At 62.3% G+C, this 57,671-nt stretch carries 48 protein-coding genes and 1 riboswitch (2 of these 49 cut by a window edge); of the genes, 38 read left to right on the top strand and 10 right to left on the bottom strand.

Annotated elements, in window-relative coordinates:
- The 4 genes in view from AB6809_RS27440 to AB6809_RS27425 are tightly spaced (at most 34 nt apart) and all read left to right on the top strand, a layout consistent with a single transcriptional unit that may run on beyond the window.
- On the top strand, positions 1 to 1,470 hold the 3' portion of the coding sequence (locus AB6809_RS27440) for a sugar ABC transporter ATP-binding protein (RefSeq protein ID WP_006047572.1). It extends 69 nt beyond the left edge of the window; the window shows 1,470 of its 1,539 coding nt (coding positions 70–1,539); the start codon falls outside the window, past its left edge; it ends in the stop codon at positions 1,468 to 1,470.
- A 20-nt stretch (positions 1,471 to 1,490) separates the two neighbouring features.
- Entirely contained in the window at positions 1,491 to 2,573 is a 1,083-nt protein-coding gene (locus tag AB6809_RS27435) for an ABC transporter permease (RefSeq protein ID WP_107710438.1), read from the top strand.
- Between the two features lie 34 nt (positions 2,574 to 2,607).
- Positions 2,608 to 4,077 carry a glycerol kinase gene (locus AB6809_RS27430; protein ID WP_029971838.1) on the top strand — a complete coding sequence of 490 codons (1,470 nt, stop codon included), beginning with the start codon at positions 2,608 to 2,610 and terminating at the stop codon, positions 4,075 to 4,077.
- 27 nt (positions 4,078 to 4,104) lie between these two features.
- Positions 4,105 to 4,896, top strand: coding sequence for a glucose 1-dehydrogenase (locus AB6809_RS27425; protein ID WP_029971840.1), 792 nt, complete (start codon positions 4,105 to 4,107; stop codon positions 4,894 to 4,896).
- Between the two features lie 65 nt (positions 4,897 to 4,961).
- Here the strand turns inward: AB6809_RS27425 and AB6809_RS27420 are convergent, their stop codons facing one another.
- The gene (locus tag AB6809_RS27420) at positions 4,962 to 5,462 is read right to left on the bottom strand and encodes a 6,7-dimethyl-8-ribityllumazine synthase (protein WP_029971841.1); all 501 of its coding nucleotides are present in this window, start codon (positions 5,460 to 5,462) and stop codon (positions 4,962 to 4,964) included.
- 70 nt (positions 5,463 to 5,532) lie between these two features.
- Positions 5,533 to 5,692, bottom strand: a riboswitch (FMN riboswitch).
- A gap of 277 nt (positions 5,693 to 5,969) precedes the next feature.
- Here AB6809_RS27420 and AB6809_RS27415 point away from each other — a divergent pair.
- Together AB6809_RS27415 and AB6809_RS27410 are read left to right on the top strand one after the other, a co-directional pair.
- On the top strand, positions 5,970 to 6,902 hold the full coding sequence (locus tag AB6809_RS27415; protein WP_006047577.1) for an MBL fold metallo-hydrolase: 933 nt from the start codon (positions 5,970 to 5,972) through the stop codon (positions 6,900 to 6,902).
- Positions 6,903 to 7,088: 186 nt separating this feature from the next.
- The gene (locus AB6809_RS27410) at positions 7,089 to 7,667 is read left to right on the top strand and encodes a YbhB/YbcL family Raf kinase inhibitor-like protein (RefSeq protein WP_029971842.1); all 579 of its coding nucleotides are present in this window, start codon (positions 7,089 to 7,091) and stop codon (positions 7,665 to 7,667) included.
- A gap of 77 nt (positions 7,668 to 7,744) precedes the next feature.
- Here AB6809_RS27410 and AB6809_RS27405 read toward each other — a convergent pair whose 3' ends face one another.
- Entirely contained in the window at positions 7,745 to 9,325 is a 1,581-nt protein-coding gene (locus AB6809_RS27405) for a winged helix-turn-helix domain-containing protein (RefSeq protein WP_029971843.1), read from the bottom strand.
- Positions 9,326 to 9,634: 309 nt separating this feature from the next.
- Between AB6809_RS27405 and AB6809_RS27400 the strand changes: the two genes are divergently transcribed.
- From AB6809_RS27400 to AB6809_RS27255, 30 genes are all read left to right on the top strand, one after another.
- On the top strand, positions 9,635 to 10,357 hold the full coding sequence (locus AB6809_RS27400) for a hypothetical protein (protein WP_029971844.1): 723 nt from the start codon (positions 9,635 to 9,637) through the stop codon (positions 10,355 to 10,357).
- A gap of 225 nt (positions 10,358 to 10,582) precedes the next feature.
- Entirely contained in the window at positions 10,583 to 11,791 is a 1,209-nt protein-coding gene (locus tag AB6809_RS27395) for an NAD(P)/FAD-dependent oxidoreductase (RefSeq protein WP_029971845.1), read from the top strand.
- Between the two features lie 108 nt (positions 11,792 to 11,899).
- Positions 11,900 to 13,357: a mechanosensitive ion channel domain-containing protein gene (locus tag AB6809_RS27390; RefSeq protein WP_006047582.1), complete on the top strand. Its 1,458-nt coding sequence runs from the start codon at positions 11,900 to 11,902 to the stop codon at positions 13,355 to 13,357.
- A 175-nt stretch (positions 13,358 to 13,532) separates the two neighbouring features.
- Positions 13,533 to 14,522 (top strand): alpha/beta fold hydrolase, encoded by a 990-nt coding sequence (locus AB6809_RS27385; protein ID WP_029971846.1) that lies wholly within the window; start codon positions 13,533 to 13,535, stop codon positions 14,520 to 14,522.
- Between the two features lie 40 nt (positions 14,523 to 14,562).
- Positions 14,563 to 15,342, top strand: a complete 780-nt coding sequence (locus AB6809_RS27380) for an acetoacetate decarboxylase (RefSeq protein WP_006047584.1) — start codon at positions 14,563 to 14,565, stop codon at positions 15,340 to 15,342.
- A 16-nt stretch (positions 15,343 to 15,358) separates the two neighbouring features.
- Entirely contained in the window at positions 15,359 to 16,141 is a 783-nt protein-coding gene (locus AB6809_RS27375; RefSeq protein WP_371027541.1) for a 3-hydroxybutyrate dehydrogenase, read from the top strand.
- Between the two features lie 10 nt (positions 16,142 to 16,151).
- Positions 16,152 to 17,351 (top strand): patatin-like phospholipase family protein, encoded by a 1,200-nt coding sequence (locus AB6809_RS27370; protein ID WP_029971849.1) that lies wholly within the window; start codon positions 16,152 to 16,154, stop codon positions 17,349 to 17,351.
- On the top strand, positions 17,348 to 17,761 hold the full coding sequence (locus AB6809_RS27365) for a carboxymuconolactone decarboxylase family protein (RefSeq protein ID WP_051154181.1): 414 nt from the start codon (positions 17,348 to 17,350) through the stop codon (positions 17,759 to 17,761). Before AB6809_RS27370 ends, AB6809_RS27365 begins: the two co-directional genes overlap by 4 nt.
- A 30-nt stretch (positions 17,762 to 17,791) precedes the next feature.
- Positions 17,792 to 18,772: a DedA family protein/thiosulfate sulfurtransferase GlpE gene (locus AB6809_RS27360; RefSeq protein WP_029971851.1), complete on the top strand. Its 981-nt coding sequence runs from the start codon at positions 17,792 to 17,794 to the stop codon at positions 18,770 to 18,772.
- A gap of 139 nt (positions 18,773 to 18,911) precedes the next feature.
- Positions 18,912 to 19,790, top strand: coding sequence for an RNA polymerase sigma-70 factor (locus AB6809_RS27355; RefSeq protein ID WP_029971852.1), 879 nt, complete (start codon positions 18,912 to 18,914; stop codon positions 19,788 to 19,790).
- A gap of 227 nt (positions 19,791 to 20,017) precedes the next feature.
- Positions 20,018 to 21,010, top strand: coding sequence for a LysR family transcriptional regulator (locus AB6809_RS27350; protein ID WP_029971854.1), 993 nt, complete (start codon positions 20,018 to 20,020; stop codon positions 21,008 to 21,010).
- 194 nt (positions 21,011 to 21,204) lie between these two features.
- Positions 21,205 to 21,720 (top strand): Ohr family peroxiredoxin, encoded by a 516-nt coding sequence (locus AB6809_RS27345; protein WP_035570807.1) that lies wholly within the window; start codon positions 21,205 to 21,207, stop codon positions 21,718 to 21,720.
- 207 nt (positions 21,721 to 21,927) lie between these two features.
- Positions 21,928 to 22,230 carry a DUF3331 domain-containing protein gene (locus AB6809_RS27340; RefSeq protein WP_244231048.1) on the top strand — a complete coding sequence of 101 codons (303 nt, stop codon included), beginning with the start codon at positions 21,928 to 21,930 and terminating at the stop codon, positions 22,228 to 22,230.
- A gap of 210 nt (positions 22,231 to 22,440) precedes the next feature.
- Positions 22,441 to 23,850 (top strand): 3-isopropylmalate dehydratase large subunit, encoded by a 1,410-nt coding sequence (leuC, locus tag AB6809_RS27335; protein ID WP_029971410.1) that lies wholly within the window; start codon positions 22,441 to 22,443, stop codon positions 23,848 to 23,850.
- Between the two features lie 5 nt (positions 23,851 to 23,855).
- The gene (locus tag AB6809_RS27330) at positions 23,856 to 24,014 is read left to right on the top strand and encodes an entericidin A/B family lipoprotein (RefSeq protein WP_029971411.1); all 159 of its coding nucleotides are present in this window, start codon (positions 23,856 to 23,858) and stop codon (positions 24,012 to 24,014) included.
- Between the two features lie 86 nt (positions 24,015 to 24,100).
- A complete protein-coding gene (leuD, locus tag AB6809_RS27325) occupies positions 24,101 to 24,754 on the top strand; it encodes a 3-isopropylmalate dehydratase small subunit (RefSeq protein WP_006047596.1) in 654 nt (217 codons plus the stop codon).
- Between the two features lie 37 nt (positions 24,755 to 24,791).
- A complete protein-coding gene (gene leuB, locus AB6809_RS27320; protein WP_029971412.1) occupies positions 24,792 to 25,859 on the top strand; it encodes a 3-isopropylmalate dehydrogenase in 1,068 nt (355 codons plus the stop codon).
- Positions 25,860 to 26,255: 396 nt separating this feature from the next.
- Positions 26,256 to 27,377, top strand: a complete 1,122-nt coding sequence (gene asd / locus AB6809_RS27315) for an aspartate-semialdehyde dehydrogenase (RefSeq protein WP_029971413.1) — start codon at positions 26,256 to 26,258, stop codon at positions 27,375 to 27,377.
- A 140-nt stretch (positions 27,378 to 27,517) separates the two neighbouring features.
- On the top strand, positions 27,518 to 30,052 hold the full coding sequence (locus AB6809_RS27310; RefSeq protein WP_029971414.1) for a FimV/HubP family polar landmark protein: 2,535 nt from the start codon (positions 27,518 to 27,520) through the stop codon (positions 30,050 to 30,052).
- Positions 30,049 to 30,861, top strand: a complete 813-nt coding sequence (gene truA / locus AB6809_RS27305; RefSeq protein WP_029971415.1) for a tRNA pseudouridine(38-40) synthase TruA — start codon at positions 30,049 to 30,051, stop codon at positions 30,859 to 30,861. The genes AB6809_RS27310 and truA overlap by 4 nt, the downstream gene beginning before the upstream one ends.
- Entirely contained in the window at positions 30,858 to 31,580 is a 723-nt protein-coding gene (locus AB6809_RS27300; RefSeq protein WP_029971416.1) for a phosphoribosylanthranilate isomerase, read from the top strand. Before truA ends, AB6809_RS27300 begins: the two co-directional genes overlap by 4 nt.
- A 55-nt stretch (positions 31,581 to 31,635) precedes the next feature.
- Positions 31,636 to 32,829, top strand: coding sequence for a tryptophan synthase subunit beta (gene trpB / locus AB6809_RS27295; protein ID WP_029971417.1), 1,194 nt, complete (start codon positions 31,636 to 31,638; stop codon positions 32,827 to 32,829).
- Positions 32,830 to 32,840: 11 nt separating this feature from the next.
- Positions 32,841 to 33,752, top strand: a complete 912-nt coding sequence (locus tag AB6809_RS27290) for a site-specific DNA-methyltransferase (protein ID WP_029971418.1) — start codon at positions 32,841 to 32,843, stop codon at positions 33,750 to 33,752.
- 41 nt (positions 33,753 to 33,793) lie between these two features.
- On the top strand, positions 33,794 to 34,606 hold the full coding sequence (gene trpA, locus AB6809_RS27285) for a tryptophan synthase subunit alpha (RefSeq protein ID WP_029971419.1): 813 nt from the start codon (positions 33,794 to 33,796) through the stop codon (positions 34,604 to 34,606).
- Positions 34,607 to 34,685: 79 nt separating this feature from the next.
- Complete coding sequence (gene accD / locus AB6809_RS27280; RefSeq protein WP_006047605.1) at positions 34,686 to 35,558, top strand: acetyl-CoA carboxylase, carboxyltransferase subunit beta; 873 nt, start codon at positions 34,686 to 34,688, stop codon at positions 35,556 to 35,558.
- Between the two features lie 180 nt (positions 35,559 to 35,738).
- Positions 35,739 to 37,049 carry a bifunctional tetrahydrofolate synthase/dihydrofolate synthase gene (folC, locus tag AB6809_RS27275; RefSeq protein WP_029971420.1) on the top strand — a complete coding sequence of 437 codons (1,311 nt, stop codon included), beginning with the start codon at positions 35,739 to 35,741 and terminating at the stop codon, positions 37,047 to 37,049.
- Between the two features lie 29 nt (positions 37,050 to 37,078).
- Complete coding sequence (locus tag AB6809_RS27270) at positions 37,079 to 37,996, top strand: SPOR domain-containing protein (RefSeq protein ID WP_029971421.1); 918 nt, start codon at positions 37,079 to 37,081, stop codon at positions 37,994 to 37,996.
- Between the two features lie 8 nt (positions 37,997 to 38,004).
- Positions 38,005 to 38,499 (top strand): CvpA family protein, encoded by a 495-nt coding sequence (locus AB6809_RS27265; RefSeq protein ID WP_006047608.1) that lies wholly within the window; start codon positions 38,005 to 38,007, stop codon positions 38,497 to 38,499.
- A gap of 147 nt (positions 38,500 to 38,646) precedes the next feature.
- Positions 38,647 to 40,197: an amidophosphoribosyltransferase gene (purF, locus tag AB6809_RS27260; RefSeq protein WP_029971422.1), complete on the top strand. Its 1,551-nt coding sequence runs from the start codon at positions 38,647 to 38,649 to the stop codon at positions 40,195 to 40,197.
- Between the two features lie 317 nt (positions 40,198 to 40,514).
- Complete coding sequence (locus AB6809_RS27255; RefSeq protein WP_029971423.1) at positions 40,515 to 41,705, top strand: O-succinylhomoserine sulfhydrylase; 1,191 nt, start codon at positions 40,515 to 40,517, stop codon at positions 41,703 to 41,705.
- A gap of 138 nt (positions 41,706 to 41,843) precedes the next feature.
- Here AB6809_RS27255 and AB6809_RS27250 read toward each other — a convergent pair whose 3' ends face one another.
- Positions 41,844 to 42,638 (bottom strand): AraC family transcriptional regulator, encoded by a 795-nt coding sequence (locus tag AB6809_RS27250; protein WP_029971424.1) that lies wholly within the window; start codon positions 42,636 to 42,638, stop codon positions 41,844 to 41,846.
- A 45-nt stretch (positions 42,639 to 42,683) separates the two neighbouring features.
- Positions 42,684 to 43,025: an FKBP-type peptidyl-prolyl cis-trans isomerase gene (locus AB6809_RS27245; protein WP_006047612.1), complete on the bottom strand. Its 342-nt coding sequence runs from the start codon at positions 43,023 to 43,025 to the stop codon at positions 42,684 to 42,686.
- Positions 43,026 to 43,210: 185 nt separating this feature from the next.
- On the opposite strand from AB6809_RS27245, the gene AB6809_RS27240 reads away from it, so the two are divergent.
- Positions 43,211 to 44,023, top strand: a complete 813-nt coding sequence (locus tag AB6809_RS27240) for a sensor histidine kinase KdpD (protein ID WP_006047613.1) — start codon at positions 43,211 to 43,213, stop codon at positions 44,021 to 44,023.
- A 119-nt stretch (positions 44,024 to 44,142) separates the two neighbouring features.
- The gene (locus AB6809_RS27235) at positions 44,143 to 45,483 is read left to right on the top strand and encodes a hemolysin family protein (protein WP_006047614.1); all 1,341 of its coding nucleotides are present in this window, start codon (positions 44,143 to 44,145) and stop codon (positions 45,481 to 45,483) included.
- 20 nt (positions 45,484 to 45,503) lie between these two features.
- Here AB6809_RS27235 and treY read toward each other — a convergent pair whose 3' ends face one another.
- From treY to treS, 6 genes are all read right to left on the bottom strand, one after another.
- Positions 45,504 to 48,359, bottom strand: coding sequence for a malto-oligosyltrehalose synthase (treY, locus tag AB6809_RS27230; RefSeq protein ID WP_371027540.1), 2,856 nt, complete (start codon positions 48,357 to 48,359; stop codon positions 45,504 to 45,506).
- Positions 48,356 to 50,566: a 4-alpha-glucanotransferase gene (gene malQ / locus AB6809_RS27225; protein ID WP_371027539.1), complete on the bottom strand. Its 2,211-nt coding sequence runs from the start codon at positions 50,564 to 50,566 to the stop codon at positions 48,356 to 48,358. Before malQ ends, treY begins: the two co-directional genes overlap by 4 nt.
- Positions 50,563 to 52,491 carry a malto-oligosyltrehalose trehalohydrolase gene (gene treZ / locus AB6809_RS27220; protein ID WP_029971427.1) on the bottom strand — a complete coding sequence of 643 codons (1,929 nt, stop codon included), beginning with the start codon at positions 52,489 to 52,491 and terminating at the stop codon, positions 50,563 to 50,565. Before treZ ends, malQ begins: the two co-directional genes overlap by 4 nt.
- Before the next feature lie 34 nt (positions 52,492 to 52,525).
- A complete protein-coding gene (gene glgX, locus AB6809_RS27215; protein ID WP_006047618.1) occupies positions 52,526 to 54,733 on the bottom strand; it encodes a glycogen debranching protein GlgX in 2,208 nt (735 codons plus the stop codon).
- 150 nt (positions 54,734 to 54,883) lie between these two features.
- A complete protein-coding gene (gene glgB / locus AB6809_RS27210; RefSeq protein WP_029971429.1) occupies positions 54,884 to 57,094 on the bottom strand; it encodes a 1,4-alpha-glucan branching protein GlgB in 2,211 nt (736 codons plus the stop codon).
- On the bottom strand, positions 57,087 to 57,671 hold the 3' end of the coding sequence (gene treS / locus AB6809_RS27205) for a maltose alpha-D-glucosyltransferase (RefSeq protein ID WP_006047621.1). 2,877 nt of this gene lie beyond the right edge of the window; 585 of the gene's 3,462 nt are visible here — the last part of the coding sequence; the start codon falls outside the window, past its right edge; it ends in the stop codon at positions 57,087 to 57,089. The genes glgB and treS overlap by 8 nt, the downstream gene beginning before the upstream one ends.

Below are 57,671 nucleotides of genomic sequence, written 5' to 3'. Positions count from 1 at the left end.
GGCACCGCTGCGTTGGTCGAAGTCGACTACAAGGTGCGACGCGGCAAGGTCAATGTGTTGATCGGCGAAAACGGCGCCGGCAAATCGACGCTGATGAAGCTGCTCGCCGGTGCCGAGACGCCGACATCGGGAGAGATATGGGTCGATGAAAAGATTGCCCACATTACGGACGTGCGTAGCGCCGAAAAGCATGGCATCGGCATCATCTTTCAGGAATTGAACCTCTTTCCCGATATGACCGTGGCGGAGAACATCTTCGCCGGGAATGAGTTGACCAGTTCCGGCGTAATCCGCACGAAGGACGAGAACCATCAGGCGAAAGTACTGCTTAACCGTCTGCAGATTCCAATCGACCCGCGCATGCGACTCGGCGATCTCTACGTCGGGCAACAGCAACTGGTCGAAATTGCAAAGGCGCTCTCCAAGCACATCAAGGTGCTCATCATGGACGAGCCGACTTCCGCGCTCTCGAAGACGGAAGTCGAGATCCTCTTCAAGATCATTGCGCAGCTCAAGGAAGAGGGCGTCACGGTCATTTACATCTCGCATCGTCTCGAGGAAATCATGGCGATCGGGGATTGCATTACGGTATTGCGTAATGGGCGCCTCGTCGCAGAAGACGACATTGCGAATATCGACATTCCCTGGATCATCGAGGCGATGGTCGGATCGTCGAAGAAGCGTTTCGCATTCGAGCAGCATGCAATCGGCGAGGAAGTCCTGAAGGTCAAGGATCTTGCGCTGAAGCGCTCGAATGGCATCTACGCGGTTGACCATGTTTCGTTTTCCGTCAGGGCCGGAGAAGTCATTGGTATTTATGGCTTGATGGGCGCCGGCCGGACTGAACTGCTCGAGTCTTTACTCGGCGCGCAGCCGCTGGCTCTCGGCGAAATAGAACTCGCCGGCAAGGCAATCGAAGATCTGCCAATTCCGAAACGGATCGAGGCGGGCATTGCGCTCGTACCCGAAGACAGACAGAAGCAGGGGATGGTGCAGCTCATGTCGATCCTCGAAAACATGACGCTGTCCAGTCTGTCCAGATTTACTCGCCGTCTCGCGTTCGGTGCACTGCGACGCGACCGGCAGCTCTCTGCGTCCAACGATATCGTCAAGCGCCTCGCAATCAAGGCGTCGTCGGTGGATGCGCCGATCACGTCGCTGTCGGGCGGAAACATGCAGAAGGTGGTGATCGGCAAGGCATTGCTGACGTCGCCGAAAGTACTGCTGATGGACGAGCCGACGCGGGGAATCGACGTAGGTGCAAAAGAGGACGTGTACAAGACGATCAGCGTGCTCGCGCAGTCAGGCATTGCAGTCGTGTACGCGACCTCGGAACTGGACGAGGCAATGGCTGTTTCCAATCGGGTCTTCGTGATGGCCAGCGGCAAGCTGACGGCGATCATGGAACGTGCACAGTTTGACAGCGAGCGCATCGTGCGCGCGTCAACGCCCGCGACAGCCGTAGTGTGAAGCACCATGAGGTGGAAACCATGACTACTCAGAACAGCAGCACTCCTTCGATTCAACCGGTTCACGGCAAGCACAACCGGCAATCCGCTTACATGGCTTCGCGCATGGCGGTGAACCTGCTCAAGCTGCGAATCTTCATTGCGCTCTTTGCGATCATTATCGTGTTCTCGCTTGCAACCGAGAACTTCCTGTCGACAAGCAACATGCTGATCATGGCGAAACACGTGACTATCGTCGCGATTCTGTCGATCGGCATGACGCTCGTGATTCTGACGGGCGGCATCGACCTGTCCGTGGGTTCCATTGTCGGAATAAGCGGGATGGCGGCGGGCTATCTTCTGCTCGAAGGCGTGAAGATCGGTCATCACGTCGTGTTCTTCAACCCGTGGGGCGTGACGCTGATTGCATGCGCGCTCGGCGCGATCATCGGTGCGGTGAATGGTTACCTGATAACGGCGCTCAATGTGGCACCGTTCATTGCAACCCTCGGCATGCTGTATGTCGTACGCGGCGCAGCACTGCTCGTGAATAACGGCAGCACGTTCGCCGATCTCGGAGGCAATCCGGCTCTGGGCAATACGGGCTTCGAATTCCTCGGCAACGGCACCATCCTGGGCCTTTCAATGCCGGTCTGGATTCTCGTGATTCTTGCTGCCATCACCATTTTTGTTGCGAGGCGCACGCCGCTTGGCCGGCGCATCTATGCGATCGGCGGCAACGAGCAGGCGGCGCGCTTCTCGGGAATCCGCACCAACCGCGTGAAGCTGTTCGTGTACATGTTCTCGGGATTCTGTGCGGCGATCGTCGGACTGGTGATCACTGCGCAGTTGCAGACCGCTCACCCATTGACCGGCCAGACGTTCGAGCTGAACGCGATTGCCGCGGTCGTATTGGGAGGAACTGCGTTGATGGGTGGCCGCGGTACGGTCTTCGGTTCGGTCGTCGGCGCCTGTGTGATCAGCATTCTCGGCGACGGCATGGTGATGTGCGGTATCAGCGATTTCTGGCAGATGGTGATCAAGGGCCTCGTGATCATCTTCGCTGTCGTCATCGATCAGTTGCAGCAGCGCCTGCAAAGCCGCATGGTTTCGCTCACCGCGTGAGCGTCACGAGTTGAGCCGTCTTCTGGAAAGCAACATGCAATATGTTCTGGCAATCGATCAGGGCACGAGCGGTACAAAAGCACTCGTGTTCGATGCGGAGGGGCAGGTGCACGCTCGCGGTTTCATAGCCGTACCGTGTACGCATCCGCGCAACGGATTCGTCGAGCAGGACCCGCAGCTGATTTATGAGTCGGTACTGCAAGCGGTTTCCATTTGCCTCGGTGAATTCAAAGGCGACCGGAAAGAGATAGCAGGTGTCGGCATCTCGAATCAGCGTGAGACGGTCGTGCTGTGGGATGACGAAGGTCGCCCGATCGTTCCGGCAGTGTCGTGGCAGTGCCAACGTTCTCTCGCGATATGCGAGCGTCTGAAGCAGGAAGGCAGGGCACAGGTCATTGCAGAGAAGACGGGACTATTGATCGACCCGTACTTTTCGGGAACGAAGCTCATCTGGCTTAACGAAAACGATGAGCGGGTGCGCACGCATATCGCCGCCGGCACCGCTCGCTTCGGCACGGTCGATAGCTGGCTTCTGTACCGTTTGACAAAGGGCGACGTGTATCGCACCGATTACACGAACGCGTCGCGAACCATGCTGTTCAATCTTGCAGGACTTGAATGGGATCGCGAACTGCTCGCCGATTTCGGTTTGCAGAAACTGCGGCTGCCTGAACTGCGCCCGTCGGCATCCGATTTCGGCGCGAGCGATTTCAACGGCATTTTCGATCGACCCATCCCAATCGTATCGATGATCGGCGATTCCCACGCGGCGGCTGTTGGCGAAGGCTGCCTCAGTCCCGGCTTTGCCAAGGCGACAATGGGGACGGGCTCCTCGATCATGATGAACGTGGGCGGCAAGCCCTTGCCCGCAAATCACGGTCTGGTGTCGACGCTTTGCTTTGCCACCGAACAGCGGGTGGATTACGCGCTGGAAGGCATCGTCATCAGTGCGGGGTCAACGCCTTCGTTCCTCAAGGAAAAGCTGCGCATCGTCAAGGATTTTGCGGAAGCAGAAGAGGCGTTCACGGAATACGACAACGGCGGCGTGTTTCTTATTCCGGCTTTTTCGGGAATCGGTTGCCCGCACTGGAAATATCCAGGCGGCGCGCAAATCGTCGGGCTGAATTTCTCGACGTCCTGGCAAAACGTCGTGCGCGCAGCTTATGAATCGATCGTCTATCAGATCAGGGACGTGATCGCAGTCATGGAGCGGGCTGCCGACGTCCCGTTGCGCGAACTCTTTCTCGACGGAGGACTGGTTCAGCGGCCATTCCTTCTTCAATACCTGGCGGACACATTGAACCGGCCGGTGAGCACGCTGACGCTGAGTGAAATATCGGCTGCGGGCGCAGCAGCGCTTGCCGCGTTGAAGCTCGGGTTAATCAACTCACTCGATGCCTATCGCGAGACTCGCGTGGTGGCACGACGCGTTGAACCAGGGCCGGGCGTCGAAGCGGCTGCAAGAAATCACGAGCAATGGTTGCAATGGATACGACGGCTTTAAGCTCCGTCGATTAGTGGAGATCGGCATATGGCATTCCAGCAGCGTTTCGAAAACAAGGTGGTGGTTGTCACTGGCGGCAGCCGGGGTATCGGATTGGGCATTGCCAGGCGCTTTGCGCAGGAGGGCGCGAAAGTGTGCGTGTCGGCGAATGAAAAAGCCGTGCACGACGCTGCCGCGCAGCTACGCGATTCCGGCTTCGAGGCCCTCGCCGTGCAAACCGATGTCACGAGCAAGGAACAGGTTGTCGCGCTCTACGAAGAAGTCGCGGCCACGCTAGGTGAGGTTGATGTTTCAGTCCAGAACGCGGGCGTCATTACGATCGCGAAGCTGGAAGATCTGACCGAGAAGGAATGGGACAACGTACTTGCGGTGAACAGCAAAGGCGTTTTTCTGTGTTGCCAGGAAGCGGCGAGACGGATGCTGCGTGCCGGGAAAGCGGGCCGTCTGATCAATACGGCGTCGGGACAGGCCAGACAAGGTTTCGTCTATACCCCGCACTATGCAGCCAGCAAGTTTGGCGTTCTGGGCATCACGCAGAGCCTCGCGAAAGAACTGGCGCCCACGGGCATCACAGTGAACGCGTTCTGCCCCGGCATCATCGCGACTGACATGTGGTCGTATAACGACGAAGCGTGGGGCAAGCTGCTGGGCAATTACAAGCCTGGCGAACTCATGGCCGAGTGGGTCGAGAACATTCCCATGAAGCGTGCAGGTAGCGACAAGGATGTAGCAGGTCTGGTCGCGTTCCTGGCGTCCGATGACGCGTCGTACATCACGGGGCAGACCGTGAACGTCGATGGCGGAATGTTCATGTCCTGAGGCCGCGTTCGCAGGTCGCGAGACACGTTGCCTCGCGACTTTCTATCGGACTCGGTCCGCGAGTCTCAGGCGGTCTGCAATAGCGAAAGCTTATTCACTGTCTCGCCGCAAGCGCGCGCCACTTCTGCGCCCTTCACGACGAAGTGCTCAGTGAAGAACTTCACATGCTCTTCCCCGTGGTGAAAGTGGTGCGGCGTCAGCACGGCAGAGAACACAGGAACACCTGTTTCGAGTTGAACCTGCATCAAGCCTGAAATGACCGCTTGAGCGACGAATTCATGGCGATAGATGCCCCCGTCGACAACAAGTCCGGCTGCAACGATGCCAGCGTATCGACCGCTCTGTGCCAGCCGTTTTGCGTGCAGCGGGATCTCGAACGCTCCAGGTACTTCATAAAGATCGATGTCGCCGCTCGCATAACCAAAGTCCTCGATGACCTTAAGGAAAGAGGTTTTGCATTGGTCGACGATATCGCGGTGCCAGCACGCCTGGACAAAAGCGATGCGACCGCGGTTGCCGCCGGAAACGAATGCTGCTTGTGCTTCGATCAAGTGAGATGTGTTCATGGAGTTCAGCCTGTTTTGTGTGAACAGGGCGAAGAACAGCCGTTTCCCGCCAGTGCGGGCATTGTGGCTGTTCTGTTCTCTTTCATCCGGACTATACCGTCGGCCCCGGAATCCAACCGGGTCTGCTGACCTCTGTTATCGCAGCAATATCGAAACAGAGCGCTCGCGGGCTACGTCTGCAAAAGACGATTACCGCCGGTGGGGAATCGCACCCCGCCCCGAGAACGTGTTCTTGAAGAACGGTGCGTAAATTACCACGTATCCGGCAAATCTGCTGCGTCACCCGCACCACATTTCACTGCGTGCCTGCCTGAAATTGTTGCCCTCCAGGCAACATGGTGTACGCATTCGCGATGCTACTGGCGCTCGTCCCCGCTGACTACTATCTGTCACACGCTCCCTCCAAATGCAGGCAATACGGAGCGCGTGACACTCGTGGTCGTGCTCGTGAACCGCGTCGCGCGGTGCAGTGCGGCTCACCCCACTTAATCAATTGGACTATTGAACATGAGCGAAACAACTCGCAATGTGCGGCCGGTTATCGCCAACGTCGGCAAAGAAGGGTCAGGCGAACTCGTGTCTTCCCGCTACGGCGTGCGCGTGGGCGACGTTGACGTCGTGCTGATCAGCGATGGCGTTCTGCCGCTGCCCACCTCCACCATGTCGACTAACGTGAGCGAAGCTGACCGCAACGAATGGTTCGATGGTCGCTTCCTGCAGCGCGACATGTTCGACTGGGCGCTGAATATTGCGCTCGTGCGCAGCGGCGACCGCCTGATCCTGATCGACTCGGGCGTGGGCGACGGTTTCGAATACTTCACGCGCGCCGGCCGCTCGGTGATGCGCCTGGAGTCGGCGGGCATCGACCTCGCTGCGATTACCGACATCGTGATCACGCACATGCACATGGACCACGTCGGCGGCCTGAACGTTGCCGGCGTCAGGGCCAAGCTGCGCCCGGACGTGCGCATTCACGTGTCGGCGAAGGAAGTAGAGTTCTGGAAAAATCCGGACTTCAGCAGGACGGTGATGCCGGAAACTGTTCCTCCGGCGCTACGCAAGGCTGCTGCGACGTTCGCGGAACTCTACCGCGAAAACATCGTGCAGTTCGATCAGACCGTGGAAGTTGCCAAGGGCGTGTCGGCGCGCGTGACGGGTGGACACACACCGGGGCATTGCGTCGTGGACGTCGCATCGAACGGCGAAAAACTGACGTTCGTGGGCGACGCGATTTTCGAGGTCAACTTCGACCATCCCGACTGGCAAAACGGCTTCGAGCACGATCCTGAATTGGCTGCGGACGTGCGTATCGCGCTACTCAACGAAGCCGCGGAAACCGGCGCTCTGCTGGCCGCAGCGCACGTCGCGTTCCCATCCATCGGTCACGTTGCGAAGACGGACAACGGCTTCCATTTCGTGCCGGTGGTGTGGGACTACTGATCGGTGCCCGACGATCAACCATCGCCGTATAGATGGCACTGACGTTTGTCAGAAAACCGCCACGAGCGCACAAGGCTCACGGCGGTTTTTTGCAAACGGTCACTTGCCCTGGTGTGACCGCGGCAGATCAATGCGGTGCCGTTGATACCGGTTGCACGCATCTTTCATCCTTCAACGGAGCGCATCATGAGAGTGAAGAGTTTGTTGCCCGCAATTTTATGCACGTCGATGGCGCTGGCGGTCATCCCCGCGATAGCCGGCGCCGAGCCGTTCACGATCAGGGTCGATGACCTGCGTGACGGGCACTTTTCGAACGAGCAGGTGTACGGAGGCTTTGGCTGTCACGGCAACAACGTTTCGCCGCGCATTTCATGGGCTCACGTTCCGCGCGGCACAAAGAGCATTGTCGTGACCATCTTCGACCCTGATGCGCCGACTGGCGGGCTCGGCTGGACGCATTGGGAGATCGCCAATATTCCACCTTCCGAGTCGTCGCTCGAAAAAGGCGCTTCCGGCAATTCGAAGCTCTTGCCGGCAGGCGCCATTGAGACGTTGACGGACTTCGGCGAATCCAGATACGGCGGACCGTGTCCGCCTAAAGGGGAATCGCATCGATATGTCGTGACGGCGTCTGCTCTCGACGTGGCGCAAATCGATGTCGCCCCGGCGGCGAGTCCCGCAGTCGTCGCCTATCAGATGCATGGGAAAGTCATTGCTCAGGCGAAGTATGTCGCGAGATATCATCGCGCGTCGACTAACGATTAACGACTGACGGGTGCAAGAACCAGGATATCGGCAACCGTTCCTGGCAGCTCGGCTGCCGGTGGAACGGTTGCCGTATTTCAGATGCAAATCCTTTGCACGCCGTTCAATTGCACGATGCTCCGCTTATCGAGCGCAGGCTGATTGAGTTGTTCTCGTGCATAGATTCTTTCCGAAGCCGCGAGCCGATAGCGAGGCAAGTCGTCCGGTCCGGGCTGGATGTGCAGCATGTGCTTTGCAACCAGACCTTCAACTACGTCTATCGCATTCGAAAGATCGCCCGTTCCATTCGTTCCGTTCGCGACCGCCGCGAGGACCGCATCGAGCGTTGCGGGCTGTTCAAACGACGACAACCGCCGGAAAGCGGACCTCTCCTCGTCCGACAGCAGCGCGTAACTCCATCCAATCGATGCGGCGAGACTCCGATGCCTCGCAGGCGCATTGCGGCATCCCTGCCATTGAAGACGTGAGCGGGTTCCGAGCAGCGTCATGGTGCCGGCCAGTCCAAACGTCGCGACGCGCGCCGCAGCAAGTTCGATTGCAAGCGCAACGCCTTCCAGTTCGCGGCACATCTCCGAAATGGCTGCATAGCTCTTGCTGGTCTGCGGGAATCTCGCGCCCGCTTCCAGAGCGCGTTGAATGAATACCTGCACGGCGGGATAAGTATGCGCATGTTCGATCGAAATCACCTCAGGTCCCGGCGGGACTTCGAGCGCAGGCAGGCGGCAGACGTGTTCGTATTTCACTCGTAGCGCCTCGCGACTTGTCAGCACGAAATAGGTCGCGGATGAGACCGCGAGGATTTGCGTTGTGAGCGACGTCACCTCGTCGATGACATGCTCGCAGTTGTCCAGAATGATCAGCGCGCGCCGGGTGCAAAGATAATTGGCGATGCATGCGACGGGTATGTGGTGAAGATCGCCTAACCCAAGCAGACGAGCGAGCGTGAGCGCTACCGTATCGCCATGAGCGAGCTCGCTTAAGTCGGCGACGTGGATCTCCGAAGGAAACACTCCGGATAGTCTCTTTGCGAGAGCAATGGCGACTGTCGTTTTGCCGATGCCTCCCGGTCCCACAATAGATATGAGCCGATGTCTGCTCAAGTCGGACGCAAGCGTTCGCAAGACCTCGTCGCGACCTTGTGGGCAGGCGGATCCTGGTGCGAAGTCGCCGGAATGTACGCGGGGAGACGGTTCAGCAAACAACGAACTGGATTCGGCAACGATGCGTTCACGCGTAAGCTGACCAACAAAGCAGTAGCCGATGCCCTGAACGTTTTTAATGTAGCGCGCACCGTCCTCGCCGTCGCCCAGTGCTTTGCGTAATCCAGCAATGTTCACGCGCAGGTTGCTTTCGTCCACGACGATATTCCGCCACGCATGCGACATCAACATGCGCCGCTCCACGACCTGTCCGGCGTTCTGAATAAGCGCAATAAGAATATCCAGCGCGCGGCTGCCTATTTGCACGAATGAACCTGACCGTTCGAGACGCCTCTCGGCCGGAAACAGCGTGAACGGCCCAAACGATATGGCCTCGCCGTAGTCGTGCCGGTCGGTATTTGTCATCACGCCGGAACGCAAAAAATCTTCCTTGGCATTCATCTTCTCAGCAGACTCCGGATTGCGCGATTCAGGTGCATTGGAATAGACCCATACCACGGTCTCTCCGCGGCGAAACATTGCGTCACAAGCAATCCTAGTTGCGCCGCTCAGAACATGGAAGACGCCGGTGGGATATCACAGTGTTGCCGCCAGGACAACATCGGACCATTGAGCGATTGGCGTACTAGCCCATTCACCGTACCTCATCTGCAGAAGCGGTTGATTGGGCATAGAGTGCCAGCGAGACCTGGTCTCGAACGAGGTTTGCGCCTCCGCGTGTGGTCTGCTGGTGAAGCGAGTAGAGAAGATTAGAGAAGAGTTGATGCGGCGAGAAGCGAGAAACAACATCCCACTGTGAGACATGCCATGACAAAGATATCGGTTCCCATTATTTGCCTCGAATGCAACCCGGACGGAAGCTCCGTAGGGAATTCCGTTCTTTCTTCTGTTTTGCTGGATCTTCGACCCGACGGCGACGGAAGGTATAGATCCGAGTGCTCGCGCGGTCATCAGCAGATCGTGGCATTGCGGCAGCAGAAGTTCGAGATTCTTTTTGAACTCGCCGCTTACGCGATACGCGATGGACACTATCGACAATCGGTATCGTCCTGCACCGCGAGTCTCGAAGCCTTTCACGAATTCTTTCTGCGCGCGATGGCGTACGAGAACGGAATAAAGAAAGAGCGTTTCGATGCCGCGTGGAAGCTGCTGGGCATTAGCCCACAAAATCGCCAGGAAGCCTACTTGCTGAACTACCGGAACTTCTGCGCGCGGCGTCCCGTTCTACTCAGCCACCAACAGAACGACTGGAAAGACTCGGTCATGCAGAAAGGAAAAATGCCGACGCGCGAAGAATGCGTGAAGTTTGGCCAGGCCGTATTGCATGTATTGCAGACGGCGGTGGGAGACACGAGGGTTGCCTTTCCCAATGGCGTAAAGCAGGCAATGCAGGAACACGCGACTGCCGCTGAACAACACGCTTCCAGATCCGAAGTGCCGTGGAGCATTCGCACCATCGTGAATCTTGCCAAGGAGGATGGCGAACATCCCCATGCGACGCTCGAAGCCGAGCTCGCCAGAATGAATTGACGACATTGAAGCCGTCGATTGTTGTCCCCGAGACAACACGGTGATCTCCTTTGCGTGCCTACTGCCATTCGAGCACCAAGTCTACGATTTGTCGTGACGGCGGGCGGCAGATGAGTCGGCCGCCGCGATCATTAGCGATCGTCGCGCAGCGCAGCAGGGCTCGGTTTGTCGTGAGTTCCGGTGCACATCGTCAACTTGGCAATTTAAAAACTTAGGGCAAGAATCATGTCGCAGAAGATCTTGATTGTGGGTGCCGGCTTCGCCGGAGTGTGGGGCGCGCTTGGCGCGGCTCGCGTGCGCGACCGTGCCGGCGCAACGGCTGGCGACATCGACATTACGCTTATCTCGCCGAAACCCGAGTTGGAGATCCGGCCACGGATGTACGAAAGCGAGCCGCATCTGATGTCCGCGCCGCTTTTGCCTCTCCTTGACGCCGTCGGTGTGAACTACGTCGAGGGCAGTGTCGACGAAATCGCTGTCCGCGAGAAGACCGTGCGTGTGATAGCCGCGAGCGGCGCAACCCGCACGCTCGGTTACGACCGGTTGCTGCTCACGAGCGGCAGCAAGTTAAGCCGGCCGTCGATTCCAGGGCTCGCCGAGTATGCATTCTCGGTCGATTGCATGGAGGACGCATCGGCACTTGAAGAGCATCTGAAGGAACTCGCGAAGCTGCCCGATTCAAGCGCTCGAAATACCGTTGCCGTGGTGGGATGCGGCTTTACCGGCATCGAGATCGCAACCGAATTGCCTAAACGAATGCGCGCGCTATTCGGCCCGGATGCGGCGATCAAAGTGATCGTCGTAGGTTCGCAGGCCGACATCGGTCCCGATCTTGGACCTAACCCGCGGCCTTTCGTCGCCGAGGCATTCGCTTCGCTGGGCATCGAAGCGGTATTGGGCTCGAGTGTCGTATCGGTCGACGCGAGTGGCGTCCGAACCGCCTCGGGCACGCATATCGAAGCGCACACGGTGGTATGGGCGGGCGGCATGCGAGCGAGCACGCTTGCAGCGCAGGTTTCGTCGCGACTCGACCCGCTTGGCCGTGTCGAAGTCGCACCCGATCTGCGCGTGGAAGAAGCGCCCGGCGTGTTCGTCGCAGGCGATGTGGCGCGAGTGCGTAGCGACGATCAAGGGCACTACGCGTTGATGTCCTGTCAGCACGCAATGGTGATGGGCAAATTCGGCGGTCACAATGTCGCGGCCGATCTGATCGGCGAATCGACGCTTGCGTATACCCAGCCGTTTTATGCGACTTGTCTCGATCTCGGCGAGTGGGGCGCGGTCTATTCAGAAGGCTGGGACCGCCAGATCAAGCTGACGCATGCAGAAGGAAAAGCACGCAAGCAGATGATCAATACGCAGTGGATCTATCCACCGGCGCCGAATCGCGCCGATGCACTCGCGGCAGGCGACCCGCTGGCGTCATTTGGCTAATGCGTTAGTACGTTAGTGCGTTCGGGCATCGCGGTTAGTCGTTCACCATGGCTCCGGGCGGGGGCGGCATGAGTACTCGTCAGGCGCGTTTTTCCCGTCGGAGCGTCCGTGAGCGATTCGCTGGTGTTCGGTTATGCCGTCGTTCTGATCGACGTGGCACTGTGGCGTTTCAAAGTGCCGAAGCAAGACGTTTCGCGTCTATTGCTTCGGCTCGCGATCTTTGCCGTGTTCACGGCGAGCATTTTCACCGCGGGCCTCAGCCCCTTCCGACAGGCTACGCATCTTGAAGCGTCGCTGCTTCACGAAGCGGCGCAGGCCCTGAAGATATTCTGGTGGCTGACCGGTGCCCGCCTGTTCACGCTTGCTCTCGACGCACTTCTGCTGCCGCAGACCTGGCGCAAACAGAGACTGTTTCAGGACGTATTCGGCGCCGTGGTGTTTCTTGCCGCGGCAGTAGCCGCGACGGGATTCGTTCTGGAAATACCCGTTCGCGGCCTGATTGCGACGTCGGGAACATTGGCCGTTATTCTCGGTTTGGCTATTCAAAGTACTTTGCACGATGTCTTTGCGGGCATCGTACTGAATTCCACGGAACCGTACCGCGTGGGTGACTGGATCTCGATTGACGGCGCCGAAGGCAAGGTGATCGAGATGAACTGGAGAGCAACGCATCTTCTCAATTCGCACGGCAATGTAACCATCGTTCCGAATGCCGCGGCGGCAAAGGCAAATATCACCAATACGAACCGGCCGCACGCTTTGCATGGCGTGACGGTGTCTCTGGAAATTTCGCCGGACGAGCGGCCGGCAACGGTGATTGCCGCGCTTGAATGCGCACTGGCTGCGGCGCGTTCCATTCTGCCGACACCGGCTCCCTTCGTGCAGGCGAGAAAATCCACGATACATTCCATTCAGTACGAAGCAACGGCTTTCGTGGACGACACGGCGAAAAAGACGCCATTAACAAACGAACTGTACGACCTCTGTTATCGGCACCTCACCGCCGCGGGAGTCGCTTTGCGGCCACCAGGCGTGCCATCTGTCACGGCCATTGTGGCAAACGCCGAGGAGCGCCTGCTTAGACGCATCGAACTGTTCGCCGCCATCAGCGACGACGAGTTGAAGATGCTTTCCAGTTGCATGGTGCGGCATGAATACGACGCGGGGCAGGTGATCTTCACGCCGGAAGTGGTGCCCGACAGTCTCGCAATCGTCGACTCGGGCGTGCTCAGTGTTTCAACGGAGCAATCTACCGGGGCCGTCGAAGTGGTGCGTCTCGGGCCCGGCGATACGATGGGCGAGACCGGACTACTCGCGGGGTTGCCGGTTCAGGTGAAGATCGTGACGCTTACCCGGAGTGTCATTTACAGATTGAGTAAAGACGCTGTGACGCCTCTATTGAGGGATAGTCAGGAAGTGACTCATCGAATGTGCCGGCTGCTTTCCCAACGGCAAGACATGTTGCACAAGATGGCGATGAAGAACGCCGCTCATGCAGACGATGAGCACGCCAGCTTCCATTGGCTTCTGGATAAGATTCATCGGCTGCATGCGTTGAAGTTCTGATTGTTAAGCGTCGTTAAAGGAAACGGCTATTTTTAGTTGGGTGTACGTAGAAAGATAAACGGAGTTTTGCAGCGCTTAACTGGGCCGATAAACGCGTCGTCGTTACTCTGAATACTCGACCGGTAAGCAAGCCAATTCCCTTATCTCCCGGTCGAATAATTCCTGGACTTGAGCCATGACTAAAGACTTGGGACACGTTTCCCCCGACGCAAAACGCCGCAACCTGCTGATTGGCGGAGTTGCCGCAACGTTGACGACAACGGTGGCATCGGCCGCCGGCAAACAGTCAGGACCCGGCGCGGCGGTCGCGCACATGTCGTCCGCAAACCATACCGGTGACGTTATCCGCACCCGGGACGGAGTGAGCCTGTACTTCAAGGATTGGGGCGCGAAAGACGCTCCCGTCGTTACGCTGAGTCATGGCTGGCCGCTCAACTCGGATAGCTGGGAAAACCAGGCCTTCTTTCTGGCGTCGCACGGGTTTCGAGTCATCACACATGATCGCCGCGGTCACGGCCGCTCGAGCCAACCGTGGGACGGCAACGACATGGACCACTACGCGGACGATCTCGCGACAGTCATCGACACCCTCGGCCTGCGCGAGATGGCCGTTATCGGGTTCTCGACCGGCGGGGGCGAGGTCGCGCGTTATGTGGGCCGGCACGGTACGTCACGCGTATCGAAGATCGGATTGATTTCAGCCGTGCCGCCGCTGATGGTTAAAACGCCCGGCAATCCGACAGGTGTACGTATTGAATCGTTCGATAGCGTTCGCGCCGCAATGATCGCCAACCGCTCGCAATTGTTCAAGGACATTCCCGCCGGTCCGTTCTACGGCTTTAACCGGCCGGGCGCCAAGGTGTCGCAAGGTCTGATCGACGCGTGGTGGCGTCAGGGAATGAGCGGTGGTTTCAAGAACGTCTACGAATCGGTCAAAGCCTATTCCGAAACCGATTTCACGGCGGATCTGCTGAAGTTCGACCGACCGACGCTGATCATTCACGGCGACGACGACCAGGTCGTTCCCGTGGATGTTGGAGCCCGTTCGAGCAAGAAACTCGTCCCTCACGCGATCCTGAAGATTTATCCCGGTGCGCCGCATGGATTGACCGATACCCACAAGGACCAGCTCAATCAGGACCTGTTGTCTTTCCTGCGAAGCTAGTTTGCGGAAAGCGTGATTCAAAGCAACCAAGGAGTGAGTCGTGACAAAAGACGATATCCGCAACCATGCTTTTTCGATGCCGCTGCACAATCCGGCATACCCGCGTCCGCCGTTCCGGTTCGTCGACCGGGAGTACTTCATTATTTCCTACGAGACGGATATCGAGGCGCTAAGAGCCGTCGTTCCCGAGCCGTTGAAGGTCGATAACGCGATCGTTCATTACGAGTTCATTCGCATGCCCGATTCGTCGGGGTTTGGCGACTATACGGAGAGCGGTCAGGTCATCTCGGTTCTGGACGAGCAGGGCAGAAAGGCGAACTACACGCACTCGATGTATCTGGACGACGAAGGTCCGATCGCCGGCGGCCGTGAAATCTGGGGCTTTCCCAAGAAGCTCGCTTCGCCGCGGCTTTCGATTGACGGAAAAGACACCCTGCTCGGAACGCTCGACTACGGCACGCAGCGAATTGCCACCGGCACGATGGGCTATAAGTATCGTCCGCTCGACGCCGCTGCCGAGCAACACAAACTGGCCGACACACCTAACTATCTGCTCAAGGTAATACCGCACGTCGACGGCTCGGTTCGAATATGCGAACTCGTCCGCTTCTTTTTGCGCGACGTTCAGGTGACCGGCGCCTGGGAAGGGCCGGCTGCGCTCGAACTTCATCCGCACGCGCTGGCTTCGGTCGCGGACCTGCCCGTTCGCAAGGTAATCGGCGCGCGTCACGTCGTCGCCAATCTCACACTCGATGTGGGCGAGGTGGCGCACGACTACCTTGCCTCCGTCGATCCGATGAAACTCGTAGTGAACCAATAACTCTCCCGGAGGATATATGGCATTGAAAGACAAAGTGGCGCTCGTCACGGGCGCGGCGAGCGGAATTGGCGAGCAATGCGCACGCAAGCTGGCCGCGGACGGAGCGACGGTCGTCGTAGCGGATCTGAATCTCCCGAGCGCAACGAAAGTGGCGGAAGACATCGTCCGCAGCGGTGGCCGCGCGGTTGCTCTCTCCATGGATGTGACGAACGAAGAGGCGGTCAATGCGGGCATTGCCGATACGGTAAGCCGATTCGGCAGCATCGACGTATTGGTGTCGAACGCCGGTATTCAGATCGTCAACCGGATCGAGGACTACTCGTTCTCCGACTGGAAAAAGATGATAGCTATTCATCTCGATGGCGCATTCCTCACTACTAAGGCAGCGGTGAAGCATATGTACGCATCGGGTAAAGGCGGCGCCGTGATCTACATGGGTTCCGTGCATTCGCACGAGGCATCGCAACTTAAGTCGGCTTATGTGACGGCCAAGCATGGGCTGCTTGGGCTTGCACGTGTTGTAGCGAAGGAAGGCGGGCCGCACGGTGTGCGCGCGAATGTCGTGTGCCCTGGTTTCGTCAGAACGCCGCTGGTGGACAAGCAGATTCCTGAGCAGGCGAAAGTGCTGGGAATTTCAGAGGCGGAGGTCGTGAAAAACGTGATGCTGAAGGACACGGTGGACGGCGAGTTCACCTCGCTGGCCGATGTCGCCAATACGGTCGCGTTTCTCGCCGGCTTCGAATCGAATGCGCTGACCGGCCAGTCCGTCGTGGTGAGCCACGGCTGGTTCATGCAGTAAGGGGATAACCGTGAGATCGAGTCAGCGCAAAGAGTTGCAGCAGCCGTCTCCTTTCAGGCTGCCCCGGTACGATGAAATCGGACTTGTGCTCCAGGGTGGCGGAGCCCTGGGTTCGTATCAGGCCGGCGTATACGAAGGGATTGCCGAAGTGGGTATTGAGCCGACCCGGATCTCCGGCATATCGATCGGCGCGTTGAACACCGCGGTGATTGCGGGGAACGCGCCGGAAGACCGGGTGGAGGCGCTACGCGGATTCTGGAACACGATAAGTCAACCCGCGGATCTTTTCTCGCATGTCCGTTCCCTGCTGCCCGTCTATCCGGGCTGTGAAGACATGGCGCGCAAGTGGTCGAGCGCGTGGGCGGCAACGCGCACGCTGGTGGAGGGGCAGCAGGGATTTTTCTCGCCGCGTATGCGCACGCTTGCGGCCGATCTCGTGAAGAGGCGTCCCGACGAAGTCAGCTATTACGACACCACTGCGTTGCGTGAAACGCTGATGAAGTACGCCGACTTCGACCGGATCAACGATGGAGGCATCCGTGTTTCGGTCGGCGCTGTCAACGTACGGAATGGCAATCTCGTGTACTTCGACAACTCGACGATGCGACTGAAGCCGGAGCACTTCATCGCGTCCGGCTCGCTGCCGCCAGGGTTTCCCGCCGTCGAGATCGATGGAGAGTTTTACTGGGACGGAGGGCTCGTCTCCAATACGCCGCTGACGGAAATTATCAGGGAGAGTCAGCACAGAGACACGCTTGTTCTGCAGGTCGATCTGTGGAGTTCGCGCGGCAAGCTGCCGGGTGATTTTCTCGACGTCAACGAGCGTGTCAAGGACATCCAGTATTCAAGCCGTACGCGTGCCGTCACCGCCTTCATGGCGCAGAACCAGAAGCACGCTCAATTGATCAAGGCACTGCTCGAACATATCCCCGAGTCCGCGCGTCGCGATCATGCGGTCATTCAGGAAGCGCAGAAGACGGCGGATGGCAGCGCGGTGAATGTGGTGCATCTGATCTACAAGAACAAGTCGTTCGAAGGCCACTATAAGGACTACGAGTTCAGCAAGGACACAATGAATGAGCACTGGGCAAGTGGATTAGACGACATTCGCAATTCCTTCTGTCATCCCGAGTGGTTCGATATTCCCAGCCGTGAAGTCGGCTTTATCAGTCACGACGTGCATCGATACAGGCCGGGTGCGAAATCGTGACGCGGCCAATCCAGTGCGGCTCGCTCGACGCGGGCCTGATCGCGCTTCTCGAGTTGCGCGCATCGCAAATCAACGGTTGTTTGCTGTGCGTTCAGCACGGCCTGCGCCTCGCGCTCCAGGCAGCCGTCGCCACATCGAAGATCGAGCATATCGGAAGCTGGCGGCGCGCCGATGTTTTCTGTCATGCGGAGAAGGCCGCGTTGGCCTGGACCGAACATCTTTCGGGTGTCAGCGAACAATCGGCGTCCGATGAAATCTGGTCGCGCATGCGGAAGTACTTCAACGAGACGCAAATCTCAGAGCTGTTCAGGTACTGGAGCAGCAGCGCATTGTGGTCGACCGGCGAGGTCATCCGTTGTTGCACCGCCGGTATCGCGGTCAATTCCGCTGTTCCCTGGCACGCCCAATAGCACCCGGCCGTTCCCGGGTCAGGAGGCAACGTGTTTTCCCATGAACTCATCGCGCAGTACGGCGCGCTCGTCGTATTCCTGAGTGTGCTTGGCGCGTCACTCGGTCTGCCTGTGCCCGCCATGCCAACGTTGATTACCGTCGGCGCCAGCATCACGATTGCAACCGGTGCCCAGCAATCGGCCGTGTCTCATTTCGCGTCGACGTTAGGGGCTGCCGCGTTGGGCGGAGTGCTTGGCGATCTCGTCTGGTATGAAGGCGGAAGACGATTCGGCGAACGCACGCTTCGAACGGTTTGTCTCTTATCGTCGTCGCGTGATAGTTGTGTGAGAAAAACCGAGCGGTTCTTTGGGCGCTGGGGCGTGCGAGTTCTGATCGTCGCCCGTTTCGTCCCCGGCCTGTCGCTCGTTGCAGTGCCGTTGTGCGGGGCAATGGCGGTCAGGTTGCGGTACTTCATCGCCTGCGATTGCGCCGGAGTGGCCTTGTGGGCTTCCATCGCGCTCGCTATTGGCGGAGCGTTCGCCGCGCAGATCGACCTGTTATTCGCGGTGATTTCGCATCTCGGCTGGCGGGCACTGGGTATCGTCGCAAGTGCACTCGCGCTGTATTGCTGCTATCGCTATTGCCGGCATCTCATGCTGTCCAAAGCGCTCGAAACGTCGCGGATCGATGCAGTGGAGTTGCACGGTTTGCTAACCGACGAACCGCGGCCGGTCATCTTCGACATTCGTTCTCCCGAGAGGCGGACGCTCGATCCGTTCGTCATTCCGGGCGCCGTATTCGCCGACGAACGCAAATGCGGCGAGATAGTACGGGCGTACGACACGAACCGGACGTTCGTCATTTACTGCTCGTGCCCGGGAGAAGTGTCCGCCGCATGGATGGCCGGCCGTTTGCGTCGCGCCGGAATCAGACTTGCATTGCCGCTGACCGGAGGCATCGACGCATGGCGCGATGCCGGTTTCAACGTTGCCCCGGCGACAGCAGCCGGCGGCGAGCGCCGTGCGCAGTAAAGATTGGCGGAGGTGCCGGATTTCATGACGGTATACTGATCGGCGCGAATGATCGCGCGGGCGTATGTGCGCGGTTTGGTCATGCGTTTCTGCCACGGAAACGCAATAGATCCCATGTACTGTGCACAAGGACCGTTCCATGGACGACACCAGCATTTTTGACAAGCTTCGCCCGCGCTTGCAGGGCATTGCATATCGGATGCTGAGTTCGGTCGCAGAAGCGGAAGACGTGGTGCAGGACGTTTGGTTGCGCTGGCATTCGACCACACGGGAGACCATCGAGAACGCGGAGGCGTGGCTTGTCGCCGTGACGACGCGGATCTCCATCGACCGTTTGCGCGCCGCGAAAATCCAGCGCGAGCATTACACCGGCATCTGGCTTCCTGAGCCGCACGTTACCGACTATCCCGCAACGCCGGAACAGGCGAAGGAGCGCGCTGACGATGTGTCCGTCGCCTTTCTGATGCTGCTCGAACGGCTGAGCCCGGAAGCGCGCGCGGCCTTCCTGCTGCGCGAAGTATTCGATGCCGACTACGATGAAATAGCAAAAGCCATCGGCAAGAGCGAAGCGGCGTGCCGGCAACTGGTGAGCCGCGCGAAGGCGCAGTTGCGCGACGATCGTCCGCGCTACGTCGTGTCGCGGGAGACGCATCATCGGTTGCTGCAGACTTTTGCGCACGCTTTGCAGCGCGGCGATTTTGCGGCGATCAATTCAATGCTGGCCGAAGATGCCGTGCTCATGGGCGATGGCGGCGGCCGGGTGCAGAGCTTTCCAAAACCGATGGTGGGCGGCCGGCGCATCGCGCAGCTTTTTTATGCGGCTGCGCTTCGCTACAAAAGCGGACTGCGCGTCGAACTCATCGTCCTCAACAGCCAGGCGGCACTGTTGCGCTTTTTCGACGGCGCACTCGAATCGGCGCAGACGTACGAGACGGATGGCGAGCGCATTGTGCGCATTCAGGTGCAGCGAAATCCCGACAAGCTGGCGCGCATCGCGGCCAGATTCGACGGCCGATGATTCGCGATCCCGCAAGGTCTGGACAACGTTTATACGATTAATTGCAATAGCAGCGAAATCGATGCCGCAACATTGCTGAACGGGAAGGGCGCGCCCGCCATCGCGCGGCTGAAATTGCGGGCGGACTGGCAGATTGTCCATCCCAGCGGATTCGTGAGCCCGGTTTGTCACAGACGGCCGGGTTAAAACGTCTTGTCGAGTACGAAACCTTTAAATCGTGCCCGCCCATGTCCGACGATCATTCCGCCCGCCCCTTGACCGACAATTCGCTCGCGAGCAGCTTTGCCACGAGTTACGCCGGTGTCGTTTCGTTTCTCGCCGTGGCCAATGAAGGCAGCTTTGCCAAGGCGGGTGACCGCCTCGGCATTGGCCGCTCCGCCGTCAGCCGAAACGTGCAAAAGCTCGAAGCGCAGCTCGATGCGCGGCTTTTTCTGCGCACCACGCGCAGCACGTCGCTGACCCGCGAAGGCGAACTGTTTTATCAGAACTGCCATCCGGGCGTCGAACGCATCGTGCAGGCGCTCGAGGACATGCGCGAATTGCGTAACGGACCGCCGCGCGGCCATCTGCGTATCTGCTCGACACCCGGATTCGGGCGCAAGATCGTCGCGCCGCTGCTGCGCGGTTTTCGCTCCCGCTATCCGGACATAGCGCTCGAACTATTGCTGAACGATCGTCCTGCCGACTTCATCGCGGATCGCGTCGATGTCGGGTTTCGCGACGGGCGTATGGAGGACAGCGAAGTCGTGGCAAAGCAACTGATACCCATGCAGATGATCGTCTGCGCGTCGCCCCAGTACGCGAAAAAACACGGTGTGCCGCGTCATGTCGACGATCTCGCCCAGCATCGGTGCATCAACTTCCGCAGTGCGTCGGGGCGCGTGAGCGACTGGGAGTTCAAGGTCGATGGACTCATACAAAAGCAGTTGCCGCGAGCGCAGCACACCTTCAACGACATGGACCTCATCGTGCAGGCCGTGCTCGACGGCGAGGGCATCGCTCAATTGCCGGCCTATCAGGTCTGCGATCTGTTGCGGAAAGAGCGCCTGGTTTCCTGCCTCGCCCAATATGCGCCGGACGACCGCGGTCACTATGTCTGTTATCTCAGCCGCAAGCATTTGCCCGCCAGAATCCGCGTGTTCATCGACTACATGGCGGAACAAACGCGCGCGCTCGACCTGCAATGCCTGAGCACCATGATGGCGGTGCCGGCGCTCTGATTGGTGCTTTGGAGGCAACACGGTGCGTCGCCGCGCAAGCCTTCCCGACGGGCGGCCGCGCACCTACGATGCACTCATACGCTGACGGCGCATCCACGCCGGTCCGGCGCACTACCTACAGAGTCGCGAACTCACGCGCATGGTTCGACTGGTTGCGAGCCTCGGCGTGAGCCAACGGCTGTCGGACATACATGATGAGCCCTTTGCATCCGCCGCCCCTCACGCTGCTCGATAAGTACTTCGGGCCAGATTTTCAGTCACTGTATTCGACGACCGTGACCGCTACGGGCGGCGAGGCGAGTCATGGCCGGGCATCCGGCGTAGTCCAGTCGGACGACGGCCAACTCCACCTCGACTTGCGCCTGCCCGCGGCGCTCGGCGGCCCGGGCGGCGGGACGAATCCCGAGCAGTTGTTTGCCGCCGCCTACGCCGCGTGCTTTCACGGCGCGTTGAACCTGCTCGCCGCCAAGGCGGAGATAGCGATCGTCGACGCGAAGGTGGAAGTGACGGTCGATTTCGGGCGGGACCCCGTCGATGGCCTGTTCAGGCTGATTGCGCAGGTCCGCATTCATTTGCCCGGTGTTGAGCCGGCCATTGCGGAAGCACTCGTGCGCGACACCGAACGTTTCTGTCCGTACGCGAAGATGGCGCGCGAGGGGATCGTGAGCGTCGTCGCACTCGCGCGGCCGGATAGCGCGCCAAAGCGGTAAGCCGGCAGCGTCAGCCCGCAGCCATGAGACTCTAAAGCCAGAGGCGAAGCATTGTGCAGGCGATCGCCGCTGCAAGTCGCAGGAGAACCGGAGATGTGTGGACCCGACCCCTGGTCGCAAATTATCGGACGGCTGAGCGCGCATTGGCATGAGACTGCATCGGCGGTTTGCGAGGCGTCGGGGCGCCGCAACCGACGCAGCCGCCCGATGGCTGCGCATGCGGTGTTCAACGGCCGCCTGCCTACGATTCGAAGCATCGAATGGCAAACCGACACGACGGTGCTCGTTTCGTGGAGCGACGCCACGCGCGGCAGCTATCTCGATCAGACCTGGCGCGCCGGCTATGCGCGCGTCAGAGGTGTTTGCGCGCTGAGCGGCATGTCCGTCAAGCGGGGCGATGTGGTGTTCCGGCCGTTCCACCGCGGCACCGCACCGCCGTCGAATGCGCTCGAGATGATCCTGGCTTCGGTGCTGACGGGGTATGCGGAGAGGCTGCTTGTGCTGGGGTGATGTGTGCCGCGATCGGCGCTGCATCGTTCGATCCCGGCCCCAACGCCGGCACGAAACCTTGCCGGGTGCCGCCGATACAGGTATCGACACTACCACCCAACTCCCTGTTTTTTATCGCTTTTTTGCATGGTTGCGCGGCCCACGGCGTGACTTCGCGTGGCATAATCGACCGACACAGTCAGCCCGCAGTCATTACTACCCCCGCATACCATGGCACAGACTCTCTACGACAAATTGTGGAACACGCACGTGATCCACACGGAAGAAGACGGCACGACGATTCTCTATATCGACCGTCACCTGCTGCACGAAGTCACCAGCCCACAAGCGTTCGAAGGCCTGAAGCTGGCCGAGCGTCCGGTGTGGCGCATCAGCGCGAATCTGGCCGTGTCGGATCACAACGTGCCGACCACCGACCGCAGCCACGGCATCGCCGATCCGGTCTCGAAGCTGCAGGTCGACACGCTCGACTCGAACTGCGACGCCTACGGCATCACGCAGTTCAAGATGAACGACCTGCGCCAGGGCATCGTCCATATCATCGGGCCGGAGCAGGGCGCCACGCTGCCGGGCATGACGATCGTGTGCGGCGACTCGCACACGTCCACGCACGGCGCGTTCGGCGCGCTCGCGCATGGTATCGGCACGTCGGAAGTGGAACACGTGCTCGCCACGCAAACGCTCTTGCAGAAGAAAAGCAAGAACATGCTGGTCAAGGTCGAAGGACCGCTGCCGCGCGGCTGCACGGCGAAAGACATCGTGCTCGCGATCATCGGCAAGATCGGCACGGCGGGCGGCACGGGCTACGCCATCGAATTCGGCGGCTCGACCATTCGCGCGCTCTCCATGGAAGGCCGCATGACGGTCTGCAACATGGCGATCGAAGCAGGCGCGCGCGCCGGCATGGTCGCTGTGGACGACACCACGATCGAATACCTGAAAGGCCGTCCGTTCTCGCCCGAAGGCGCGGAGTGGGACATCGCAGTCGATTACTGGAAGCAGTTCAAGTCCGACGAAGGCGCACATTTCGATCGCGTGGTCGAACTCAACGCCGCCGATATCGTGCCGCAAGTCACGTGGGGCACGTCGCCGGAAATGGTCACCGCCGTGGACGGCCGCGTACCCGATCCCGAGCGTGAGAAGGACCCGGGCAAGCGAGAGGCGATGGAGCGCGCGCTCAAATACATGGCGCTCGAACCGAATGCGCCGATCGAGTCCATCAAGCCGGATAAAATCTTCATTGGGTCGTGCACCAACGCGCGCATTGAAGACATTCGCGCCGCGGCTTACGTCGTGAAGAAACTGGGCCGCCGCGTCGCGCCGAACATTCGCCTCGCGATGGTCGTGCCGGGCTCGGGTCTGGTGAAAGCGCAGGCCGAACGTGAAGGCCTCGACAAGGTGTTCACCGACGCCGGTTTCGAATGGCGCGAGCCGGGCTGCTCGATGTGCCTCGCGATGAACGCCGACCGGCTCGATCCGGGCGAGCGTTGCGCGTCCACGTCGAATCGTAATTTCGAAGGTCGTCAGGGCGCCGGTGGCCGTACCCATCTCGTGAGCCCCGCCATGGCCGCAGCCGCGGCTATCGAAGGGCATTTTGTCGATATTCGCAAGCTGGGATAAATCGCATGATGAAGAACATGAATCGCACTACTCTACTGCGCCGCTTCGCGCTCGGTACTCTGGCTGGGTTGCTGCTCGGCCTGACCGGCTGCAACACGGTGCACGGATTTGGGCAGGACATGTCGCACCTCGGCAATTCGATCAGCAATCACGCTGAGAAATAACCGGTTTTTGATTTTTTGCCGGCGACGCAGCGAGCGGCTTTCGTGCCGCCACGCGCATCGCCGGTCCTGAAACAGGCGCAAGCGTCATGGATAAATTCATCGTACACACCGGCGTCGTGGCGCCGCTCGATCGCGAGAACGTCGACACGGACGCGATTATTCCCAAGCAATTCCTCAAGTCGATCAAGCGCACGGGCTTCGGTCCGAACGCGTTCGACGAGTGGCGTTATCTCGACCACGGCGAGCCGGGTCAGGACAATTCGAAGCGTCCGCTGAATCCCGACTTCGTGCTGAACCAGCCGCGTTATCAAGGCGCGTCGGTGCTGCTCGCGCGCAAGAACTTCGGCTGCGGCAGCTCGCGCGAACACGCGCCGTGGGCGCTTCAGCAATACGGCTTCCGCGCGATCATCGCGCCGAGTTTCGCCGACATTTTCTATAACAACTGCTTCAAGAACGGCCTGTTGCCGATCGTGCTGACCGAGCAGCAAGTCGATCACCTGTTCAACGAGACGTATGCGTTCAACGGCTTTCAGTTGACCATCGACCTCGACAAGCAGGTCGTGCGCACGGCGGACGGCGGCACCGAGTATCCGTTCGAAGTGGCGGCATTCCGCAAATACTGTTTGCTGAACGGTTTCGACGACATTGGCCTCACGCTGCGTCACGCCGACAAGATCCGCCAGTTCGAAGCCGAACGCATCGCGAAGCAGCCGTGGCTCGCTCACCGCATCGTCGGATAAGACTCGAAGTCTCGAAGAAAATCACCAAGGAATTCGCATGAAGATCGCAGTGTTGCCGGGCGACGGCATCGGCCCCGAAATCGTCAAGGAGGCCGTCAAGGTTCTCAACGTGCTCGGCGAAAAGTTCGAACTGGAAGAAGCGCCGGTTGGCGGCGCGGGCTACGAGGCGAAGGGTCATCCGCTGCCCGATTCGACACTCGCGCTCGCGAAGGAAGCCGACGCGATCCTGTTCGGCGCCGTCGGCGACTGGAAATACGACAAGCTCGAGCGCGCGCTGCGCCCGGAGCAGGCCATTCTCGGCCTGCGCAAGCATCTGCAACTGTTCGCGAACTTCCGCCCGGCCATCTGCTATCCGCAGTTGACCGGCGCTTCGTCGCTGAAAGAAGAGATCGTTTCGGGTCTCGACATCCTGATCGTGCGCGAACTGAACGGCGACATCTACTTCGGCGCGCCGCGCGGCGTGCGTGAAGCGCCGGACGGTCTTTTTGCGGGCGCGAAGGAAGGCTTCGACACCATGCGTTATTCGGAGCCCGAAGTGCGCCGCATCGCGCACGTCGCGTTTCAGGCAGCGCAAAAGCGCGGCAAGAAGCTGACGTCGGTGGATAAAGCCAATGTGTTGGAAACGTCGCAGTTCTGGAAAGACGTGATGATCGACGTCTCGAAGGAATACGCGGACGTCGAGTTGTCGCACATGTATGTCGACAATGCCGCGATGCAGCTCGTGAAGGCGCCCAAGTCGTTCGACGTGATCGTGACCGGCAACATGTTCGGCGACATTCTCTCCGACGAAGCCGCCATGCTCACGGGTTCGATCGGGATGCTGCCGTCGGCCTCGCTCGACAAGAACAACAAGGGCTTGTACGAGCCGTCGCACGGTTCCGCGCCGGACATCGCCGGCAAGGGCGTGGCGAATCCGCTCGCGACGATTCTGTCGGCTGCCATGATGCTGCGTTATTCGCTGAACAAGGCGGAGCAGGCCGACCGCATCGAAAACGCGGTCAAGAAGGTGCTCGAACAGGGCTACCGCACTGGCGACATTCTCACGCCGGGTTGCAAGCAGGTCGGCACGGTGGCGATGGGCGACGCAGTGGTCGCAGCACTGTAAAAGAGGCTCGTGCATGTGGGGCGTAGATGGCCGCGCCCCGCGTTCAAGTCGGCGGTAATCAGGTCGTTAAAATGATCTTTAATACGCGAATCGGCCTGCAACAGGCCGATTCGTGCGTGTAATACGGGCGGCAGCGACGGTTAGGGACGTCGCCGGATTCCGGTTTTCGTGTATATTGTAGCAATGGCACAGATGGCTCAAATCTCCTCGATTTCGAAACTGCACGGCAAAACGGCCCGTGTGGTTGAGCTCGCCATTATCACCAAAGCGCTGATTAAAACGATTACCCCGAAAACGATCACGAAACGCTGATCGTCCGTCGTGCCCGCTCATCTTCCCCGCGCGGTCACTACGGGCAAAGATGCGGGGAAGTTTCCACTCGAAGGGTATGAAGTCATGAACGTAGGTCTCGTAGGTTGGCGCGGCATGGTCGGCAGCGTCCTGATGCAGCGTATGCAGCAGGAAGGCGATTTCGACTTGATCGAACCGGTGTTTTTCAGCACCAGCAACGCGGGCGGCAACGCGCCGTCGTTCGCCAAAAACGAGACCAAGCTCAAAGATGCGACAAGCATCGACGACCTGAAGAAGTGCGAAGCAATCATCTCCTGCCAGGGCGGCGACTACACGAACGAAGTGTTCCCGAAGCTGCGCGCGGCCGGCTGGAACGGCTACTGGATCGACGCGGCATCGTCGCTGCGCATGAAGGACGACGCGGTCATCATTCTCGATCCGGTTAATCTCGACGTGATCAAGAACGCGCTGGTCAAGGGCCAAAAGAATTTCATCGGCGGTAACTGCACGGTCAGCCTGATGCTGATGGCGCTCGGCGGCCTGTTCCGCGAAAACCTCGTCGACTGGATGACGGCCATGACGTATCAGGCCGCCTCCGGCGCGGGCGCGCAGAACATGCGCGAACTGCTGTCGCAAATGGGCACGCTGCACGGCGCAGTGAAGAACGAACTCGCGGATCCGGCTTCGGCGATTCTCGATATCGACCGTCGCGTGCTCGAAGCCATGAACAGCGACAGCATGCCGACCGATCACTTCGGCGTGCCGCTCGCCGGCTCGCTGATTCCGTGGATCGACAAGGATCTCGGCAACGGCATGTCGAAGGAAGAGTGGAAGGGCGGCGCCGAAACCAACAAGATTCTCGGCAAGCCGGCCATGGGCACGCCGGGTTCGATCCCGGTCGACGGCCTGTGCGTGCGGATCGGCGCAATGCGTTGCCACTCGCAGGCGCTGACCATCAAGCTGAACAAGGACGTGCCGCTTGACGAAGTGAACAGCATCCTCGCTTCGGGCAACGACTGGGTGAAGGTGGTGCCGAACGAACGCGAAGCGTCGATGCGCGATCTGTCGCCGGCAGTGGTGACGGGCACGCTGACGGTGCCGGTCGGCCGCGTTCGCAAACTGGCCATGGGCGGCGAACATCTGTCGGCATTTACTGTCGGCGATCAGCTGTTGTGGGGCGCGGCCGAGCCGCTGCGCCGCATGCTTCGCATTGTGCTCGACAAGTAAAGTAAACTACGCGCTCACGACGCGTAGAAAACTCAAGAAGCGTCGCGCTTGCGCGGCGCTTTTTTCATTTGTGTGCTCCGATTATCTTGTCTCTTTATAACCGCAAAAAAGGGCCGCGCGCTGACGCGCCAGGAGTCCCGATGAAACCTCGACTCTCTTCCCTTCGGGCCATGTTTGCGCGCCCACGTACCGGCCGCCTCGCGGCCACGGTCGCTTTGGCGTTGATGCTGACGGGCGCCGGTTTGGGCAGCGCGATGGCCGCGCCCGGCGACGCCGCGAGCGCGCCCGAAGGCGCCACGGCATCTGCGCCTCAAGCCGCGTCGGCCTCGTACTCGGCGGGTGGGCAATACACGGTCAAGCCGGGTCAGTCGCTGAACGATGTCGCGATTGCTGTCACCCAATCACACGACCGCGCCACGCTCGCACGCGCGGCACGCGCTGTCTTCGACGCGAACCCGAACGCCTTCATGGGCCACGATCCGAGCCGGATGCGTCTGGGTGCGGTGCTGACGGTGCCGCCGCTGGACGCGTCGGGCGCAGTGGTTGTGGCGGCGGGTGCAACGCCAGCGGCTGCTGCTTCGGGGCCGGCGGCTGGCAGCGGGTCGTCGTCGAATGCTTCGGTCGCGGCGGCCGCGAGCGGCGCCGCGCAAGGCAATGCGGCGGCGAGTGCGGCGGCGAGTGCGGCGGCGAGCGCGCCAGGGGCGGAAGCTCCCGCGACGCAGGCTGCGCCGTCGGCAGCGCCTGCGGTTCAGGCCAACGCCAATGGGGCATCGGACGCGGGTTCGGCAGCGTCGGCCGGGGCCGGCGCGGCGTCGTCGGAGGCTGCTGGTGCGCAGCCCCCGTCCGCCGCGAGCGGCACGCATGTGTGGGCGGGGTCCGTGCAGCCGTCAGCGAGCGAAGCCGCCAGCGCGGGCACGGGTGCATCGCAGCCGCGCGCGCAGGTGTCGAGCTTGCAGCAACTGCTCGCGCTCAAGAATCGCGTGCTGATGGAGTTGCAGAAGCATGGCATCGGCGGCTCGTCCGCGGCGCCGGCTGTGCAGTCGTCGGCGAGCGGCGTGCAACCGGCGGCGGGCGCATCGGCCCCGGCTGTCGTGTCGGGTCATCCGGGCGCTGCTGTGTCGACGTCGAACCAGGCCGGCCTTTCGCAGACGAACCTCGCCGTGGGCGCGGCGGTCGGCGCGGCGCTGGTCGTGCTGCTGACTGCGTTGCGTCTCGGTCGGCGTAAGCGGGAGCGTTTGGCCGACGCGCAGCGAGCGGAGGCGTCAGAGGCATCCGAGAAGGCTGCGGCGGCCAATGACACCGCGCCGGTAGTTCCGGCTGCTATTCCCGTTGACATCGCCAAACGCGACGAATCCCACGAACCCAACGCCGAAGACGCCGCGACCGCGCGCCACGCCGCAACGATGGCCGAGACGGAGCGCGAAGCGGCTGAAGGCGACGCCGCCGCACGCGAAATGTCGGAGCGCATCGCGGCGGAGCGCGAGGCCGAAATCCGCACCGCGACCGCACGCGAGGCAGAGGCGAGCGAAGCGGCGGAGCAGGCGGCTGCGCAAGGCGCGGTGGAGCGCGAAGCGGCAGAACGCGCGATAGCCGACGAGGCTGCGCATGATCGCATCGCGGCTGAACAGGACCTCGACGCAGCACGCCTCGCGGCCGAGCGTTCGACAGCGGAACACGCCGTAACTGGCGCTAGCGCCAGCGAGGAAACCGCAGCCCAGCAAGCCGCGGCAGACGAGGCAACCGCAAGGCAAGCCCAACTCGCGTCGGACCAACCGGCGGCTGAACGCGTAGCGGCGCACGAGCCGGCATCGGAACAGGCAGATCGATCGGCGCCTCGTGAACCATCGGCGGCTTTCGAACCGCACTCGCCGGAACAACCCGCTGCCTTCGACCAAAGCGACCTCGCATCGGAAGAACATCGCCACAATCTGGACGACGCGACGACAGCCGCGAGCCTCGACGCCGCCGCCGAACTAGGCGCCGACGCGTTGCCGCGAGCGCCGCTTCAGCCGTTCAACGAGGCGTGGGAGCCCGAGCCGGTGTCCCATCGTCTGGAATGGGATGACGAGCCGTTGCCGCCCGAGCCGATGGAGCCGTCGATCCCAGAAGCACCGGCAACGCTCGCCCAAGTCGATCACGACCAGCCGCGCGCGCCCGCATCGGCGGAATTCCCGCGCGACGCGCTCACCGCGTTCGGCAGCCTCGATATGCCGTTGCCGCCGCGCGTCGGGTCCACCGCCGACACCATGAGCGCACCGCAGTCGCTGAGCAGCCAGCCTGTCGCGTCGCCGGAAGCCACCGCGCGTCAAGCGGTGCCGCCGCCGCCCAACGCCGAACAAGCGCCGCATGCCGCCGACGAAATCGCGGCCGGCACCGCCGGCCGTGGCGCCGTAGCGGGTCTCGGCGCGGGCACATTGGGCGCAGCGGGTTTCGGCGCGCTCAAGCTCGACTTCGACCTGGAACTCCCGCCGAGCCCCGCGCAGCCGCTGCCCGCGTTCACGCCGGCGGATCTTGCCCGCATCGCGCGAAACAAGCTCGATCTGGCCGCCGAGTACATCGAGCTGGGCGATCTTGCCGGCGCGCGCACGCTGATCAACGAAGTGATCGAAGCCAACGATCCGGCCACGCGCAACGATGCCCGCGCGTTGCTCTCGACGCTCGCTCCGTTGTCGTGAAGCGCATTGCTTTAGGCATTCAGTACGACGGATCGGCGTTCTGCGGATGGCAGTCGCAGCCGCATGGCAACACGGTTCAGGACGAGCTGGAACGGGCGCTGCGCGAATTCGCACAGACGCCTGTGCATACCGTCGTCGCAGGCAGGACGGATACGGGCGTGCATGGCCTCGGCCAGGTTGTGCACTTCGATACCGAACTCGAGCGGGCCGACGTCTCATGGGTCCGCGGCACGAATACGTTTTTGCCCAAGTCGATTTCCGTGCAATGGGCCAAGCCGATGCCCGAGGCGTTCCACGCGCGGTTTTCCGCGTTCGAGCGCACTTATTACTATCTGCTGTACGTGCATCCGGTGCGTTCGCCGATGCTGGCGGCGCGGGCGGGTTGGGTGCACACGCCGCTCGACATTGAAGCGATGCGGGCGGCGGCGGCTCATCTGATCGGCGAGCACGACTTTTCGGCGTTCCGCTCGTCGCAATGCCAGGCGAAGACGCCGATCAAGCATCTGCATCAGATCGACATCGAACAGCACGGCGACTTCGTGCATTTCCGTTTCCGGGCTAACGCGTTTTTGCATCACATGGTGCGCAACCTGATGGGATGCCTGGTGTATATCGGCAAGAGGCGTCGTCCGGTCGAATGGATGGCCGAGGTGCTCGCGAGCCGCGATCGCGAGTCGGCGGCGCCGACCTTCATGCCGGACGGGTTGTATCTCGCGCAGGTGGGCTATCCTGAGCACTTCGAGGTGCCCGCGCCGCAGACCGGCAGCGTGCCGTGGAGCACCGTATGGAACGAGCAGGCACACACATGAGTTCGACCGAAAACCTCGCAACAGCAGCGTCAGAGTCAGATACGGGCGCCGCACAGCAAGCCGTGCCCCGGCGCACGCGCATCAAGCTGTGCGGCCTGTCGAATCCGGCCGACGTCAACCACGCGATCGAATTGGGCGCGGACGCCATCGGCCTCGTGTTCTATCCGCCGAGTCCGCGCTCGGTGAGCGTCGCGCAGGCTGTCGAAATCATGCAGGATGTGCCGCCGTTCGTGTCGGTAGTCGGCTTGTTCGTGAATCCGTCGCCGGAATGGGTGCGTGAAGTGGTCAGTAACGTCGGGCTCTCGCTGTTGCAGTTTCACGGCGACGAGACCGCCGAGCAGTGCGAATCGCTCGCCGGCATTGCGGGTTTGCCTTGGTTGCGCGCGCTGCGCGTTGCGGCGGATACTCGACCGGCCGATTTGGTAGAATCGGCTCTCAACTATTCAGGCGCCAATGGCTTTCTGTTCGACACTCACGTCGAAGGCTATGGCGGCGGCGGGAAGGTTTTCGATTGGTCACTTATTCCAGCAGAGCTCGCGCGTCGGGCCGTTTTGAGTGGTGGGTTGAACGCGCAAAACGTCAGTGATGCGATCCATCGCGTGCGCCCGTACGCGGTCGATGTCTCGAGCGGCATCGAAGTGCCGGGCGCCAAGGGCGTGAAAGATCACGCCCGGATGGCGGCGTTCGTACGCGCGGTGCGCGCAGCGGACGCCGGATGATTCCGCGGCGCGGCGCTCAAAGAGCTCGCCGCGCGCCACGAAAAGAGTGATCCACATGTATAACTTGCCTGACGAAAGAGGCCATTTCGGCCAGTTTGGCGGCGTGTTCGTCGCCGAAACGCTGGTTCACGCGCTCGACGAGCTGCGCGCAGCCTACGAGAAATTCCAGAAAGATCCTGAGTTTGTCGCCGAGTACGAGCGCGAGCTGAAGTACTTCGTCGGCCGGCCTTCGCCGATTTATCACGCGCAGCGCTGGAGCGAGATGCTCGGCGGCGCGCAGATTTTTCTGAAGCGCGAAGACCTCAACCACACCGGCGCGCACAAGATCAATAACGTGATCGGCCAGGCGCTGCTCGCGAAGCGCATGGGCAAACCGCGCGTGATCGCCGAAACCGGCGCCGGGCAGCACGGTGTTGCCACCGCGACCATCGCCGCGCGTTTCGGCATGGAGTGCATCGTCTACATGGGCGCCGAAGACGTGCGCCGCCAGGCGGCCAACGTCTACCGCATGAAACTGCTGGGCGCGACCGTGGTGCCGGTCGAGTCGGGCTCGCGCACGCTGAAAGACGCGCTGAACGAGGCCATGCGCGACTGGGTGACCAACGTCGAAAACACGTTCTACATCATCGGTACGGTGGCGGGGCCGCATCCTTATCCGATGATGGTGCGCGACTTTCAGCGCGTGATCGGCGACGAATGCAAGGTGCAAATGCCCGAGCTCATCGGGCGGCAGCCTGACGCGGTAATTGCGTGCGTCGGCGGCGGTTCGAACGCGATGGGCATCTTTTATCCGTATATCGACGACACTTCGGTGCAGTTGATCGGCGTCGAAGCGGCCGGCGACGGCATCGAGTCCGGTCGGCACGCGGCCTCGTTGATCGGCGGCAGCCCCGGCGTGCTGCACGGCAATCGCACGTATCTGCTGCAGGACGAGAACGGCCAGATCATCGAGACGCATTCGGTGTCCGCCGGCCTCGACTATCCGGGCGTCGGGCCCGAGCACGCGTGGCTAAAAGAGAGCAACCGCGCGCAATACGTCGGCATCACCGACGAAGAAGCGCTCAAGGCGTTCCACGACTGCTGCCGCATCGAGGGCATTATTCCGGCGCTGGAGTCGAGTCACGCGCTGGCTTACGCCACGAAGCTCGCGCCGACGCTGGCCAAAGACAAGCACCTGCTGGTGAACCTGTCCGGCCGCGGCGATAAGGACATGCACACGGTCGCGGAGCGATCGGGCATCCAGTTCTGAGCGCCGCCACGATGCGCGACGAGTTCGACGAGCCGCAGCCGGCGACCAGTGAAACGACGCCGGCCGGCGAGCTTCTGGCGCCCGAGGCGCCTGCGCTGCTGTTGCCGCAGGTGCCCGCGGGCATCCAGTTGTTGAACCGCGATTTCCTGACCGATGTAGCGAATATTCCCGACGCGTCGATCGACCTGATTCTTTGCGACCCGCCATATGGGCTCGGCAAGGACTACGGCAACGACTCCGACATGCGCACCGGCGACGACTTCCTCGCCTGGACGCGTGGCTGGCTCGAGCTTGCTATCCCGAAGCTCAAGCCGTCGGGCTCGCTCTACATCTTCTGCACCTGGCAGTACGCGCCGGAAATCTTCAGCTTCCTGAAGACAAAACTCACGATGATCAACGAAATCATCTGGGACCGGCGCGTGCCGAGCATGGGCGGAACGACGCGCCGGTTTACGTCGGTGCACGACAACATCGGTTTCTTCGCGGTGTCGAAAGATTATTACTTCGACCTCGATCCCGTCCGCATCCCGTACGATGCCGTCACGAAGAAGGCGCGTTCGCGTAAATTGTTCGAAGGCAGTAAGTGGCTGGAGCTTGGCTATAATCCAAAGGACGTCTGGTCTGTATCGAGGCTGCATCGGCAACACGCCGAACGCGTCGATCATCCCACGCAAAAGCCTTTGGAGATTGTCGAGCGAATGGTGCTGGCCAGTTGTCCGAAGGGCGGCCGCGTGCTCGACCCTTTCATGGGCAGCGGCACCACCGCAGTCGCTTGCGCCCGCCAGCAGCGCGAATTCGTCGGCTATGAGATCAATGAAAGTTACTGCGCGATAGCGCGGGAACGCGTCAGCGCGGCTGCTGCCGCGCCCGCCGCGCGTCGGCCGGCCAAAGCCAAAATGCAACGGCAAGCCGAAGTGCAATGACGCGACGCGCCGAGCGCAGTAGCTCAATCGAGAACAACTCCATGTCCCGTATCAAGAACACGTTCGCCGCACTGTCCGAGCAGGGCAAAAAAGGCCTGATTCCTTTCATGACGGCCGGCGACCCCGACCCCGCCCGCACGGTCGAATTCATGCATGCGCTCGCCGCCGGCGGCGCGGATGTCATCGAACTCGGTGTGCCGTTTTCCGATCCGATGGCGGACGGCCCCGTGATCCAGCAATCGTCCGAGCGGGCACTCGCACACGGCGTGTCGCTGCGCCATGTGATCGCCGATGTGAAACGCTTTCGCGAAACCAACGACACGACGCCGGTCGTGCTGATGGGCTACGCCAATCCGATCGAGCGCATGGGCACCGAAGCCTTCGCGCAGGCGGCGAAGGAAGCCGGCGTCGACGGCGTGCTGGTGGTCGATTATCCGCCCGAAGAATGCGCTAACTTCGCCGAAAAAATGCGTTCGGCGGGGATCGATCCGATCTTTTTGCTGGCGCCCACGTCGACTGACGAGCGCATCGCCGAAGTCGGCAAGATCGCGAGCGGTTACGTCTATTACGTGTCGCTGAAAGGCGTGACCGGAGCGGCAAATCTGGACGTTTCCAGCATCGCGAGTAAAATCCCGGCGATCAAGTCGCGCGTGCCCCTACCGGTAGGCGTCGGTTTTGGCATCCGTGACGCGGAAACGGCGCGTCTCGTGGGCGAAGTTTCCGATGCCGTCGTGATCGGTAGCCGTATCGTGCAATTGCTCGAGCAGGCGGCCCCCGAAACCGCTGTCGAAACGCTCACGCGTTTCATCGCAGAGGTGCGCGAGGCGCTCGATAGCGTCGCGACTGCCCGATAACAGTGATTTTGTCGTCTGTAGTGTGAGCGGCGGGTTCGTCCCGCCGTTTGCGCAACCGTTGACCCCAGAAGGATTCAATATGAGCTGGCTCGATAAGCTGCTGCCGCCAAAAATCAAACAAACCGACCCGAAGAGCCGCAAGGGGATTCCGGAAGGCCTGTGGATCAAGTGCCCGTCGTGCGAAGCCGTGCTGTATCGCAACGACGTCGAGGCCAATCTGCATGTTTGCCCGAAGTGCGACCACCACATGCGCATTGGCGCGCGCGAGCGGCTCGACGGCCTGCTGGACCCGGAAGGACGCTATGAAATCGGCCAGGAGATCGTTCCGGTCGACGCGCTCAAGTTCAAGGACAGCCGCAAGTACCCGGACCGCCTGAAAGAGGCGATGGACGACACCGACGAAACCGACGCCATGGTCGTCATGGGCGGCGCGATTCACACGTTGCCGGTCGTCGTGGCCTGCTTCGAGTTCTCGTTCATGGGCGGCTCGATGGGCTCGGTGGTTGGCGAGCGCTTTGCGCGCGGCGCGCAGAACGCGCTCGAGCAAAAGGTGCCGTTTATCTGCTTCACCGCATCGGGCGGCGCGCGGATGCAGGAAAGCCTGCTCTCGCTGATGCAAATGGCCAAGACCACGGCGATGTTGACGAAGCTGGCCGAGGCCAAGCTGCCGTTCATCTCGGTGCTGACCGATCCGACCATGGGCGGCGTGTCCGCGAGTTTCGCGTTTCTCGGCGACGTCGTGATCGCCGAGCCGAAGGCGCTGATCGGCTTCGCCGGCCCGCGCGTGATCGAACAGACCGTGCGCGAAAAACTGCCTGAAGGCTTCCAGCGCGCGGAGTTTCTGCTGACGAAGGGTGCGATCGACATGATCGTGGACCGCCGCAAGCTGCGCGAGGAACTCGCTCAATTGATGGCGCTGTTGAGCCATCAGCCGGCGGACGCCGTCGCGTAAGCTGCGAAGGCCAACGACAGACGTCTTCGTCGTCGGCAAAAACGTAAAAAACAGCGCGCCGCTTGAGCAATCAAGCGGCGCGCTGTCATTTCCGGGATAATCACGGTCTCGCATACTGCGCGAGGCGCTGCGCCGCGCATGTTTGCCACACCGCTCAATGATTTTCTCGCGATTCACCCGATGACCACATTCCCCACCCTCGACGCGTGGCTCACGCATCTCGAATCCGCGCATCCGGTCGGCATCGACATGGGGCTCGCGCGGATCAGCCAGGTTCGCGACGCGATGCAGTTCTCGTTTGCGTGCCCGGTCATCACAGTTGGCGGGACGAACGGCAAGGGCTCGACCTGCGCGATTCTTGAATCGATCCTGCTGCGCGCCGGTTTTACGGTGGGCTGTCACACATCGCCGCATTTGCTGTCGTTCAACGAGCGCGCGCGGATCAACGGCCAGATGGCGAGCGACGCCGATCTGCTCGAGCACTTCGAGAAGGTCGAGGCCGCGCGTTCGAGCCTCGCCCAGCCGGTGTCGCTAACGTACTTCGAATTCACGACGCTCGCGATCATGAGCCTGTTCGCGTCGCGCGGACTGGACGCGGTGATTTTCGAAGTGGGCCTCGGCGGGCGCCTTGACGCCGTCAATATTCTCGACACCGACTGCGCGATCATCACCAGTATCGACATCGATCACACCGAATATCTCGGCGACACGCGCGAGAAAATCGCGCTCGAAAAGGCGGGCATTTTCCGCCCCGGCAAGCCGGCGATTTGCGCGGACCCGGTGCCGCCGCAAACGCTGATCGACCACGCGGAGCAGATCGGCGCTGAACTGTGGCTATTTGGCCGCGATTTCCGCTACGAAGGCCAGGCCGGCAGCGAGCGTCAGCAATGGAATTACGTCGGCCCGACGCTGCGGCGCTCGGCGCTTGCCTATCCGGCGTTGCGCGGCGCGAATCAATTGATCAACACGTCCGCCGCATTGGCCGGACTCGAGGCGCTGCGTGATCGCCTGCCGGTTTCGGCCCAGGATATCCGGCTTGGGCTCGCGAACGTCGAGTTGCCTGGCCGTTTCCAGGTCCTGCCGGGCAAGCCGGCGGTCGTGCTGGACGTCGGCCACAATCCGCACGCGGCCGCGGTGCTGGGCCAGAATCTCGGCAATATGGGCTTTTTTCCGTACACCTATGGCGTGTTCGGCATGATGGGCGATAAAGACATCGCCGGCGTGCTCGCGCATCTCAAGGGCGAAATCGATCACTGGTGCGTGACCGATCTGCCCACGCCGCGAGCGGCCTCGGCCGGGCAACTGGAAGCCGCGTTGCGCGAGCAGGGCGTGGAAGACAGCGCCGACAGCAGCGTCACGCGTTACGCCAACCCCGCCGACGCGTACCAAGATGCGCTAAAGCGGGCGTCAGAGAATGATAGAATCGTGGTTTTCGGCAGTTTCTATACGGTAGCAGGCGTGATGGCCTACCGTAAATCGCAGCAACACTGAACGGGCGCCACGCTCGAACCAAGCGATTCATGGGAATTTTCTCGTTCGGCAAGAAAGACGACGCGCCAAGCCGGCGCGGCGCAAACACCAGTTCCACCCGGGCCGCCCGTAGCGAGCGCGTGGAGCGGCGGACCCGCCGCACCGAGCGCACCGTCGATGCCGATGCGATGCTGCTCGACCCCACGTTGCCGGAAAAGCAGCGCGCGCGGCGGCGGCTTGTCGGCGCGATCGCGATGGTCGTCGCGGCAGTGGTCGTCCTGCCGATGGTGCTCGACTCGCATCCGAAGCCCGTTACCGACGACATCTCCATCGACATCCCCAGTCGTCCCGCACCGAAACTCGCAAAGCACGAAATCGACACGCAGGCTGGCGTCGCGCCGGACAATCCGACGCCGGATGCGGCACTCGCCGCTTCGAGCCTCGCGCCGGCCACGCAAGCGCCGTCGAAGGACACCAGGCGGGCCGACGCGAACGCAGCTTCGGCGTCCGCCGCGAAGCCTGCTACGAAGCCGCAGGCGCCCGCCGTCGCAGCGAACACCGCGCCGACACCGGCGCCCGCCACATCGACAGCGCCTGCCGTGACGGCCAAGCCGACCAGCAAGCCGGCAACCCGCAGCAATGCCACGGCCGCCGCGCCATCCGCGGACGAAAGCAACGTCGCCGCGAGTGCAGACGCGAATTCGGGCACGCCAGCCTCGCCGCCGGGCAACCGTTTCGCCGTCCAGCTCGGCGCTTTTGCAAACGAAGCCAATGCGCGCAACTGGGCAAGCAAGTTGAAAGCGGCGGGAGTGCCCGCATATACCGAACATCGGAAGCAGGCTGACGGCTCGACGCTCACGCTGTTGCGCGCCGGACCATTCGCGGATCGCGCGGCGGCAAGCGCCGCCATCGCGAAGGTTCGCGAGGCAGGTCTGGGTTCGGGCACGAACAACGGCGCTAGCCAGTAAAGCGAGCGATGTTCACTGCCTTCGACTACGCTGTAATGGCGGTGATCGGTTTGTCGGCCTTGCGCGGCACATGGCGCGGGTTTTTGTCCGAGGTGTTCGGGCTGATCGGCTGGATCGCGGCGTTTTTCATTGCCTGCCGCTTCGTCGGTTATGTCGTGCCGTATATCCCGTCCACGTGGCCGGGCGGCGCGCTGACCCAGTGGCTGTTGGCCTTCGCGCTGGTGGCGATCGGCGTGGTGCTGGTGGCGAGCGTGCTGAATGCGCTCCTGAGCCGCATCGTGCAGGCTTCCGGCTTGAGCGGCGTGGACCGCTCGCTCGGTTTGATGTTCGGCCTCGTACGAGGGGTCGTTCTGGTGCTGATTCTGGTCGCCCTCGGAGGCCTGACCGAACTGCCCCAACAGGAATTCTGGCGCAACGCCTTGCTGCGGCCATATGCGGTAGAGGGCGTGCACGTAATGAAACCGCTGCTTCCGGAAACGCTCGCTGCGTACGTCCGCGTGTGACGATCAGTTAAGCGAAAAGGGAACGCGGCAGGACTCCGGCTCAAACCGGTTGCCTTGTCATCATGTCGCGAACCGTCGCGGCATATCGCGCGCGCTTCGCGAGGCACCGGCCGCTCTGACGAATTTCGTACCTTTGAAGGACATGCCATGTGCGGCATCGTAGGCGTAGTTTCCCATTCTCCGGTCAACCAGCTGATCTATGACAGCCTGCTGCTTTTGCAGCACCGCGGTCAGGACGCCGCCGGCATCGCGACAGCGAACGGCAGCAATTTCCACATGCACAAGGCCAACGGCATGGTGCGCGACGTGTTCCGCACGCGCAACATGCGCAGCCTGCCGGGCAATACCGGCATCGGCCAGGTGCGCTACCCGACGGCCGGCTCGGCGTCGAGCGAAGAAGAAGCGCAGCCGTTCTACGTGAACGCGCCGTTCGGCATCATCCTCGCGCACAACGGCAATCTGACCAACTGGCAGCAGTTGAAAGATGAGATGTTCCGCATCGACCGCCGCCACATCAACACCAATTCCGACACGGAAGTCATGCTCAACGTGCTCGCGCACGAATTGCAGCTTTCGAGCTCGGGCCTGCAGCTCGATCCGGCGGCGCTCTTTAAGGCGGTGTCGGGCGTGCATCGGCGGGTGCGGGGTTCGTATGCGATTGTTTCGCTGATCGCCGGTTACGGCCTGCTCGCTTTCCGCGACCCGTTCGGCATTCGCCCGCTGTGTCTCGGCAAGCAGGAGACGGCGGAAGGCGTCGAATGGATTCTGGCGTCGGAATCGGTGGCGATCGAAGGTATCGGCTTTGAATTCGTGCGCGACGTGGCGCCGGGCGAAGCGGTGTTCATCGACCTCGACGGCAACCTGCACTCGCAGCAATGCGCGACGAACCCGAGCCTGAACCCGTGCATTTTCGAACTCGTGTATCTCGCGCGTCCGGACTCGGTGCTCGACGGCGTGCCGGTTTATAACGTGCGTCTGCGCATGGGCGATTACCTCGCCGAGAAAATCAGGCGCGAATTGCCCGACGTCGCGATCGACGTCGTCATGCCGATTCCCGATTCGTCCCGTCCGGCCGCGATGCAGGTCGCGAAGAAGCTGGGCGTCGAGTATCGCGAAGGCTTCTTCAAGAACCGTTACGTGGGCCGCACCTTCATCATGCCGGGCCAGGCGGTGCGCAAGAAGTCGGTGCGCCAGAAGCTGAACGCAATGGGCATCGAGTTCAAGGGCAAGAACGTGCTGATCGTCGACGACTCGATCGTGCGCGGTACCACCTCGCATGAAATCGTGCAGATGGCGCGGGATGCCGGCGCGAACAAGGTGATCTTCGCTTCGGCGGCGCCGCCGGTGAAGTTCCCGAACGTCTACGGTATCGACATGCCGACGCGCGGCGAGCTGGTCGCGCATGGCCGCTCGGACGAAGAAGTCGCGCGCATGATCGGCGCGGATCATCTCGTGTATCAGGACGTCGACGCCCTCAAGCAGGCCGTGCGCGACATCAATCCGGCGCTGAAGGAATTCGAGGCTTCGTGTTTCGACGGCAACTACGTGACCGGCGACGTGACGACCGAGTATCTCGACCGCATCGAAACCGCGCGCCTTGCGCCGTCGTCGCAATCGGATCGCGACGCCGCGAGCGAAGCCATCGACGGCGGCGGTCCCGCTCGCTCGCAGTTGCACTTGCAGTTGTCGGTAGGTTAAATGCCGAGCGCGCGCTCGCGGCATCGCGTGCGTCGCTGCACGCCGCGCCGCGAGCGTGTTAGCATGATGGCTTGCGTCGATTTGATCTCAGCTTGCGGACGCGGGGCAACCCGAAACAGCTAAAGCGAATGGTGGAAAAGCCGCACTTGTCCGCCTCCGCTCCAGCTTTCCCCGCACATGAAGCCCGTTTGTACCGACGCAAAAAGCGCCGGCGCAAAGCGGGCTTTTTTGTTACTGCCGTTCGACCACGCGGTCTGGTTGCATGACGCAAGCCGCGCGCCGAATGCAGTCATGGAACTTTGGAAACCACAACGACTATGGACGACTCCCTGAACTTCGATACGCTGGCAGTCCGCTCGGGCACGGTGCGCAGCGACTTCAACGAGCATTCCGAAGCGATCTTCCTCACTTCGAGCTTCGTCTTCGCGAGTGCCGCGGACGCAGCCGAGCGCTTCAAGAAGTCCGAGGACTATTACACGTACTCGCGTTTCACGAACCCGACCGTCTCGATGTTCCAGGACCGTCTGGCCGCGCTCGAAGGCGGCGAAGCCTGCATGGCGACGGCTTCGGGAATGGCCGCGATCATGTCGGTGGTGATGTCCACGCTGCAGGCCGGCGACCATCTGGTCAGTTCGCAGGCGCTGTTCGGCTCGACGCTCGGCATGTTCTCGCAAATCTTCAGCAAGTTCGGCATCACGACCACGTTTGTCGATCCGACCGATCTGGATGCGTGGAAAAACGCCGTTCGTCCCGAGACGAAGATGTTCTTCCTCGAAACGCCGTCGAATCCGCTGACCGAGATTGCCGACATCGAAGCGATCAGCAAGATCGCCAAGGCGGCGAATGCGCTCTTCGTCGTGGATAACTGTTTTTGCAGCCCGGCGTTGCAGCAGCCGCTGAAGCTCGGCGCGGACGTGGTCATGCATTCGGCCACCAAGTTCCTCGACGGCCAGGGGCGCGTGCTCGGCGGCGCGCTGGTCGGCTCGAAGAAGTTCATCATGGAAAAGGTCTTTCCGTTCGTGCGCAGCGCCGGGCCGACGCTGTCCGCGTTCAACGCGTGGGTGCTGCTCAAGGGCCTGGAAACGTTGTCGCTGCGCGTCGAAAAGCAGTCGGCGAACGCGCTTGAACTCGCGCGCTGGCTCGACTCGCATCCTGCCGTGAAGCGCGTGTTCTATCCTGGCCTCGAATCGCATCCGCAGCACGCGCTGGCCATGCGTCAGCAGAAGGCGGGCGGCGCGATTGTTTCGTTCGAGTTGAGGGGCGACACGCCCGAGCAGATGCGCGCGAATGCGTGGCGCGTGATCGACAGCACGAAGATTTGCTCGATCACGGGCAACCTCGGCGACACGCGCACGACCATCACGCATCCGGCGACGACAACGCATGGCCGGGTGACGCCCGAAGCGCGAGAAGCGGCCGGCATCACCGAGGGCCTGATTCGTCTCGCGGTGGGATTGGAGAATCCGGCGGATATTCGCGCCGATCTGGAGCGCGGCCTCGCTGGCTGAGTGCTGAGTTATCGCAGAGAGTAGGTATAGGGCGCGCTGAGCTTATTGGCCAGCGCGCTTTTTTATGCGGCAAGGTTTGATGCTTCGATGCGGCAGCGCCTGAAGCGTCTGAAGCTCAACGCCCTCGACCCAAAATCGTCAATGCCGCAACGCCCGCCATTGCCCAGGCGCTAACCCGAACCGTCGCGTGAATGCGTGCGTATAAGCGCTCTGATCGCCGAAACCGATGTCGAGCGCGATGTCGGCCAGCGAAAGCCGCGGATCGGCGAGCAGCGTGAGCGACGTATCGAGCCGCAGCCGCTGCAAATAGCGATGCGGCGTTTCGCCGAACGCGTCGATAAAAAGTTGATGGAAGCGCCGCATGCCGAAGCCGCAATGCGCGGCAAGGTCGGCAATACGCAGCGGTTCGGACAGATGCGCGCGCAACCAGCGGTCGATCCGCGCGAAGTCGAGCCCTGCCGCGGGCGCTTCCGCGCCTTGCATGCCGGCGCCGGCAATCAACGCTGCGCCGAGTCGCGCAGCCGCGTCCCAATGAAAACGCCGCACATCGAGATCGTCCGCCGGCGCGTCGTGCGTGTCGTCCACGCCCTGCGCCGCGTGCGACGCAATGCGCTGCACGAGTTCGGTAAACGGCGCATCGACGATAACAGCCCGTGCCCGGTCGAACAATCGCTCGGGCACGGCGAGCGTCGCGGCCGGCAAGTCCAGCACCAACTGCCGGTTTTCGCCGAGCCCCGCGTAATCGTGCCGCGCGCCTGCTGGAATCAGCCACGCGCAGCGCGCGTCGATTCGTTGCGCGACGCCGTCCACCGCCATCACCATCGCGCCGTCGAGTCCGAGCACGACCTGGTGGAAGTCGTGCACGTCCGACGCCTGCGACGCGCCGAAGCGGCGCAGCGAAACGCTAGGTGCGGTAACGGCGGCGTGCGTCATCGAAAATCAGGCAACAGACCAGCGGCGAAACGGATGGCCGAAGCCTCAAACGTCGAGCAGTTCGACTTCGAACACGAGCGTCGCATTCGGCGGAATCACACCGCCCGCGCCACGCACGCCGTAGCCGAGTTGCGGCGGAATGGTCAGCTTGCGCGTGCCGCCGACCTTCATGCCTTGCACGCCTTCGTCCCAGCCCTTGATGACCATGCCGCCGCCGAGCACGAACGCGAACGGATCGTTGCGATCCTTGCTCGAGTCGAACTTCTGGCCGTCGGTCAGCCAGCCGGTGTAATGCACGCTGACGGTCTTGCCAGCAACCGCTTCCGCGCCCGTTCCTTCAACGATGTCTTCATACTTCAAGCCGGATTCGGTAGTCACAGTCGACATATGTCGCTCCTTGGTTCACAAACGTAAAACCGACATTGTAGGCGCGTTGACGCAGGCCAGTCGAACAGCGCGGCGTGGCACGCGGATTGCGGCCAGCAATAGCCATCCGGCCAGGCTGGTGGCGTCCGGTGGCATGCCTATAATGGGACTTTCCCAATCATGATGCATTGCCTGAGAGGTCGATCGTGACAACGTCTACAACGGGAACGGCCGGGGCAACCGGGACCCAGCCGGCGGCTTCCACGTTCGCCGTATCCGAACGCACCGCGCATCTGCGCGCCGAAGCCGCGCTTTTCATGCGCGACCATGTGCTGTCGCTCGTGTCGCACGACTTGCGCGGTCCGTTGAACGCTATTCATAGCTGGGCTTATGTGCTGGAACGCAAGCTCGATCCCAACGATCCGAATTCGCAGCGTGCCGTTACCGGCATTCGCAACGGTGTCGATCAACAGGTGAAGTTGCTCGAAACGGTCGTCGACGCCACCCGAGCCGAAACGAAATCGCTCGCGCTCGCGTATGCGCCGTTTCCGCTGCATCCGCTGCTCGACGAAACCGCGGAAGAAGTGCGCTCGGGCCTCGCGCGCACGCGCGGCGTCGAAGTCGTCGTCAACTCTCAACTCGGCACCGAGCAACTGAATGGCGACCGCGAGCGCCTCGCCGCCGCGTTATGGATGATGCTCACCTTTGCGGTCGAATCGAGCGCGCAAGACTCGGCTGTCACGCTTGAAGCGCGTGCGGATGCAACGGCCTGGCATGCCGCCGTCACGTACGAGGCGAGCGCCGCGCTGGTCGATGCCTCGCTGCCTCATCTGCTCGAAGCGTTTGCGCGAAAACAGGCTCGCGAGCCGCGCGAAGCCAATCGCATCGCGTGGGTGCTCGCGCTGTGCAAGCGCGTCGCGGAAGCGCATGGCGGCGGCTTCGAGCAACAGGACGCCACCGACGCCGCTCCCGCCACCCTGTCGTTGCGCGTTCCGTTGAGCGCCCCGGCAGCGCGATGAACGCTTGCAGCGCTTACGGCGCTTGCGGCACTTACTCATGGCACGCGTCATCGGCGATTAACTTTTCGACGAGCTTTCACCCTCTATACTGACAACTTTTGTTGCCGGAGCCCGCCGCTTTGATCCAGGTTGTCGCCCTTCTCGGGGCATTGCTTCTCGTCGCCCTCAACGGTTTCTTCGTTGCCGCCGAATTCGGCCTGGTCAAGTTACGGCAGACGCGCGTGCGCAGTCTCGCCGAACACCACGGCATGCGCGGGCGCCTGCTCGCCAAGGTGCATGGCCGCCTCGACGCGTATCTGTCCGCGTGTCAGTTGGGCATTACGCTCGCGTCGCTCGGGCTTGGCTGGATCGGCGAGCCCGCGTTCGCGGAACTGCTGACGCCGCTCTTCAGCATCGCCGGTGTGCAGTCCGAGCAGTTGATTCACGGCATTTCGCTGTTCTTCGCGTTTTCGTGCATTTCGTTTCTGCATATCGTGGTCGGCGAACTCGCGCCGAAGTCGCTCGCAATTCGCGAAGCGGAAAAGGTCTCGCTATGGGCCGCCACGCCGCTGTACGGTTTTTATTGGGCGATGTATCCGGCGATCTGGCTGCTCAACACGAGCGCGAACGCGGTCCTCAAACTCGCCGGCCTCCACGCGGAGCATGCGCACGACTCGCATTATTCGACCGACGAACTGAAGCTCATCCTGCGCAGCCGCCGCAATGTCGCGTCGGAGCGCGGCGCGCCGGAAGACGCGTACAGTCAGGACGAGTGGAACACCATCGCGCATTCGCTGGATTTTTCGCGCATGACCGTGTCGGACCTGATGCGTCCGGCCTACGAAATGATCGGCCTGCGTGTCGATCTGCCATTGCGCGAAAACATGCAGGTGGTCGCGCGGCATCGCTTCAGCCGCTACCCGCTTTTCGAGGATGCGTCCGGCGAACGCGTGGCCGGCATGATCCACCTGAAGGACTTGCTGCTCGCGCGCCATGCCGGCAGTACGCTCGACGATCTGTCGCACTACGCGCGCCCCGTTCAATACGTGAAGCCCGATATGCCGGCACTCGAACTGTTTCGCCGGTTCCGCAAGGGCGCGCCGCATTTCGCGCTGGTAGGCCACAAGAATTCGAAGCCCATTGGTTTTCTCACGCTCGACAATCTGCTCGGCGCGCTAGTCGGCCAGATTCACGACGAATTCCGCCAGGGCGACGCCGACTGGTCGCGCATGGACGACGGCACGTTGATGGGGAAGGGCAGCTTGCCGGTCGTGTCGCTCGAACGCGCACTGGGCATCGACATCGACGAAGGCAAGGCCGAATCCGTTGGCGGCCTCGTGATTCAGGCGCTCAACGATTTGCCGACCGAAGGGCAGCGCGTCGAATTCGACCGCTTCGACGTGGTCGTGAAAAAGATGAAGGGACCGCGCATCGTGCTCGTGCGCGTGTACCCCAAGGTGTTCGACGACGAAGGCGGTTAGCGAAAGCACTAAACCCGCTCTCAACTCCGCGGCACACCGTCCTCGACCAGCACCGCAATCGGCATCGCCGCGAGCGCATCGCGTAGACACAACAAGCCGTTCTCATCGACCTTCGGCGCGGCCGGACTCAGCCAGTCGAAGAGCGCTCGCGCGGACAGATCGGCGGGCATCTCGACGGCGGTGTCCTGCCACTTCTCCGGGTCCACCATCGGCAGATCGCCTTCGCCGCCGAGCAGCCCGGCCGCAAGCCGGCTCGCGACGACAACCGCCCACGCATTGCCATGCCGCCGCGCAAACGCGATCACATTCGACGCATGCGCGCCGCGCACGGTCAGCGGCAGATAAGTGCCCTGGCTCAGCAACTCCGGCAAATGCGCGCGCAGCGCGAGCACGCGCTGCACGACCGCGAGCTTCACGCGTCCGTTGCGCCACGTCGACAGAAATTCGGACGGCGGCGTTTGCGCGAGCAACGCGGCGCGCGCGTCGAAATCGACTGGCCTGCGATTGTCCGGATCGACGAGGCTGAAGTCCCACAACTCGGTGCCTTGATAAAGATCGGGAATCCCAGGCGATGCAAGCCGCAAGACGGTCTGCTGCAGACTGTTGAGCGCGCCGGCGCGCGAGATGCGTGCGACAAACGCCGCCAGTTCCTGGAGGAACCCGTCGCGCCGCTGCGGCGCGAGAATGTCGAACAGGAAGTCGCGGCAACCGGCTTCGTAGGCTTCGTCGGGCGTGAACCAGTTGGTTTGCAGCTTCGCCTCGCGCAGCGCCTTCAACTGCCATTGCGCGACGCGCTCGGCCAATGCCTTGACGCCCGCCTGGTCGTCGGGCTGCAGGTCGGGCGGCCAGCAACCGACCAGCGTCTGATACAGCATCGCCTCGGCGGCGGGACCGGGCGCCCAGTCGTAGCTCGTGTCCTGGCCGACGCTGCTGACCGGCTTGCCGTCGAGCGAGCGGCGCTGCGGCGCGTTCAATGTCGACCATGCGCGCAACGTCGCCGTCCACTCGTGCGGAATTTCGCTCAGCACCGCGAGCCGCGCGCGCACGTCTTCACCGCGCTTGTGATCGTGCGTGGCGGTGGTCAGCATTGCGTGAGGCAATCGCTGCGAGCGCTCGACGTTGCCCGCGTGAAACTGCTCAACCGACAACGCAAACTCGCCCGGATCGGCGCCGACTTCACACCGCGACAACAGCCGGCCATAGCGATAGCAGGCCGTGTCCTCGACGGCCTTCGCGGCAACCGGCGCGGTCAACTGCGAGAACAGCGTTTGCGCGGTGCGCCGCGCGGAGCCGGCGTGATTGGGCGGCGCGCCGTTCTGGCCTTGCTGCGGCTGACTGTGGCGCGCGCTCTGCGTGTCGTCGACGCCGCCGCCGAGCCACGCATCGACACGTTCGAGCACGCCATGATCGGCGCGCGAAAGCGTCGCGCGCGCGCCCGCCAGCGCCTGTTCGAAGAACACGTTGTCGGCGGCGCTGCGCAAGCCGCTTTGCGGATAGATGCGGTACACGGGAAAATGCACGACCAGTTCGGTCAACACGCGGCGCAGGCTGGTGAACGTGTAATCGCGTGTGGCCAACGAGTCGCGCGCAATGCGATGCAGCGCGCGCGCCGCGCGGTCGAGTTCCGCCGACAGATTCTCCGCGACGATCTTGCGCCGCGCGGCCAATGCTTCATCCGCGAAATTCGGGCTGCGGCCCGTGAGTTCGGCCCACGCGTCGGCAAGCGGCTCTGCACCTGCCGGGTCGTGCAGAAGCGCGCCCACGTCGTTCATGAAGTCATAGCCGGTCGTGCCGTCCACCGGCCAGTCGTCGCGCAGCGGTTCGCCGCGCGCCAGAATCTTTTCGACGACCACATACGGCGTCGTATCGCGCAATTCCGTCAGACGTTGCCGCAGCCGCTGACAGTACTCGCGCGGCTCGGCGAGGCCGTCGACATGATCGATCCGCAGACCGTCGATCACGCCTTCCTGATACAGACGAAAAACCAGCGCATGCGTCGCTTCGAAGACCTCGGGCCGTTCGGCGCGCACGGCGGCGAGCGTCGAGATGTCGAAGAAGCGCCGCCAGTTGACTTCGTCGGCGGCGGTGCGCCACCACGCGAGGCGGAAATGCTGGCGTTCGAGCAGCCGATGCAGGCGGTCGCGCGTCAGCGGATCTTCGGGCGAATAGGTTTGCAGCGCGAACTGAATCGCCGACTCGCCGTTTAGCGCAACGAACTCGCGCAACATCTCGCGGCCTTCGGCGGCGCGCGGCTGATCGGTGGGCTGCGTCGTCAGTCCCTGGAAGCGCTCGGCGAGCGCGCTGAGATCGGCGCGGTCGGCGCTTTGCAGGATCGACGGGTAATCGACCGGACACACCGGAAACACGTGCGGTCCGTAGCCGACATAAAAGCGCCCGCTGTCCGCGGCGAAGTGCAGCGCGATGCGGCCCGACGCCAGTTCGTCGCCATACGGCGCGCCGAGCGTCGGCAGCAGCACCTTGCCGCGCAACGCCGGATCGGGCGAATGCCAGTCCACATCGAAGTGACGCGCGTACGTGCTGTGACGGCCCCATTCGAGAATATCGAGCCACCACACATTGCTCGAGCCGCCGACGCCCATATGATTCGGCACCATGTCGACGATCAGCCCCATGCCGTGCGCGTGCAATTTTTCGACGAGGCGCTTCAGGCCCGCCTCGCCGCCGCATTCGGCGCTCACATGCGTGTAATCGACGGTGTCGTAGCCGTGCATCGAACCGGGCTCGGCCGTGGTGATCGGCGACGCGTACACATGGCTGATGCCGAGCGCGGCGAAATACTCGACGTGCTTCGCGGCATCGTCGAAAGTGAAGCCCCGATGAAACTGGAGGCGAAGCGTGGAGCGTGGGACGGTCATGGCGTATCAGGCTCCGAAGCGGTATTGGCTGAAGGAGTGGAAACGGTTGCGGCGCTGCGCGCCCGGTCGACTGCGAGCAGCCGGTCGCAAAAGGCGTCGTCGAGAAACATTTCGTCGATGGGCAGATTCATGCGGCGGCGCCAGTTCGGATGCTCGTCGATCGAGCCCGGCAAGTTCGGCTGCTCGCTCTGCGCGAGCAGGTCTTCGAGCGGAAACGTGACGAGCGGGCCAGGCGTTGCCGCGACAAAGGCGAGGGCTTCGTCGACGGGCGGACTCTCGAGCGGCGGCGCGTCGACATCCGGCGCGGCCACGCCGGCTTCCTGGAACGCGCGCCACAGGTCGGCGCGGTCGCTCGCGCGCTCTTCCTGCGCGGCTTCTTCGGGATCGCGGCCATCGGGGCGCGCCATCGTCTGGCCGATCTTGTTGCGCCAGCTAATGTCGCTGCCGGCCCACCAGCCGGCGACGGTCGGCAGATCGTGCGTGGTCGTCGTGCCGACCGCATTGCGGTCCCACGCCTGCGGCGGCTTGAAGCCTGTGCCGTCTTCGCCGCGTTCGAACCACAGCACGCGGATGCCGGCAATGCCATGCTCGTTGAGCCGCTCGCGAAAGCCGGGCGGCACGGTGCCGAGATCTTCGCCGATCACAATCGCGCGATGCCGCCACGATTCGAGCGCGATCAGACGCAACTGGTCTTCGAGCGGATAGCGCAGATACGCGCCGTTGCGCGCGCTCTCGCCTTCCGGCACGAGCCATAGACGCCGCAAGCCGAGAATATGATCGATGCGAATTCCGCCAGCGTGTGCAAAGGCGGCGCGCAGCATGTCGATGAACGCGGAGAAGCCTTGCGTGCGCATCGCACGCGGCGAGAACGTGGTGAGGCCCCAGCTTTGTCCCGCCTGATTGAAGAGGTCGGGCGGCGCGCCGACGGACACGCCTTGCAGCATGTCGTCGCGGTAGGACCATGCATGGCTGCCCGCGCTGTCGCATCCCACGGCGAGATCGGCGATCACACCGACCGCCATGCCCGCTTCACGCGCCGCGTGTTGCGCGTGCGACAGACCTTTCGCGGCAAGCCATTGCAGAAAGAGATGAAAGTCGACTTCATGGCGATGCGCTTGCGCGAACGCATCCACTTCCGGGCTGCGCGGATCGCGCAATGCTTCCGGCCAGTCGCGCCAATGACCGTTGCCGCCTTGCGCGAGTTGCGCGGCCTGCAGTGCTTCGAAGCGCGCATGATCTTCGAGCGCTCGTCCCGCGCGTTCGCAAAAGCCGTGAAATTCGAGCGCGCGCGGCGTATCGGGCGCGCCGTCGTGGGCCCGCTCATGCGCGCAGAAATTCTCGAACAACGCGCGCAACACCTTCAGCTTCAGCACGACCGCCTTCGGCCAGTCGATCAGCGGCAAGCCTTCGAGTCCGGTCCACGCGTCCGCGGCTTGTGCGGATTCCATCGCGGCGCGCGCAGCATCCGCGCCGAACACCGCTGCCGGATCGATATGCGTGACGTTCAACCACAAACGCGACGACGGCGAATACGGACTGAAGCGATTGGGCTCCGCGCTGAACATCGCGTGCGTCGGGCTCACGGCGAGCGCATGCGCGCCGCGTTTTGCGCTCTCCGTCGCAATGCGGGCGAGCGCCGAATAATCGCCGATGCCGCCGTCGCCCACGCGGCGCAAGCCATACAACTGCGCGGCCACGCCCCATAGCGGCGGCGCCTCGGCGCGCTCGTCGTCACGCAACGTGCGCCATGCGTCGGCGACGGTATAGCAGCGCGACGGCGCGATCGCGAGCGTCACGCGCTGTTCGTGAATGACGAGCGTGTGATAGCCGGGTTCGTCGATGGGCGCGAGCAACGCCTCTTCGCCTTTGGGCGCGGTAAAGCGTCCGTCGATGATGGAGCCGCTTTCCAGTTCGATGCGGTAATGGCTGCCCGACTTGAGCGCGGTCGCGGGCAACGCAATGCCGCGCCCGACTTCGGCGGTCATCAGCGGCGGCAGTTTGCGGCCCGACAATTCGGCGTCGAGTGCGGCCGCGCTTTGCCGGATCTGCGTCGCGTTGCCGCACGGCAAGCCCATGCGCTCGAGCAGAACCGCGAGCGTCTTCTCGGGCACGCGATGCACCTTGTGATGCGCGTCTTCCCACTCCACCTCGAAGCCGGCGCGCGCCGCGAGCGTGTCGATCGTATCGCCAGAGCGTCGGGTACTCACGAGCGGCGCTCCTCTTTCCCGACTATGCGAGCATCATGACCGATCGCATAGTCGTTGATGTCGCCGGTCAGCCACGCGACGAACGCATTCGGCGGCAGCACGTTCGCGTCGATCTGCTCGCGCACGCGCGGCGGCGTTTCGAAAATGACCTTGCCGGCAGGCACATCGTTAAACGGCACGCTTTGCTTCGACAGATTGAGCGCGAGCGACAGCGTCTCGCCATCACCGAGTTTCCAGCGTGCTATTAGCGCATTCGCGTCCGTGCCGTTTTCATCCACAAGCACCGTTGCGTTGAGCGCCTTGCCGTGCTTCAGACGCGGCGTGATCAGTTTTGCGCGTACCGTCAGCGCGGATTTGTAGAAGTGCATCCAGTCGAGGCGGTCTTTTGCTTCGTCATCCTGCGCAGTAGAAGACGAGGCGGTCAAGGGCTCGGGCGGCGACGATGCGGCAAACGTCTTCACGTCGTTCGGATCGGGAATCTGCGCGCGACGCTTTTCGTCGCTGAACGACGAGAAACGCGCGAACTCGCGGCGACGTCCTTCGCGCACGGCGTCGGCGAGATCGCCGGTGTAATCGGTGAAGAACAGAAACGGCTGCGTCGAGCCGTATTCCTCGTCCATGAAGAGCAGCGGAATTTGCGGCGACAGCAGCAGCAAGCCGGTGGCCGCGCGCAATGCGTCATCCGACGTGAGCTTGCGCAGACGCTCGCCGAATGCGCGATTGCCGATCTGATCGTGATTCTGCAAAAACATCACGAACGACGTGGGCGGCAAATGCCCGCTCGATTCGCCGCGCGGCGCGCCGTCGTGCAGCGGCGACGGATCGCCCTGATACGCGAAGCCCTCGGAGAGCACGCGAGCAAGACGGCGGGTCGGCTGATCCTCGTACGCGTGGTAATAGCCTTCGGTCTCACCGGTCAGCAGCACATGCAGCGTGTTGTGCGCGTCGTCGTTCCATTGCGCGTTGAAGTGGTTCTCCAACAGGCTTGCACTGTTGTGCTCGTTTTCCAGCACCAGATGCACATGGCGGCCATGCTGCACATGGGCGCGAATATGATCGGACAGCTCGCGCAGCCAGCGGTGATTGTCGATCGCGTGAACCGCGTCGAAACGCAGGCCGTCAATCCGGTATTCGTTGATCCAGTAGACGGCGTTGTCCATGAAAAAGTCGCTGACTTCACTGCGCTCGAAGTCGATGGCCGGGCCCCACGGCGTATGCGTGCCTTCGCGGAAAAACGAGCGCGCGTATTCGTGCAGATAGTTGCCGTCAGGGCCGAAATGGTTGTAGACCACATCGAGAAACACCATCAGGCCGAGACCGTGCGCGGCGTCGATCAGCGCCTTCAGTTCCTCGGGGCGGCCGTATGCGGAATCAGGCGCGTAGGGCAGCACGCCGTCATAGCCCCAATTGTGCTTGCCCGGAAAGTCGTTCAAGGGCATCAGTTCGATCGCCGTCACGCCGAGCGCCGCGAGCGCGGGCAAGCGTTTTTGCACGCCCTGATAGCCGCCCATCGCACCGACGTGCAGTTCGTACAACACGGTTTCTTCCCACGGCCTGCCATGCCAGTCGCAATGTTCCCAGCGATAGGCGCGCGGGTCGATGACTTCGCTCGGACCATGCACGTCTTGCGGCTGAAAGCGCGACGCCGGATCGGGCACCGCATTGCCGTCGTCGAGACGAAAGCGGTACAGCGTGCCCGCGCCGCTCTCGACGCTCGCCTCGAACCAGCCGTTGCCGGCCGGCGTCATTTCATGCGCGCCTTGCGCGGCGCCGTTCTCGATTTCGACCTGCACGCTTTTGCACGAAGGCGCCCAGAAACGAAAACGCGTGCGCGGATTCGCGCCCTTCGGCCCGAGCAATTGCGCGCCGAACGGCAGGCAATGCGCGTAATGATGCGCGTGAGGATCAATTGGATGTTCGGACATGACTCTTCACCATTCGGTTTTGCTGTCGGATTGCTCACGCATCGTTCGCAAACGGATGCTCGCCCGGACGCGGCGGCAACGCCGTCAATAGCCGCTGCCCGTGCTGCGCGCCGGCTTTCCAGCCCGCTTGCCAGTCGGCTTCGCCGACCGGGTGCGCGGCGAGTATCACGAGCCCGCGAGCGGCCACTTCCAGGTCCATTGCGGCGAGCCGGTGCGGGGCGCCTTGCGTATCCGCAGTGTCTAACAGCACGTGCCATTCCAGGTGCGGCGGAGGCGGTGTAAAACGCAGAGTTTCCGCGCTCGCGTTGAGCATCATCAACAATACTTCTGTTTCGCCGTTCAGACCTGGGCCCGCGCGCCGCAAGGTGAACGCGCGGCCTTCCGGGTCTTCCCATGCTTCGATCGTCAGCGGCTCGCCGTTTTCGTCGAACCAGCCGATGTCGAAAAGACCCGGCAGCACTTCGCGGTCGCCGAACAGAAAACGCGTTTCGCGCAACAGCGGATGCTGCTTGCGCAGCGCCACCACACGCGCGACGAAATCGGTCATCTGGCGTCCGTCCGGCGAATCGGCGCGTTCCCAGTCGATCCACGATATTTCGTTATCCTGGCAGTACGCATTGTTGTTGCCGTTCTGCGTGCGCAACGATTCGTCGCCGGCAAGCATCATCGGCGTGCCGAGCGCGACGAACAGCGTCGCCATCATCGAGCGCGCCACGCGTTTGCGTGTCTCGAGAATCGCGGGGTCGTCGGTCGGTCCTTCGACGCCCCAGTTGCTGCTGCAATTTTCGTTATGACCGTCGCGGTTGTCTTCGCGATTCGCCTCGTTGTGCTTGTCCTCGTACGCGGTCATGTCGGCGAGCGTAAAACCATCATGCGACGCGACGAAATTGATCGACGCCCACGGCTTGCGAAAGCGGCGGTTGAAGAGATCGGCGGAACCCGTCAGGCGCGCGGCCAGGTCCTGGCGCAGGCCCGCGTCGCCGCGCCAGAAGCGGCGCACCGTATCGCGGAAACGGTCGTTCCATTCGCCGAAACCCGGCGGATGGTTGCCAAGCTGATAACCGCCCGGACCGATGTCCCACGGTTCGGAAATCAGCTTGCGTTGCGAGAGGACCGGGTCCTGGCGCAACGCGTCGAAGAAACCGGAGCCCGGATCGAAACCATGCGGCTCGCGCCCGAGCGTCACGCCGAGATCGAAACGGAAGCCGTCGATGTTGAACGCGGTCGACCAGTAACGCAGCGAATCCATCACCATCTGCAGCACGCGCGGATGCAGCAGATTGACCGTGTTGCCGCAGCCCGTGTCGTTGATGTGATGCCGCTCGTCGCCGGGAATGAGGCGGTAGTAGCTCGCATTGTCGAGACCGCGCCACGAAACGGTCGGGCCCATTTCGTTGCCTTCGCACGTGTGGTTGTAGACCACGTCGAGAAACACTTCGATGCCGGCCGCGTGCAACTGGCGCACGGCAATGCGCATTTCGTCGAGCCGATGCGTGCTCAGATACGACGGCTCGGGCGCAAAAAACGCCGCCGTGTTGTAGCCCCAGTAATTGCGCAGGCCGCGCTCGACGAGAAAGCGGTCGTTCAGAAACGCATGAACGGGCAGCAGCTCGACGGCAGTCACGCCGAGCTTCAGCAGATGCTCGATAAATTCCGGCGACGACAGCGCGGCAAACGTACCGCGCTCATGCTGACGCAGATCGGCGCGCAGCATCGACGCGCCGCGCACATGCGTTTCATAGATGACGGTTTCGCCCCAGGGCACATTCGGGCGCTTGTCGTGCGACCAGTCGAACGCTTCGTCGATCACCACGCATTTCGGCATGGCAGGCGCGGAGTCGCGCCGGTCGATGGAAAGATCCGCGCGATTCGAATGCACGCGATAGCCGAACAGCGCGTCCGACCAGCGGAACTGTCCGACCAGTTTGCGCGCGTACGGATCGAGCAGCAGCTTGTGCGGATTGAAGCGATGCCCGTGTTGTGGCTGATACGGCCCATGCGCGCGAAAGCCGTATGCGGTGCCGGGATGCGCGTTCGGCAGATAGCCGTGCCAGACCTCATCGGTGCATTCGGGCATCGGGTAGCGTCGGATTTCCTTGCGGCCCGTGGGATCGAACAGACACAGTTCGATTTTCTGCGCGTTCGCCGAGAACACCGCGAAGTTGACACCTAGACCGTCCCAACTCGCGCCGAGCGGATACGGCGAGCCGGGCAGAAGCCGGTCGGGCATTGCATGCGACATGGTTCCCCTTCCTTGTTCTGATTCGATGGAGCGCGAGCGCGGTGCTTCATGCGACGAGCGCGCGGCCTGTCATCGCACAGGCCGCGCGCTCGCCTTCTGCGGACTCGGGCGGAATCGGGCGGCGCTGCCGGATTCCGCGGTCAGTGCCGCTCAATCGGCGCGCAGCACGATCGTCGCCAGCGGCGGCAAGGTCAGTGAAGCCGAATGCGGCCAGCCGTGGCTCGAGATCGCCTCGGTGTGAATCACGCCGCCGTTGCCCATGTTCGAGCCGCCGTACACGCCCGCATCCGTGTTCAACACTTCCGACCAGCGCCCTTCGCGCGGCAGGCCGATGCGATAGCCGACGCGCGGCACCGGCGTCATGTTGCAGGCCACGACGAGCTCGCGGCCCGCGCCGTCGGTGCGTCGATACGCGAACACGCTGTTGGCGCTGTCGTCGCCGATCAGCCAGCCAAAGCCGCCTGGCTCGCTGTCGAGCAGATGCAGCGCCGGCTCGTCGTGATACAGGCGATTCAGGTCGCGCACCAGCAATTGCACGCCGTGATGATGCGCGTCGTCGAGCAGATGCCAGTGCGGCGACGCATCGTGATTGAACTCGGCGATCTGCCCGAATTCGCCGCCCATGAACAGCAGCTTCTTGCCCGGATGCGTCCACATGAAGCCGAAATACGCGCGCAGATTGGCGAACTTCTGCCATGTATCGCCTGGCATCTTGCCGAGCAGCGAGCCTTTGCCGTGCACTACTTCGTCGTGAGAAAGCGGCAGCACGAAGCGCTCCGAATACGCGTACACCATGCCGAACGTCATGTTGTGGTGATGGTATTGGCGATACACCGGATCTTCGTGCATGTAGTGCAGCGTGTCGTGCATCCAGCCCATGTTCCACTTGAAATGGAAGCCGAGGCCGCCGTCTTCGACGCGCGCCGTCACGCCCGGCCATGCCGTCGATTCCTCGGCGATGGTGATCGCGCCAGGCACGCCCGGCACATAACCGACTTCATGATTCAAACGCTTGAGGAACGCAATCGACTCGAGATTCTCGCGTCCGCCATAGATGTTCGGCACCCACTCGCCGGCGGCGCGCGAGTAATCGCGGTACAGCATCGACGCGACCGCATCCACGCGCAGGCCGTCGACGTGATAGCGCTTCAGCCACGCGAGACCGGAGGCGACGAGGAACGCGCTCACCTCGTTGCGGCCGAGGTTGTAGATCATCGTGTTCCAGTCCTGGTGGTAGCCTTCGCGCGGATCGGCATGCTCGTAAAGCGGCGTGCCGTCGAACTCGATGAGACCGTGCGCGTCGTTTGGAAAGTGCGCGGGCACCCAGTCGAGAATCACGCCGAGCCCGGCTTCGTGCGCCTTGTTGACGAACGCGGCGAACTGCTCCGGCTTGCCGAAGCGCGCGGACGGCGCGAACTGTCCGAGCGGCTGATAGCCCCACGATCCGCCGAACGGATGCTCCGCGACCGGCAGAAATTCGACGTGCGTGAAGCCCATGGTCTTCACATACGGAATCAGGCGCTCGGCGAGCTCTTCCCAATTGAGACCGCGCTGACCTTCTTCGGCGACGCGCAGCCACGACTCCGCATGCACCTCGTAGATCGAGATCGGCGAACGCGGCGTCTGCTTCGCGCCGCGCGACTGAATCCACTCGTGATCGGTCCACGGAAACTGCTCGATCTCGTCGACATGCGCGACCACCGACGCCGTGCCCGGCGGCTTCTCGCTTTGCATCGCGCAAGGGTCGGCCTTCAACGGCAGCGGATGACCATCGCGCGAGAGCAACTCGTATTTGTAGCGCGTGCCCGGCCCGACGCGCGGCACGAACAGTTCCCACACGCCCGCCTGATGACGCAGACGCATCGGATGACGACGGCCGTCCCACGCATTGAAGTCGCCGACCACGGAGACGCGCCGCGCATTCGGCGCCCATACGGCGAAGCGCACGCCGGGCACGCCGTCGATTTCCATCGGACGCGAGCCGAGGCATTCGAGCACCGCATACGGATCGCCGCCCGCGAGACGGCCGAGCGGTTCGTCGCCGAGAACGGGGCCGTACGAGTAGGTATCCTCGATTTCCTGCACGACGCCATGCCAGTCGATGCGCAACCGATACGGCGCCGCAGAACTCACGCGGCCCGCGAATAAGCCCGGACGCAACTGCTGAAGTTCGCCGAGCAGCGCGCCGTCGGCGCGCGAAATCACGCTGACGTGCGAGGCATTCGGCAACAGCGCGCGCACCACGGGACCGCCATCAGTGTGATGCGGCCCGAGTTGCGAGAAAGGATCGGGATGGCGCGCCTCGACGAGCGCGTCGATGTCGAGCGGCTGGAGGCCTGCGGCCGGATCGTGTTCACTCATGATCGCCCTCGGCCGGATGAGGCGGTGTGGCGGCGTCTGGCGCCTGGGTTGAAGAATCGTGCGGCGCGCCGGTGTCGCCGAGCAGCCGGCTCGCGAGCGCCGCAAGGCCTCGCACCGGCAAGCTGAGCCACGTCGGACGGTTGGCCGCTTCGTAGCGGATTTCATACGCGGCCTTCTCGATCAGGAACAGATCGAGGAGCGCCTGCTCCGCCTCGGGCGCGACGAGCGGCGTCGGCGCTTCGGCGGTGGCCGCGCGGTATTCCTTCAGGAAGACGTTGGTGGCTTCCGCGCGGAAACGGTCGAACAGCGCGCGCTTGCGGTCCGCGGTCTGTTGCGGCGCGGCTTCCGTCGTGGACTGCGCCGCGGCGCTCGCATACGACAGCGAACGCATCAGGCCGGCCACATCGCGCAGCGGGCTCGACTTCTGCCGACGCTCTTCGAGCGAACGCGCGGGCTCGCCTTCGAAGTCGATCAGATACGCGTCGCCCTGCGCGACCAGCACCTGGCCCAGATGGAAGTCGCCGTGAATGCGAATGCGCAGCGCCTGCGTGTCCGGCGCGATGAGCTTGTCGACAGC

Origin of the sequence: Paraburkholderia sp. RCC_158 (genome assembly GCF_041355255.1) — a bacterium.
In the GTDB taxonomy this organism is placed as follows: domain Bacteria; phylum Pseudomonadota; class Gammaproteobacteria; order Burkholderiales; family Burkholderiaceae; genus Paraburkholderia; species Paraburkholderia graminis.
Note: the sequence above shows the minus strand (reverse complement) of the source record. Positions and strands in the feature narration are given on the sequence as shown.

What these genes read in the sequence shown, in the direction of transcription:
- trpA (WP_029971419.1), top strand. Translation starts at nt 33,794, where the DNA reads ATGTCCCGTATCAAGAACACGTTCGCCGCACTGTCCGAGCAGGGCAAA.
- AB6809_RS27355 (WP_029971852.1), top strand. Translation starts at nt 18,912, where the DNA reads ATGGACGACACCAGCATTTTTGACAAGCTTCGCCCGCGCTTGCAGGGC.
- trpB (WP_029971417.1), top strand. Translation starts at nt 31,636, where the DNA reads ATGTATAACTTGCCTGACGAAAGAGGCCATTTCGGCCAGTTTGGCGGC.
- folC (WP_029971420.1), top strand. Translation starts at nt 35,739, where the DNA reads ATGACCACATTCCCCACCCTCGACGCGTGGCTCACGCATCTCGAATCC.
- accD (WP_006047605.1), top strand. Translation starts at nt 34,686, where the DNA reads ATGAGCTGGCTCGATAAGCTGCTGCCGCCAAAAATCAAACAAACCGAC.
- AB6809_RS27420 (WP_029971841.1), bottom strand. Translation starts at nt 5,462, where the DNA reads ATGAACACATCTCACTTGATCGAAGCACAAGCAGCATTCGTTTCCGGC.
- AB6809_RS27310 (WP_029971414.1), top strand. Translation starts at nt 27,518, where the DNA reads ATGAAACCTCGACTCTCTTCCCTTCGGGCCATGTTTGCGCGCCCACGT.
- AB6809_RS27350 (WP_029971854.1), top strand. Translation starts at nt 20,018, where the DNA reads ATGTCCGACGATCATTCCGCCCGCCCCTTGACCGACAATTCGCTCGCG.
- AB6809_RS27270 (WP_029971421.1), top strand. Translation starts at nt 37,079, where the DNA reads ATGGGAATTTTCTCGTTCGGCAAGAAAGACGACGCGCCAAGCCGGCGC.
- AB6809_RS27255 (WP_029971423.1), top strand. Translation starts at nt 40,515, where the DNA reads ATGGACGACTCCCTGAACTTCGATACGCTGGCAGTCCGCTCGGGCACG.
- AB6809_RS27250 (WP_029971424.1), bottom strand. Translation starts at nt 42,638, where the DNA reads ATGACGCACGCCGCCGTTACCGCACCTAGCGTTTCGCTGCGCCGCTTC.
- AB6809_RS27400 (WP_029971844.1), top strand. Translation starts at nt 9,635, where the DNA reads ATGACAAAGATATCGGTTCCCATTATTTGCCTCGAATGCAACCCGGAC.
- glgB (WP_029971429.1), bottom strand. Translation starts at nt 57,094, where the DNA reads ATGAGTGAACACGATCCGGCCGCAGGCCTCCAGCCGCTCGACATCGAC.
- AB6809_RS27425 (WP_029971840.1), top strand. Translation starts at nt 4,105, where the DNA reads ATGGCATTCCAGCAGCGTTTCGAAAACAAGGTGGTGGTTGTCACTGGC.
- AB6809_RS27345 (WP_035570807.1), top strand. Translation starts at nt 21,205, where the DNA reads ATGAGCCCTTTGCATCCGCCGCCCCTCACGCTGCTCGATAAGTACTTC.
- AB6809_RS27300 (WP_029971416.1), top strand. Translation starts at nt 30,858, where the DNA reads ATGAGTTCGACCGAAAACCTCGCAACAGCAGCGTCAGAGTCAGATACG.
- glgX (WP_006047618.1), bottom strand. Translation starts at nt 54,733, where the DNA reads ATGTCGCATGCAATGCCCGACCGGCTTCTGCCCGGCTCGCCGTATCCG.
- AB6809_RS27245 (WP_006047612.1), bottom strand. Translation starts at nt 43,025, where the DNA reads ATGTCGACTGTGACTACCGAATCCGGCTTGAAGTATGAAGACATCGTT.
- AB6809_RS27265 (WP_006047608.1), top strand. Translation starts at nt 38,005, where the DNA reads ATGTTCACTGCCTTCGACTACGCTGTAATGGCGGTGATCGGTTTGTCG.
- treY (WP_371027540.1), bottom strand. Translation starts at nt 48,359, where the DNA reads ATGACCGTCCCACGCTCCACGCTTCGCCTCCAGTTTCATCGGGGCTTC.
- leuD (WP_006047596.1), top strand. Translation starts at nt 24,101, where the DNA reads ATGGATAAATTCATCGTACACACCGGCGTCGTGGCGCCGCTCGATCGC.
- AB6809_RS27410 (WP_029971842.1), top strand. Translation starts at nt 7,089, where the DNA reads ATGAGAGTGAAGAGTTTGTTGCCCGCAATTTTATGCACGTCGATGGCG.
- AB6809_RS27435 (WP_107710438.1), top strand. Translation starts at nt 1,491, where the DNA reads ATGACTACTCAGAACAGCAGCACTCCTTCGATTCAACCGGTTCACGGC.
- asd (WP_029971413.1), top strand. Translation starts at nt 26,256, where the DNA reads ATGAACGTAGGTCTCGTAGGTTGGCGCGGCATGGTCGGCAGCGTCCTG.
- leuC (WP_029971410.1), top strand. Translation starts at nt 22,441, where the DNA reads ATGGCACAGACTCTCTACGACAAATTGTGGAACACGCACGTGATCCAC.
- AB6809_RS27430 (WP_029971838.1), top strand. Translation starts at nt 2,608, where the DNA reads ATGCAATATGTTCTGGCAATCGATCAGGGCACGAGCGGTACAAAAGCA.
- purF (WP_029971422.1), top strand. Translation starts at nt 38,647, where the DNA reads ATGTGCGGCATCGTAGGCGTAGTTTCCCATTCTCCGGTCAACCAGCTG.
- AB6809_RS27340 (WP_244231048.1), top strand. Translation starts at nt 21,928, where the DNA reads ATGGCTGCGCATGCGGTGTTCAACGGCCGCCTGCCTACGATTCGAAGC.
- AB6809_RS27415 (WP_006047577.1), top strand. Translation starts at nt 5,970, where the DNA reads ATGAGCGAAACAACTCGCAATGTGCGGCCGGTTATCGCCAACGTCGGC.
- AB6809_RS27395 (WP_029971845.1), top strand. Translation starts at nt 10,583, where the DNA reads ATGTCGCAGAAGATCTTGATTGTGGGTGCCGGCTTCGCCGGAGTGTGG.
- leuB (WP_029971412.1), top strand. Translation starts at nt 24,792, where the DNA reads ATGAAGATCGCAGTGTTGCCGGGCGACGGCATCGGCCCCGAAATCGTC.
- treZ (WP_029971427.1), bottom strand. Translation starts at nt 52,491, where the DNA reads ATGTCCGAACATCCAATTGATCCTCACGCGCATCATTACGCGCATTGC.
- AB6809_RS27290 (WP_029971418.1), top strand. Translation starts at nt 32,841, where the DNA reads ATGCGCGACGAGTTCGACGAGCCGCAGCCGGCGACCAGTGAAACGACG.
- AB6809_RS27330 (WP_029971411.1), top strand. Translation starts at nt 23,856, where the DNA reads ATGATGAAGAACATGAATCGCACTACTCTACTGCGCCGCTTCGCGCTC.
- AB6809_RS27385 (WP_029971846.1), top strand. Translation starts at nt 13,533, where the DNA reads ATGACTAAAGACTTGGGACACGTTTCCCCCGACGCAAAACGCCGCAAC.
- AB6809_RS27375 (WP_371027541.1), top strand. Translation starts at nt 15,359, where the DNA reads ATGGCATTGAAAGACAAAGTGGCGCTCGTCACGGGCGCGGCGAGCGGA.